The organism is Pseudomonas sp. M5, from assembly GCF_016907075.1.
GTDB lineage: Bacteria > Pseudomonadota > Gammaproteobacteria > Pseudomonadales > Pseudomonadaceae > Aquipseudomonas > Aquipseudomonas putida_E.
Window position 1 is genome coordinate 840,730 of the sequence record NZ_JAFBBH010000001.1, and the last position, 54,257, is coordinate 894,986.

The 54,257-nt window shown below is 61.1% G+C and carries 61 protein-coding genes, 1 pseudogene and 1 riboswitch (2 of these 63 only partly in view); of the genes and pseudogenes, 25 read left to right on the top strand and 37 right to left on the bottom strand.

Translation table 11 applies throughout. The features are described 5' to 3' along the window. A protein-coding gene (locus JOE27_RS03910; protein WP_204917955.1) for a CinA family protein crosses the window boundary here: on the bottom strand, positions 1-244 show its 5' end (the start). 260 nt of this gene lie to the left of the window's left edge; 244 of the gene's 504 nt are visible here — the first part of the coding sequence; it begins with the start codon at positions 242-244; the stop codon falls past the left edge of the window. Positions 245-434: 190 nt separating this feature from the next. On the opposite strand from JOE27_RS03910, the gene JOE27_RS03915 reads away from it, so the two are divergent. Further along, complete coding sequence (locus JOE27_RS03915) at positions 435-668, top strand: PLDc N-terminal domain-containing protein (protein ID WP_046786310.1); 234 nt, start codon at positions 435-437, stop codon at positions 666-668. Between the two features lie 374 nt (positions 669-1,042). On the opposite strand, the gene JOE27_RS03920 is transcribed toward JOE27_RS03915, so the two are convergent. The 8 genes from JOE27_RS03920 to JOE27_RS03955 form a co-directional block, all read right to left on the bottom strand. Continuing rightward, positions 1,043-1,339, bottom strand: coding sequence for a winged helix-turn-helix domain-containing protein (locus tag JOE27_RS03920; RefSeq protein ID WP_115274898.1), 297 nt, complete (start codon positions 1,337-1,339; stop codon positions 1,043-1,045). Between the two features lie 39 nt (positions 1,340-1,378). Beyond that, complete coding sequence (gene grxB / locus JOE27_RS03925) at positions 1,379-2,011, bottom strand: glutaredoxin 2 (protein WP_115274897.1); 633 nt, start codon at positions 2,009-2,011, stop codon at positions 1,379-1,381. A gap of 42 nt (positions 2,012-2,053) precedes the next feature. Continuing rightward, complete coding sequence (locus JOE27_RS03930; protein WP_204917959.1) at positions 2,054-2,806, bottom strand: SDR family oxidoreductase; 753 nt, start codon at positions 2,804-2,806, stop codon at positions 2,054-2,056. 59 nt (positions 2,807-2,865) lie between these two features. Beyond that, the gene (locus JOE27_RS03935) at positions 2,866-4,896 is read right to left on the bottom strand and encodes a pyrroloquinoline quinone-dependent dehydrogenase (RefSeq protein ID WP_204917961.1); all 2,031 of its coding nucleotides are present in this window, start codon (positions 4,894-4,896) and stop codon (positions 2,866-2,868) included. An 11-nt stretch (positions 4,897-4,907) separates the two neighbouring features. Continuing rightward, entirely contained in the window at positions 4,908-5,312 is a 405-nt protein-coding gene (locus JOE27_RS03940; protein ID WP_052750433.1) for a glucose dehydrogenase, read from the bottom strand. Between the two features lie 31 nt (positions 5,313-5,343). Beyond that, positions 5,344-6,645, bottom strand: coding sequence for an MFS transporter (locus JOE27_RS03945; RefSeq protein ID WP_204917963.1), 1,302 nt, complete (start codon positions 6,643-6,645; stop codon positions 5,344-5,346). Between the two features lie 130 nt (positions 6,646-6,775). After that, entirely contained in the window at positions 6,776-7,777 is a 1,002-nt protein-coding gene (locus JOE27_RS03950) for a transketolase C-terminal domain-containing protein (RefSeq protein ID WP_115274892.1), read from the bottom strand. Continuing rightward, complete coding sequence (locus JOE27_RS03955) at positions 7,774-8,631, bottom strand: transketolase (RefSeq protein WP_012314468.1); 858 nt, start codon at positions 8,629-8,631, stop codon at positions 7,774-7,776. The genes JOE27_RS03950 and JOE27_RS03955 overlap by 4 nt, the downstream gene beginning before the upstream one ends. 138 nt (positions 8,632-8,769) lie before the next feature. On the opposite strand from JOE27_RS03955, the gene JOE27_RS03960 reads away from it, so the two are divergent. Then, entirely contained in the window at positions 8,770-9,666 is an 897-nt protein-coding gene (locus JOE27_RS03960; protein WP_239539288.1) for a LysR substrate-binding domain-containing protein, read from the top strand. 338 nt (positions 9,667-10,004) lie between these two features. Here JOE27_RS03960 and JOE27_RS03965 read toward each other — a convergent pair whose 3' ends face one another. Continuing rightward, complete coding sequence (locus JOE27_RS03965) at positions 10,005-10,349, bottom strand: hypothetical protein (RefSeq protein WP_115274799.1); 345 nt, start codon at positions 10,347-10,349, stop codon at positions 10,005-10,007. A gap of 356 nt (positions 10,350-10,705) precedes the next feature. Here JOE27_RS03965 and JOE27_RS03970 point away from each other — a divergent pair, with 356 nt between their 5' ends. Continuing rightward, positions 10,706-11,038 carry a potassium channel family protein gene (locus JOE27_RS03970; RefSeq protein WP_204917966.1) on the top strand — a complete coding sequence of 111 codons (333 nt, stop codon included), beginning with the start codon at positions 10,706-10,708 and terminating at the stop codon, positions 11,036-11,038. 260 nt (positions 11,039-11,298) lie between these two features. Then, the gene (locus JOE27_RS03975; protein WP_158621136.1) at positions 11,299-11,469 is read left to right on the top strand and encodes a hypothetical protein; all 171 of its coding nucleotides are present in this window, start codon (positions 11,299-11,301) and stop codon (positions 11,467-11,469) included. A gap of 35 nt (positions 11,470-11,504) precedes the next feature. Here the strand turns inward: JOE27_RS03975 and JOE27_RS03980 are convergent, their stop codons facing one another. From JOE27_RS03980 to JOE27_RS03995, 4 genes are all read right to left on the bottom strand, one after another. Next, the gene (locus JOE27_RS03980) at positions 11,505-11,774 is read right to left on the bottom strand and encodes a DUF6555 family protein (protein WP_046786216.1); all 270 of its coding nucleotides are present in this window, start codon (positions 11,772-11,774) and stop codon (positions 11,505-11,507) included. A 102-nt stretch (positions 11,775-11,876) separates the two neighbouring features. Continuing rightward, a complete protein-coding gene (locus tag JOE27_RS03985) occupies positions 11,877-13,067 on the bottom strand; it encodes a zinc-dependent alcohol dehydrogenase (RefSeq protein ID WP_046786215.1) in 1,191 nt (396 codons plus the stop codon). A 60-nt stretch (positions 13,068-13,127) separates the two neighbouring features. Then, the gene (locus JOE27_RS03990) at positions 13,128-13,340 is read right to left on the bottom strand and encodes a general stress protein (RefSeq protein ID WP_046786214.1); all 213 of its coding nucleotides are present in this window, start codon (positions 13,338-13,340) and stop codon (positions 13,128-13,130) included. Between the two features lie 170 nt (positions 13,341-13,510). After that, positions 13,511-14,062: an ATP-dependent Clp protease proteolytic subunit gene (locus tag JOE27_RS03995; protein ID WP_046786213.1), complete on the bottom strand. Its 552-nt coding sequence runs from the start codon at positions 14,060-14,062 to the stop codon at positions 13,511-13,513. Between the two features lie 208 nt (positions 14,063-14,270). Between JOE27_RS03995 and JOE27_RS04000 the strand changes: the two genes are divergently transcribed. From JOE27_RS04000 to JOE27_RS04020, 5 genes are read left to right on the top strand one after another with little or no spacing between them, the layout of a single operon-like run. Beyond that, a complete protein-coding gene (locus JOE27_RS04000) occupies positions 14,271-15,188 on the top strand; it encodes a DUF72 domain-containing protein (protein ID WP_204917968.1) in 918 nt (305 codons plus the stop codon). Further along, positions 15,185-15,970 carry an endonuclease/exonuclease/phosphatase family protein gene (locus tag JOE27_RS04005; protein WP_204917970.1) on the top strand — a complete coding sequence of 262 codons (786 nt, stop codon included), beginning with the start codon at positions 15,185-15,187 and terminating at the stop codon, positions 15,968-15,970. Before JOE27_RS04000 ends, JOE27_RS04005 begins: the two co-directional genes overlap by 4 nt. Then, positions 15,967-17,169 carry a cardiolipin synthase ClsB gene (gene clsB, locus JOE27_RS04010; RefSeq protein ID WP_174141196.1) on the top strand — a complete coding sequence of 401 codons (1,203 nt, stop codon included), beginning with the start codon at positions 15,967-15,969 and terminating at the stop codon, positions 17,167-17,169. The genes JOE27_RS04005 and clsB overlap by 4 nt, the downstream gene beginning before the upstream one ends. After that, complete coding sequence (locus JOE27_RS04015) at positions 17,169-18,128, top strand: lysylphosphatidylglycerol synthase domain-containing protein (RefSeq protein WP_046786209.1); 960 nt, start codon at positions 17,169-17,171, stop codon at positions 18,126-18,128. Before clsB ends, JOE27_RS04015 begins: the two co-directional genes overlap by 1 nt. 29 nt (positions 18,129-18,157) lie before the next feature. Next, a complete protein-coding gene (locus JOE27_RS04020) occupies positions 18,158-18,586 on the top strand; it encodes a hypothetical protein (protein ID WP_204917972.1) in 429 nt (142 codons plus the stop codon). Between the two features lie 83 nt (positions 18,587-18,669). Here the strand turns inward: JOE27_RS04020 and JOE27_RS04025 are convergent, their stop codons facing one another. Then, a complete protein-coding gene (locus JOE27_RS04025) occupies positions 18,670-18,900 on the bottom strand; it encodes a metallothionein (protein ID WP_046786207.1) in 231 nt (76 codons plus the stop codon). A gap of 2 nt (positions 18,901-18,902) precedes the next feature. After that, entirely contained in the window at positions 18,903-19,355 is a 453-nt protein-coding gene (locus JOE27_RS04030; RefSeq protein WP_115274791.1) for a phosphotransferase system, HPr-related protein, read from the bottom strand. 153 nt (positions 19,356-19,508) lie between these two features. On the opposite strand from JOE27_RS04030, the gene ligD reads away from it, so the two are divergent. Genes ligD through JOE27_RS04055 form a run of 5 tightly spaced genes read left to right on the top strand, consistent with a single transcriptional unit; the run spans position 19,509 to position 25,068 of the window. After that, positions 19,509-22,004, top strand: a complete 2,496-nt coding sequence (ligD, locus tag JOE27_RS04035) for a DNA ligase D (protein ID WP_204920613.1) — start codon at positions 19,509-19,511, stop codon at positions 22,002-22,004. Further along, positions 22,001-23,044, top strand: a complete 1,044-nt coding sequence (locus JOE27_RS04040) for an acyl-CoA dehydrogenase family protein (protein ID WP_115274790.1) — start codon at positions 22,001-22,003, stop codon at positions 23,042-23,044. The genes ligD and JOE27_RS04040 overlap by 4 nt, the downstream gene beginning before the upstream one ends. Continuing rightward, entirely contained in the window at positions 23,041-23,796 is a 756-nt protein-coding gene (locus JOE27_RS04045) for a PIG-L family deacetylase (RefSeq protein WP_115274789.1), read from the top strand. Before JOE27_RS04040 ends, JOE27_RS04045 begins: the two co-directional genes overlap by 4 nt. A 10-nt stretch (positions 23,797-23,806) precedes the next feature. Next, a complete protein-coding gene (locus JOE27_RS04050; RefSeq protein ID WP_125924140.1) occupies positions 23,807-24,406 on the top strand; it encodes a class I SAM-dependent methyltransferase in 600 nt (199 codons plus the stop codon). Then, a complete protein-coding gene (locus tag JOE27_RS04055) occupies positions 24,403-25,068 on the top strand; it encodes a glycosyltransferase (RefSeq protein ID WP_204917974.1) in 666 nt (221 codons plus the stop codon). The genes JOE27_RS04050 and JOE27_RS04055 overlap by 4 nt, the downstream gene beginning before the upstream one ends. Positions 25,069-25,168: 100 nt before the next feature. Here JOE27_RS04055 and JOE27_RS04060 read toward each other — a convergent pair whose 3' ends face one another. From JOE27_RS04060 to JOE27_RS04105, 10 genes are all read right to left on the bottom strand, one after another. Next, positions 25,169-26,008, bottom strand: coding sequence for a Ku protein (locus JOE27_RS04060; protein ID WP_204917976.1), 840 nt, complete (start codon positions 26,006-26,008; stop codon positions 25,169-25,171). Positions 26,009-26,018: 10 nt separating this feature from the next. After that, a complete protein-coding gene (locus JOE27_RS04065) occupies positions 26,019-26,156 on the bottom strand; it encodes a PSPA7_2676 family Cys-rich small protein (RefSeq protein WP_168216574.1) in 138 nt (45 codons plus the stop codon). A gap of 122 nt (positions 26,157-26,278) precedes the next feature. Next, positions 26,279-26,869, bottom strand: coding sequence for a nucleosidase (locus tag JOE27_RS04070; RefSeq protein WP_204917978.1), 591 nt, complete (start codon positions 26,867-26,869; stop codon positions 26,279-26,281). Between the two features lie 99 nt (positions 26,870-26,968). Further along, the gene (locus JOE27_RS04075) at positions 26,969-27,922 is read right to left on the bottom strand and encodes a class I SAM-dependent methyltransferase (RefSeq protein ID WP_204917980.1); all 954 of its coding nucleotides are present in this window, start codon (positions 27,920-27,922) and stop codon (positions 26,969-26,971) included. Beyond that, positions 27,922-29,244 carry an iron-containing redox enzyme family protein gene (locus tag JOE27_RS04080; RefSeq protein WP_204920614.1) on the bottom strand — a complete coding sequence of 441 codons (1,323 nt, stop codon included), beginning with the start codon at positions 29,242-29,244 and terminating at the stop codon, positions 27,922-27,924. Before JOE27_RS04080 ends, JOE27_RS04075 begins: the two co-directional genes overlap by 1 nt. A gap of 30 nt (positions 29,245-29,274) precedes the next feature. Then, on the bottom strand, positions 29,275-29,472 hold the full coding sequence (locus JOE27_RS04085; RefSeq protein WP_115274784.1) for a hypothetical protein: 198 nt from the start codon (positions 29,470-29,472) through the stop codon (positions 29,275-29,277). Between the two features lie 65 nt (positions 29,473-29,537). Beyond that, on the bottom strand, positions 29,538-29,756 hold the full coding sequence (locus JOE27_RS04090; RefSeq protein ID WP_012314511.1) for a KGG domain-containing protein: 219 nt from the start codon (positions 29,754-29,756) through the stop codon (positions 29,538-29,540). Between the two features lie 110 nt (positions 29,757-29,866). Further along, complete coding sequence (locus tag JOE27_RS04095; RefSeq protein ID WP_174141190.1) at positions 29,867-31,186, bottom strand: MFS transporter; 1,320 nt, start codon at positions 31,184-31,186, stop codon at positions 29,867-29,869. Between the two features lie 4 nt (positions 31,187-31,190). Continuing rightward, on the bottom strand, positions 31,191-32,099 hold the full coding sequence (locus tag JOE27_RS04100; protein ID WP_046786196.1) for an aldo/keto reductase: 909 nt from the start codon (positions 32,097-32,099) through the stop codon (positions 31,191-31,193). Positions 32,100-32,188: 89 nt separating this feature from the next. Next, complete coding sequence (locus JOE27_RS04105) at positions 32,189-33,070, bottom strand: Dyp-type peroxidase (protein ID WP_204917982.1); 882 nt, start codon at positions 33,068-33,070, stop codon at positions 32,189-32,191. 192 nt (positions 33,071-33,262) lie between these two features. Here JOE27_RS04105 and JOE27_RS04110 point away from each other — a divergent pair, with 192 nt between their 5' ends. Continuing rightward, positions 33,263-34,150 (top strand): bile acid:sodium symporter family protein, encoded by an 888-nt coding sequence (locus JOE27_RS04110; protein ID WP_119687035.1) that lies wholly within the window; start codon positions 33,263-33,265, stop codon positions 34,148-34,150. A 5-nt stretch (positions 34,151-34,155) separates the two neighbouring features. Here the strand turns inward: JOE27_RS04110 and JOE27_RS04115 are convergent, their stop codons facing one another. After that, a complete protein-coding gene (locus tag JOE27_RS04115; protein WP_119687036.1) occupies positions 34,156-34,623 on the bottom strand; it encodes a sterol desaturase family protein in 468 nt (155 codons plus the stop codon). A 406-nt stretch (positions 34,624-35,029) separates the two neighbouring features. Between JOE27_RS04115 and JOE27_RS04120 the strand changes: the two genes are divergently transcribed. Continuing rightward, positions 35,030-35,743, top strand: a complete 714-nt coding sequence (locus JOE27_RS04120) for an MgtC/SapB family protein (RefSeq protein ID WP_204917984.1) — start codon at positions 35,030-35,032, stop codon at positions 35,741-35,743. Between the two features lie 12 nt (positions 35,744-35,755). On the opposite strand, the gene JOE27_RS04125 is transcribed toward JOE27_RS04120, so the two are convergent. The 3 genes from JOE27_RS04125 to JOE27_RS04135 are packed head-to-tail and all read right to left on the bottom strand — an operon-like array spanning position 35,756 to position 38,400. Next, on the bottom strand, positions 35,756-37,324 hold the full coding sequence (locus JOE27_RS04125) for a sensor domain-containing diguanylate cyclase (protein WP_046786191.1): 1,569 nt from the start codon (positions 37,322-37,324) through the stop codon (positions 35,756-35,758). Between the two features lie 42 nt (positions 37,325-37,366). Further along, positions 37,367-38,161 (bottom strand): exodeoxyribonuclease III, encoded by a 795-nt coding sequence (gene xth, locus JOE27_RS04130; RefSeq protein WP_115274778.1) that lies wholly within the window; start codon positions 38,159-38,161, stop codon positions 37,367-37,369. Then, positions 38,158-38,400 carry a hypothetical protein gene (locus JOE27_RS04135; RefSeq protein WP_115274777.1) on the bottom strand — a complete coding sequence of 81 codons (243 nt, stop codon included), beginning with the start codon at positions 38,398-38,400 and terminating at the stop codon, positions 38,158-38,160. The genes xth and JOE27_RS04135 overlap by 4 nt, the downstream gene beginning before the upstream one ends. Positions 38,401-38,583: 183 nt before the next feature. Between JOE27_RS04135 and JOE27_RS04140 the strand changes: the two genes are divergently transcribed. Both JOE27_RS04140 and JOE27_RS04145 read left to right on the top strand, forming a co-directional pair. Next, complete coding sequence (locus tag JOE27_RS04140; RefSeq protein WP_115274776.1) at positions 38,584-39,084, top strand: DUF4142 domain-containing protein; 501 nt, start codon at positions 38,584-38,586, stop codon at positions 39,082-39,084. Between the two features lie 13 nt (positions 39,085-39,097). Then, positions 39,098-39,349: a hypothetical protein gene (locus JOE27_RS04145; RefSeq protein ID WP_046786187.1), complete on the top strand. Its 252-nt coding sequence runs from the start codon at positions 39,098-39,100 to the stop codon at positions 39,347-39,349. Between the two features lie 78 nt (positions 39,350-39,427). On the opposite strand, the gene JOE27_RS04150 is transcribed toward JOE27_RS04145, so the two are convergent. Further along, the gene (locus tag JOE27_RS04150; RefSeq protein WP_115274775.1) at positions 39,428-40,408 is read right to left on the bottom strand and encodes a DNA-binding protein; all 981 of its coding nucleotides are present in this window, start codon (positions 40,406-40,408) and stop codon (positions 39,428-39,430) included. Between the two features lie 279 nt (positions 40,409-40,687). Here JOE27_RS04150 and JOE27_RS04155 point away from each other — a divergent pair, with 279 nt between their 5' ends. From JOE27_RS04155 to JOE27_RS04165, 3 genes are all read left to right on the top strand, one after another. Then, a complete protein-coding gene (locus JOE27_RS04155) occupies positions 40,688-41,302 on the top strand; it encodes a PAS domain-containing protein (RefSeq protein WP_046786185.1) in 615 nt (204 codons plus the stop codon). Positions 41,303-41,363: 61 nt separating this feature from the next. Further along, positions 41,364-42,356, top strand: a complete 993-nt coding sequence (locus JOE27_RS04160; RefSeq protein ID WP_239539291.1) for a threonine/serine dehydratase — start codon at positions 41,364-41,366, stop codon at positions 42,354-42,356. Further along, complete coding sequence (locus tag JOE27_RS04165; protein ID WP_204917987.1) at positions 42,353-43,303, top strand: ornithine cyclodeaminase family protein; 951 nt, start codon at positions 42,353-42,355, stop codon at positions 43,301-43,303. Before JOE27_RS04160 ends, JOE27_RS04165 begins: the two co-directional genes overlap by 4 nt. Before the next feature lie 23 nt (positions 43,304-43,326). Here the strand turns inward: JOE27_RS04165 and JOE27_RS04170 are convergent, their stop codons facing one another. The 3 genes from JOE27_RS04170 to JOE27_RS04180 all read right to left on the bottom strand — a co-directional run bounded on the left by JOE27_RS04170 (position 43,327) and on the right by JOE27_RS04180 (position 46,599). Continuing rightward, entirely contained in the window at positions 43,327-45,075 is a 1,749-nt protein-coding gene (locus tag JOE27_RS04170; protein WP_115274773.1) for a BCCT family transporter, read from the bottom strand. Between the two features lie 214 nt (positions 45,076-45,289). After that, positions 45,290-45,949, bottom strand: coding sequence for a thiaminase II (tenA, locus tag JOE27_RS04175; protein ID WP_046786182.1), 660 nt, complete (start codon positions 45,947-45,949; stop codon positions 45,290-45,292). Positions 45,950-45,951: 2 nt separating this feature from the next. Further along, positions 45,952-46,599, bottom strand: coding sequence for a TenA family protein (locus JOE27_RS04180; RefSeq protein ID WP_196996336.1), 648 nt, complete (start codon positions 46,597-46,599; stop codon positions 45,952-45,954). Positions 46,600-46,677: 78 nt separating this feature from the next. Continuing rightward, positions 46,678-46,791: riboswitch (TPP riboswitch) on the bottom strand. Positions 46,792-46,952: 161 nt separating this feature from the next. On the opposite strand from JOE27_RS04180, the gene JOE27_RS04185 reads away from it, so the two are divergent. From JOE27_RS04185 to JOE27_RS04195, 3 genes are all read left to right on the top strand, one after another. Then, the gene (locus JOE27_RS04185) at positions 46,953-49,280 is read left to right on the top strand and encodes an EAL domain-containing protein (RefSeq protein WP_204917989.1); all 2,328 of its coding nucleotides are present in this window, start codon (positions 46,953-46,955) and stop codon (positions 49,278-49,280) included. Beyond that, a complete protein-coding gene (locus JOE27_RS04190) occupies positions 49,268-50,140 on the top strand; it encodes a phosphate/phosphite/phosphonate ABC transporter substrate-binding protein (protein ID WP_204917991.1) in 873 nt (290 codons plus the stop codon). The genes JOE27_RS04185 and JOE27_RS04190 overlap by 13 nt, the downstream gene beginning before the upstream one ends. Positions 50,141-50,203: 63 nt before the next feature. Continuing rightward, a complete protein-coding gene (locus tag JOE27_RS04195) occupies positions 50,204-51,154 on the top strand; it encodes a site-specific integrase (RefSeq protein WP_174141186.1) in 951 nt (316 codons plus the stop codon). On the opposite strand, the gene JOE27_RS24770 is transcribed toward JOE27_RS04195, so the two are convergent. After that, a complete protein-coding gene (locus tag JOE27_RS24770) occupies positions 51,144-52,193 on the bottom strand; it encodes an SMP-30/gluconolactonase/LRE family protein (RefSeq protein ID WP_231386510.1) in 1,050 nt (349 codons plus the stop codon). The genes JOE27_RS04195 and JOE27_RS24770 overlap by 11 nt on opposite strands. A gap of 57 nt (positions 52,194-52,250) precedes the next feature. Next, positions 52,251-52,868, bottom strand: a pseudogene (locus JOE27_RS24775) (SDR family oxidoreductase); the annotation flags it as partial. Between the two features lie 269 nt (positions 52,869-53,137). Here JOE27_RS24775 and JOE27_RS04205 point away from each other — a divergent pair. Next, positions 53,138-54,109, top strand: coding sequence for a LysR family transcriptional regulator (locus JOE27_RS04205; RefSeq protein WP_046786177.1), 972 nt, complete (start codon positions 53,138-53,140; stop codon positions 54,107-54,109). Here the strand turns inward: JOE27_RS04205 and asnB are convergent. Further along, positions 54,098-54,257, bottom strand: partial view of an asparagine synthase (glutamine-hydrolyzing) gene (gene asnB / locus JOE27_RS04210; RefSeq protein ID WP_204917993.1) — the 3' end only. Its footprint extends 1,676 nt past the window's final position; the window shows 160 of its 1,836 coding nt (coding positions 1,677-1,836); its start codon lies off the right edge, out of view — the gene reads right to left on this strand; its stop codon occupies positions 54,098-54,100. The two genes, JOE27_RS04205 and asnB, sit on opposite strands and share 12 nt — an antisense overlap.

Here is a 54,257-nt window from a genome sequence, read left to right on the forward strand (position 1 = left end):
TTTCCCGAGCGACCGCTTCGCTGGTCAATCCGTAGCGCTCGATGGTTTTCAGGCTCACGCCGAGCAGGCGCTGCTTGGCACTGGGTGAGTAGACTACATAGCCGCTTTCCAGCACCTCTCCGGTCCCCGGTAACGTGGCCAGCAGGGCGATCATCGTGCCAGCCGTACAGGATTCGGCGGTAGTCAGCAGCAATTTGTGCGACTTGAGGTATTCAAGCGTTTCGGACAGGGGAGCGGTAGCCATTGCGCAGCTCTCGTTGCTGTTTTTCGGTGGACGTGCTGGATGCGATGTTGGTTCATTGCCGATGGCCTCCGCTTATCCCGACCGCACAACATCGTCTGAACTTTGCCACACGCGATGGCTTCTTTTGAGTAAGGGCTGTGATGTACGCGAAGACGGTGCGGCCTGTTCCCCAAGCAGAGGAGAGGCGATCATGACCGAGCCTGTGACATATTTCTGGATTGCGGTGGCGGCGATCATCCTGCTGGTTGATCTATGGGCGATCGTCAGCGTGTTTCGTAGCGACAAGCCCGATGTGACGAAGGCAATGTGGGCGTTGCTGCTGCTGGCGCTGCCAATTATCGGCCTGGCTATCTGGGGTGTACTTGGGCCGCGGGGCATCAAGCGCGGTACGGGGCCATCCTCACCTGAACACAGCAAGGGATAGCACCAAGCATTCCAAACTCATCCAGGTACTTCGATTTTTCACGTAACGAAGTGCACTCGCATTTCACTACCCGCTGGGTAGAAACTGCCGAGCACTTAGAGCTACTCAAGACGGCCATCGTAAGATGCAGGCAGTTCAGCGGAAGAATGGCTTGAGCGGATGGTTATTTGCGCACAAAAGAAAGCCCGCTGCTAGGCGGGCAAGGTCTATCACACGTAGGGGTAGCTTCAGGCTCGCTCAAGCCCCGTGAAAATTAAGTGAAAGAAAAGTCCCCGCAATGTGATGCCCGATAAACAACGGCTCGGTTTACAGGGCAGCTGAAGATGAGGCGACCAAATCACTGAAAACCTCATCCGGCACGCCAAACACCACTGTCACGCTGCTCTTCTTACAGTCACCTGCAGGCAAAGGCCTTTGCCCCGAAAGGTTTTGATCTCGACCGGCGCGTCCAATGTCTTCAGCAGCTTTCTCAGATAACAAATCTGCACGTCGATGATCTTGGTACCAGGATCGAACTGGTACCCCCAGATTTCTCTGTAAATCGTCGGTCTGCTCACGACATGCCCTTGGTTGCGCAAAAGCAATGTCAAAATCCGGCTGGGCGTAGCTTTGACGGGGAAGTGAAGCTGATTGAAGCTCACCACACGGCGGCTGACGTCCACCGTCAGCATCTTAGCTGGCGCCGTAAAGATTGGCAGACCATCGGCAAATCACGCTTCTTGCCCGAACAGCAGGGGAACATTACATGACGCACTCAGCCGCTGCATGTAACCGAGTACCTGTGCCGGAAATGCTATCTGTTGGACGATGGACAGCGATCGCAACACTGGCCAGAGGGTAATGTCGTTGATTCCAAGTGTCGCTCTATCTGCTACCAATGGCGCCAGGGCATCAAGCAGGGGTTGCATTTCAGCGGCCAGTTTCGGCGTTTGCTCCCGTAGCACCTCCAAATCACCGAAGGCTTGCTCTTCCCGCCGGCGGTAAGCCTCCCTCGCGGTTGGCGTGGCGATCTCCGCAAACTGCCCGTTTACGAACCGTGGAATAAAAAGTTTGAGCGCTGTCGGCCAAGCTTCCTTGACCCATGCGTCGAGTGCGCGATCTTGGGGTGCGACCAGGGCGGGTGGGCCGATGCCGTCCAGATACCGAACAATGTCCAGGCTCTCGCCGATGTGACTGCCATCCTCCTTCTGCAGGATCGGCACGGCTTTCTTGCCGATCAGGCGGGTAGGTGTCTCAGCATCACCCTCCATGATGACTTCAAGCCTTACCGGAAGACGCTTGAGCCCAACGATCATGCGGGCGCGCGTACAGAAGGGGCAGTGTTCGTAGATATAAAGTTTCATCACGTCGATCCTCGCTCCTAGAGCCAATACCGAGGCGGGCACTCAGAACTGCACTGAGCGCGTCAGGCCGCCATCGACCAGAAGGTTGGTACCGGTTGTGAAACTTGCCGCGGGACTGGCCAGGAACACCACCGCTTTAGCGACCTCTTCCGGAGTAGCCATACGCCCCATCGGGTTTTCGGCCAGGCATTTGGCGAAGGTATCGGGTTGTTCTCGTTCGATATCTCCCCACACGCCTTCCGGGAAATACACATTGCCTGGAGAAACGGAGTTAACGCGGATGCCCTCATGGGCATGGCGCACCGAGAGGGTCTTGCCGTAGTGAAGCAAGGCTGCCTTCAGAACGCCATAGGGTTCTGCGAACATATCGACCTCGCGGCCCGAGACGCTCGAGATGAGCACGACCGCTGCCGCTTGTGATTGACGAAGAGCGGGCAGGGCGGCTTTGACCATCGTTGCACTGCCCAACAGGTCGGTGTCGAAGGCTCGCCGCCAGGTCTCCAGGTCATCACCCCCAGCCAAAGCACTGACGTTGGGCACGACGATATCCAGCCCGCCCATATGCTGCGCTGCTTCATTGACCCAGGCCCGAACATGCTCGGGCTGGGTAACATCCACCGCAGTGCCCCAAGCGCGCTCGCCAAACTCGAACTGCGCGCTCTGAACGCCTGTTTGCCCCCGAGCACAGAATGCCACTTGGGCGCCTTCCTCGAGAAACAACTGCACGATAGCTCGGCCAATGCCTCGGGAGGCGCCGCTGACCAGCACCCGCTTACCCTGCAAGCCTAAATCCATGTTCAATCTCCTTTAACGATTTTGGCGAAGCGGGGCCTGAACAGGCCCCGCCTTGGCGATTACTTGCGCAGCTTGTATGCGATGATTTCGTCGCTGGTTCCGGTTTCCATGAAGGCATGCCCGGAAGCAGAGACAAGGACATACTGCTCACCGTCGACTTCATAGGAAATCGGGTTTGCCTGGGCACCCACCGTCAGCACATCCTCCCACAGCACCTCACCGGTCGTAGTATCAATGGCACGGAACAGGTTATCGGTTGCCGCCCCGACGAACGTCAATCCACCCGCAGTCACCACAGTTCCGCCGTTGTTCGGCAAGCCGATGTTCAGCGGCAAATGCGATGGGATGCCGAATGGCCCGTTGCGGCGCGCGGTACCCAGCGGCTCGTCCCAAACGGTCTTGCCTGTGTCGAGGCTGATTGCGCGGATTCCACCATAGGGCGGTGCCGAGCATGGGACGCCGGTACCCCAGTTGCGCCAACCCGCATTCACGCTGATCGCGTATGGGGCGTTGACTTGCGGGTAGGTCGAGGCACCGCCTTCGCCTTTGCCTGACTTGCTGCCTGCTTTGTTCAAGGCGGTTTCATCGGGCTTCGGCGCGTAGATGGGTTTGAGCCCCATCTTGTCGGCCTGCTCGCGCGGTATCAGCTGGTTCAGGTTAGGAATGTCGTTGTAGTTGGCAATCAGCAGTCGGCGTACCGGGTCAATGGCTACCGACCCCCAATCCGCCCCCCCGTTGTAGCCGGGGTACTGAATCCAGGGACGATCCACTGACGGTGGGGTCAGGTAGCCCTCGTAGTTGGCCTGACGGAACTGGATACGGCACATCAGTTGGTCAAGCGGCGAGAAGCCCCACATGTCCGCTTCTGTTTTCGGTGCCTTGCGCAGGGTGTGCCATTCGGAGGTAGGCTGGGTATCAGCCAAAAACGCCGGCTCCACCGATCCCCCTTTAGGCGCCTTGACCTCACCGATCGGAATCAGCGGCTCGCCGGTGGCACGATCCAGGATGTAGATGTCACCTTGCTTGGTCGGCAGCAACACTGCGGGTACCGGCTTACCGTCTTTGCCCGGGTAATCAAGCATCGTCGGCTGGCTGCCCAGATCGTAATCCCACACATCGTGCCGGATGGTCTGGAAGTGCCAGACGTCCTTGCCGGTCTTCACGTCCACGGCCACCAGCGAGGTCGAATATTTGTTCTCGGCCTCACTGCGGTTGGAGCCGTAATAATCGATCGAGGAGTTGCTGATCGGCAGATAGACATAACCGAGCTGCTCATCGCCCACCGCCGCCGTCCACATGTTCGGCGTGCCGCGGGTGTAAGTGCTGCCTTCGGCAGGGCCATGGACATTGTCCGGGTTACCCAGGTCCCACGCCCAAGCCATTTTGCCGGTGACCGCATCGTAGCCACGAATCACGCCCGATGGAGCATCCTCATCCTGACCATCACGGATCTGCGCGCCGGTGACTACGACACCGTTCACGATGGTCGGCGGCGCGGTCACCGCGTACCAGCCAGGAACCTTTTTGCCCAAACCTTCCCAGAGATCGACAATGCCGTTCTGGCCAAAGTCCTTGCAGGGCTCACCGGTGCCGAGGTCGACTGCTACCAGCCGGGCATCCAGGGTGGCTTCAACCGCTCGGCTGCGGCACTGCGCTGTTTCGGGTAGCTGCGGTGCGGTATACACCGCCACGCCCCGGCAGGCTGCCGCGTGAGGAATGGCCTGATCCGGTACGCCCGGATCGTGACGCCAATTCTCTTTGCCGGTTGCCGCATTGATCGAAATCAGGATGTTTTTGGCAGAGCACATCAGCAGATCGTTGCCGACCTTAACTGGCGTAGTTTCAGGAGAATAACGGCTCCCAGGATTCGGTAGATCCCGGGTGTGGTACACGAACGCACGCTCCAGGCGACCGACGTTCTCTGGAGTGATCTGCTTGAGGGGGCTGAAGCGCTGGGCGTTATGATCGCCCCCGTAGAATGGCCAGTCGCTTCCGACCTGGGGAATTTCCTGAGCCTTCGCGAACTGCATCTGGAGCGCGCAAGAAATCGCGAGGGCGAGGGCGCCCCCGTATTTGACGGATGTGAACATTACTAACCTCGTTACGCAGCAGTGCGGGTAGTGCGGCGTAGCGCCGGAGATACGATCAGGATCAAAAACAGGATGACGGTCATGGCCACCAGGCGTGGCACCAGGCCCCACCAGTTGAGGCCGACTTCCCAAAGCGCCCAGATCACCGTCAATACCCATATGAGAGCAAACAGGTAAAGGGCGCTGCGGCGTTGACGCCATATAAGGATGGCGCTCAGTACACAACCTGCACCTGTCAGGCCGTAATACCAGCTGCCACCTAGCGCGATCAGCCAGACCCCACCCCCGAACAGAGCCAGGCCAAATACTCCAAGGGTCAACGCCAGCAGAGCAATTGCCAGGCGCCATTTACTGCCGGTACGTAAGTCAGGCTGCGCCTGGAGCTTGCTGGGGGACACGCTACTACGTTGATTCATGACGCTACTGCTTCCTTCATTTACAAGTAATTCAAGCCATGGCCTGTCGACCAGGCGTGGCTATCCCGATCGGGCGACGGGTACAGAACATCGACAGGACGGCGCCAACAACCAACAGCACGCCTACCACTACGAAAGCCAGGGCAAAGCTCCCCGAACCCGCCACCACGTAGCCGGTCACGATCGGAGCCAGCAGGCCAAAGAGATTGCCGACGGCAGTGATGAAGCCCGCGGCGGTGCCAACATCGTCTTCCGAGCGCACCAGATCGTTCACCAGTGAGAGGTTCAACGAGATCGCCGATGCGCACGTCGCCAATGACAGCGTGATCACAAAAAGAATTGCCCAGGTGCTGTCGATCGCCGGTACCAGGAAGATCACCGAGGATGCGAGCAACACGCTGGCCACTACCAGGCGGCGCTGGCCCGTTTCGGCAGCGCCGGGGCGCATGGCCTTGTCACTCAGGCGGCCAATGACGATGGCAAGGATGGCCGCGCCCAGGTATGGGATGGCGGTATAAAGGCCACTCGACATAACCGTCAGGCCTTTCTCGGCCTGCAGGTAGCTCGGCAGCCAGGTGAGAAAGAAGTAGGTCGCGTAGACGGCACAGCCGTGCGAGAGCGCGATTGCCCACATGCTGCTCGAACGGGCTAAGCCCTTGAGGCCCAGCGATACCGATTTTTCCGGACCATCAGCGGATCGCGTGCCACCCTCGGCGATTTCAGCGCGCTCGACATCGTCCAACCAAGGCGCTTTTGACGGGTGGCTGTACCATTTCAACCAAGCCGCCAACCAGATAAAGCCCAATGCACCGGCAACGACGAAGGCGATGCGCCATCCGAAGGCGCTGATCAACCAGCCAAAACCGATGGCGCCGATGGCAGGGCCGACCAGGCTACCGCTATGGAATACAGCGGTGGCCAAACCACGTTCATTGAGCGGCATCCATTCACGAATGACCCGGGCGCCAGCGGGGTAGGTAGTCGCTTCGCCCATACCCATGATGAGCCGGCAACTGAGTAACGAGATGAAACCCGTCGACAATGCCGTGCAGGCTGTGGCCACCGACCAGACGCCGATGCCGTAGCCATTGACCTTTTTCGGGCCGAACCTGCCTACGAGATACCCCATGGGAATGAGTGCAAGAAAGTACAGCCAGACGAAGGACGAGAACAGATAGCCCATCGCGACCGGCGAGATATCGAATTCTTCCTTGAGAACTTTGGACGCCACCGAGAGCGAAACGCGGTCGACATAGTTGATCAATGTCAAAGTGAAGAGAAACGCGTAGATCCATACGCGTTTTTTCTTAAGAAAATGGTTGTCTTTTTGCATCGCCATCACCTTGTAGTTATTGGGACGATCCAGGGAAGAAAAGAGTGGTTTCCAGCTCGAAGGGCCACTCACTTCACTCGGGCAGCGTCTGTCGCGAAGTGAGCGGGGGTCGCACTACACGAGCGTGCCGTCAGGCCAGCCAACGCTGAATGTTTGCAACCATGACGTCTTTGGATATGCCGTAGCGGTCATGCAGCGTCGGCAACGCCCCGGCATCGAGGAACTGATCTGGCAGCGCCACATGGCGAACTTCCGGTTGCACACGGGCTTGCAGCAAGGTCATGGCGATGGCTTCACCCAGGCCGCCAATCTGCGTGTGGTTTTCCGCAATCACCACCAACCGGCCTTCACGACGGCATTGTTCAATGATGGCCTGGACATCGAGTGGCTTGATTGTCGGCACGTGCAGGACAGCTGTGCCGATCTTGCTCTTGATCAGTTCATCAGCGACTTCCAGGGCACGCATGGTCATAAGGCCCGAGGAAATGATCAGCACATCATTGCCGTCTCGTAGCAAACGGGCTTTGCCGAGCTCAAATTTGTAGTCGTATTCGTCGAGTATCAGCGGTACGCGCCCGCGGGGGAGGCGCATGTAGACAGGGCCATCGTGCTCGGCTATTGCGGCAACGCACTGTTCAGTTTCCAGCGCATCACATGGGTCAATAACCATCATCTGAGGAATGGCTCGCATCATCGCCAGGTCTTCCGTGGCCTGGTGACTTGGGCCATAACCAGTCGTGAGCCCCGGCAGGGCCGCGCAGATCTTCACGTTCAGATTTTCTTCTGCGATCACCTGGTGGATGAAGTCATAGGCGCGACGGGTGGCAAACACCGCATAAGTGGTGGCGAAGGGTACAAAGCCCTCCTTGGCCATACCGCCCGCAGCAGCCATGAGCAACTGTTCAGCCATACCCATCTGCAGGAAGCGCTCCGGGTAGCGCTGTGCAAAGATATGCATGTCAGTGTATTTGGCAAGATCTGCTGTCATGCCCACGACGCGTGGATTCTTCTGGCCTGCCTTCACCAAAGCATGGCCGAACGGGGCAGGGGTAGTACGCTGCCCTTCAGTGGCGATGGAGGCGATCATGGACGAGGTGGTGAGTTTCGGTTTTGCAGCGCAAGCGTTGGTCATTGTGGGCTCCGGGTCGCGTAGATCTCGTCGAGGTTGGCAAGTGCTTGCTGCCACTCTTCGGGCTCGACCCGGATGAAGTGGTTCTTGTCACGCTGCTCCAGGAAGGGCACGCCCTTACCCATCAGGGTGTCGAAGAGAATCACCCGAGGTTTATCACCGGGTACCGCCCGTGCGATATCGAAGGCAGAGATCACGGCCCGCAAGTCATTACCGTCGACACGTTGCACGTGCCAACCGAACGCCGCCCATTTGTCGATAAGCGGCTCGAACTGGAGGATGTCGTGGGACGGGCCGTCCGCTTGCTGGCGGTTGATGTCCACCAGGTTGATGAGGTTACCCAGCTTGTGATGCGAGGCCGACATGGCTGCCTCCCATACCGCACCCTCGTCCAGTTCGCCATCGGACATCGAGTTGTAGACGAACGCAGCGTTACCCTTCATGCGCAGGCCCAGCGCCTGGCCGACGGCAATGGCCAACCCCTGACCGAGGGAGCCGCCGGAAATTTCCATGCCGGGTGTGTAGGTGGCCATGCCGGACATCGGTAAGCGGCTGTCGTCGGAGCCATAGGTTTCCAGCTCATCTTCCGGCAGAACCCCGGCTTCCAGCAGGGCGGCATACAGCGCGATCGCGTAGTGCCCATGGGAAAGCAGGAAACGGTCACGGCCTTCCCATTCAGGTTGATCTGCGCGGATGTTCATGGCGTGGCAGTAGGCAACAGCCAGTACGTCGGCCCAGCCCAGCGCCTGGCCAACATAGCCTTGGCCCTGGACTTCACCCATGCGCAGGGCGAAGCGTCGGATTCGCCAGGCATGGGTCGACATCCGGGCAAAGTGCTCATTGCGACTCTCGGTCATATTATTCTCCATTGGTGACCAGCGATCCGGGGTTACTGACGCAGCGAATTCATCAGTAACCAGCCGAATTGAGTTACCCCGAGATGATCATGTAAAAATACAAGCTCGACAAAAGGTTTAAATTCGCCAGTCAATGAATTGGATTCATCAATGAAGATCTTTAAAAAGGTACCTCTTTCTACCCTGAGGGTTTTCGAAGCGGCGGGGCGTACCTGCTCTTTCGTGGAAGCAGCGAAAGAGCTGGATCTCTCCTCAAGCGCAGTCAGCCATGCAATACGCAAACTGGAAGTTGCAGCAGGGGTATCGCTGTTCACCCGCAGTACGCGTCACACGGCGCTGACGTCTGAGGGCTCCATGCTGCTGGATCATGTTCAACGGGGTTTCGAGGAGATGAGCCGTGGGTTGGCGATTGCGACCAATGAGCCCGCAGTGCCGTTGCGCCTTCACGTTGCGCCGACGTTCGCCAGTCAGTGGTTGGTGCCTCGCCTGGCGGGCTTCCTGCACGGTCATCCCGGCATCGACCTGCGCATCTCCGCCAGTACTGACTACGCGCGGTTCGACAACGATGATTTCGACCTGGACATCGTTTACGGCGAGCCCAGGCCTTCGTCACACGAAAAGACCCCACTGCGGATCGAAGAGCTGACGCCGCTGTGCAGCCCTGAGGTTGCCAGGCATCTTCGTTCACCGCAGGACTTGTATTCGCTGTTCCTGATCCAGAGCGACGGGCAGTCAGTGCAATGGAAAGGCTGGTTCGCGGCCAACGGCATGCAGCCACCGAAAAGCTACGGCTTGGCGTTCGATCGAAGCTCCATGAGTATTTCAGCGGCGGCTGGCGGCCTGGGGGTGGTGCTCGAATCTGACTTGTTAGCTGAGCAGGAGCTGGCCAGCGGTCAGCTGGTCAGCCCGCTTCGTCATGTCAGCAACAGTGTCCGCTACGTTGGCCACTATCTCGTGCACCCTCGGCGGCATCGACAACCGCATGCAGTGACTCAGTTCAAGCAATGGCTGTTCAAAGAGTTGGCTGTGCAGTGAAGAGGAGGGGCAGGCGAAGTCTTCTTCATCGATCTTGCGGTGAGCATCTGCTGTCCGCGCCAATGCTAAGCGGGTGTGCACCGTGAGTGGTAATGAAAACTTCCGGTGAGGGGTCAGCAAGCGAAGAGCGAACATACACGATTTAACATAATATGCATTATGCGCACCTTCGTATGGAGCTTCCGGGCCCGTGGTGGCCAGGATTGTAGCCAGGTGCACGGCCCCGGCTCGCCGCTGGTAACCAAATTCCCGTAACCTGGACGAAATCCACGACCAATGTTTGCAACATCCGTGCGGGACGGCATGAAGCGCTTCAACTGATCGTGCACGTCACGGCGTTATCTACCACCACCAATCAATGATAGAAAGAACATAGATCCGCCCAACACAATCAGCCCCGCAGCGCAGCTATGCACAATGAAGGTGTCGTATGTAGGCCCCTTGGATTTCCACGGCCTGGCCCATCCGGCATAAACCAGCAAAAGGACGATCGCGATCAGTTCAGCTTGCGCAGTCATGAACCATACATTCGCAAACGCCATACCCGCTGATAACGATTTTTCGTGGCCCAGCAAAATAGTAAATAAGCTGGCTACACCGAGCGGCAACCAGATAGCTATCCCAGCGGCCACCAGCAGGCAACGCTGCCCGAGGTGTGTTAATCGATGTGCGGTGGTGCTCATTCCTTGATCTCCATAAGGTGGCCGCTTTCCCGGGCCATCAACTTCCATTTACCTAATGGGCGTTGTTTCAATTACCTTGGGTGTGTGATAACCATCAATCATTGCATAGTCGGAGTAGATCGCCCAACTGATTGACCTTAATCAGGTGGTGGCCAGGCCTGATTTGCACGGCGCCTACCCTTTACGATATTCTTTAAAGTTATAACTACACTAAATATTCATTTAGTTTAGTTATAAAAAAGGGGCTGAGGGAGGATTGTAAAGCGCCTGCCCGACCTGTTTGCTCCAGTGCGCGATGAAAGTTGTGCCAAACTCCCTGTCAAGCATTCGCCTGCACTCTCCAAGGAACTTATGCCATGCGAGCAATGAAGGACCTTAGGCGCAACTTCGTCCGTGAGTTCTGGCGCGGACTGGCCATCGTCTGGCCAATCGTCTCGCTGTTACTGATATTCATGGCCCTGCTCGGCTGGGTTGTTGGGATGCGGGAAGGCTGGCCCTTGGGAGATGGCCTGTATTTTTCCTTCGTGACAGGTTTGACGATTGGGTATGGTGACTTGGTACCTAAAGATGGGTTGGCTCGTAGCCTGGCTGTTGTGATCGGAATGGCTGGCATCGTAATGACTGGATTAATCGTTGCGGTGGGCGTCCATGCGTTGCGCAAAGCACTGGAAGATCAAGGCATTCACTAACGGCCGTTGCCCGGCCGACTTTCACAGCAGTCAGCCAGCCGCTCTTGGTCCGGCAGGCTCAAGCGCCCTCCTCGCCTTTGGCCCTCAAGCCGCGATCCCCCCAACAGCATGGTTTTGATTGCACCGGCAATTGCGCCGCAGCCAACAAGCCAGGTCGCGCCCATGGGCAATAACCCATTGGTCGGTATTTTCAGGACGCAGGCTGATCATCCGTAGCTCGATCACACTCCAAACTGTATCTGACGCCAAGGAGAACCGTGATGAACCAACTAATGAAAATGGGTGGCGGTAACGTCCAGGATGACTGGCCTGAGCTGGATCCGGGCCAGCCTGACGATCGGGTGGACGACCCGGATGCTGACCCGAATGTCACCGACGATGAGGAAAATCGTCCAGGCGTACCAGCAAGCGATCCCGAGTCAGGCGCTTGACCTTAGTGAGCGGGCAAAAGCCCGCTCCTTTCCCCTCAACTGCTAATCGCAGAGTCACTGACCGGCTGGTTGGGTTTTCCCCCGGACAGCCGCCAACTCACTGCGGTAATCCCATAGCGCTCAGCCATTGGCCTGCTGACTTTCTTGATTTTTTCGCGACCGAACTTGGGAATGATGCCAATACCCGCATCACAACTGGCCCAGTGCCAGGCTTCGGTGTTGTCCATCCGCTCCATGCGGATGATGAAACTGCGTGGTTCGCCACGCAGTTGGTAGTCAATGATGTACAGCTGGGGGTTAGGCATCACGGGGCCCTCCTCTTCTCCATGGATGACTCATTCATTGAGTGATGCCCGCCAGGAAAGATTCAAAATAATTGTCCAACAATTCACCCCACACCACTCCCCTCAAGGCAACGGTTCGGGTGCAGCGCCAGGTACCAGGATCACCTTGCGGCAGCGCTCCTGCTGCTCATCGAACAGTTCGTAGCCTCGCGCGGCATCTTCCAGCGCCAGCCGGTGAGTGATGATCGCTTGCGGGTTGAGCCGGCCTGCCTCGATGTGTTCGAGCAACTCCGGCAGGTAGCGATGGACATGCGTCTGGCCCATGCGGAAAGTCAGGCCCTTGTCGAAGGCGTCGCCGAACAGGAAGCCGTGAATGAACCCGGCATAGACCCCCGGCACGCTTACCACGCCACCACGGCGAACCGCAGCGATGCTCTGGCGTAACGCCTTGCCGCTGCTACCTTCGAGTTTCAGGGCCGTCAGCACGGTTTCGGTGGTGCTGCCTTTGGCTTCGAAACCCACGGCATCGATCACTGCATCGACGCCCCGCATGCCGCGCGTCTGGCGAATGATGGTGTCGGCAGGATCGTCGTCGTGGGCAAAGTCGATAGGAATTACGCCGTAGGCCTGATGAGCATAATCCAGGCGATAGCCGCACTCATCGACCATGAAAATCTGCTCTACCCCCAGCATTCTTGCACAGGCCGCCGACAGCAGCCCGACCGGCCCTGCGCCATAGATGGCCAGCGAAGCGCCCTGTCCGACCTCTGCGTTGAGCACCGCTTGCCAGGCGGTGGGCAGGATATCGGAAAGGAACAGCAGCTGATCATCGGCCAGGTGCCCTGGTACCTTGAACGGCCCGGTGTTGCCTTTGGGAACCCGTACGTAGTCGGCCTGGCCACCTGGCACCCCACCATACAGGTGGCTGTAGCCGAACAAGGCTGCACCCGGCGGGATGACTTTCTTGTTGAGAATCGCCCCGTGGCCCGTATTGGTGGTTTCACAGGCCGCGAACAGCTGGTGCTGGCAGAAGAAGCAGCCGCCGCACGCGATCACGAACGGGATCACCACCCGATCACCGGGCCGTACGGCTGTCACTGCGCTACCAACGTCTTCGACGATCCCCATGAACTCGTGGCCGAGGATATCGCCCGTCTCGACCAAAGGGATCTTGCCACGATACAGGTGCAAGTCCGAGCCGCAGATGGCCGTGGCGGTCACCCGCAGAAGGATATCGTCATCTTCCTGCAGGTCCGGTTCTGGCACGTTGTCGACACGGACATCGCCAGCGCCGTGATAGGTCAATGCGCGCATGCTTGAGTCTCCCTATAAGGACATGGGACGAGGCCGACAGGCCTCGGCTAACGCGACTTTTCAATTCGGCTGGCGGCCTCCACCATGGCTGTTCTGCCCGCCCTTGCGGCCAGCTTGCGAGGCGCGCTCTCTATCATTGGCAAAGTTGCCGCCCGACGCCTGCCCGCCCTTCTGGCCTGCACGGGAGGCCCGTTCACGGTCATTGGCAAAGTTGCCCGGGTTGGTTTCCTTGGTGCCGCCACGTTGTCCAGTCCGCTCTTGATCACGAGCCATGTCGTTTCTCCTTGCGATGGAATGGTTGGACGCATGAATCTTTGCCATGCCCTTTTTCCGAACCGCCGATGCGCAGGATTGCTCAATTCAATCGCGGGCAGGCGACCGGTGGCACGAAACACCGCCCGGAGAAATGTTTGCGCGCTCCCTTCTTGCCGGTGCTGCGAGCCTTACGCATGCACACTCCACTGTGTCACTTGCGCCTCGATCGGCATTTCATCGATGGCATGGATCAGGCCGCTCTTCAGTGCCTCCTGAGGATCCAGTATTCGCGGATAAGCCATCAGGTAGCGTTGAACGTCCAGTGCTTCGGCGCTGCCAGCAGTTCTTTCAGTGACGATCTGGGCATACAGCCGCAAATCATAATCCAGGCTCATCGCATACTCGGCCATACGCGCATGGTCCACTGCGCCATGCAGGGTCCAGTGAAACGGGTGAAACAAGAACTTGCTCATGGCGCAGGCGGTACGGTGCTCGCCCGCCAGAAACAGGATGTTGCCCATCGATTCGACGGTGCCGAGGTTGTGCGTGTGCACAGGTACAGGCAAGGCACGCAGGAAGTTGTACAAGGTAAACCCATAGCTGCATTCGCCGCCCATCGTGGCGATGTTCAACTGAAGCACATCGCCCCCCTGCTGCATCACCTTCGAGCAGGTACTGATCAGGTTGCCGCAGGTGGATGAGTTGATCGGGCCGGTGAAGTGAATGATGTGTCGGGCCATGTTTGCCTCCAGGTTAGCGGGTCATTCCCGTGTGCCGAACAAGCCTCCCATTGCGCCATCGCAACGTATTCGTCAGGTCTGCTTTTCGGTGGAAACGTGCGCGGGTGCAAAGTTCCCAGGACACAGCCAGCCACCACTGGTCAACCATCCTGAACCGTTTGTGGTCGCTGCGTGTCGCTAGTGAAGGGACAGCAATGAGGACCACAGTGTGAGCGAGATCCGCATCGGCATATCCGGATGGCGCTATGGCCCCTGGCGCAAGGACTTCTACCCCAAGGGCCTGCGGCAGGACGATGAATTGGCATTTGCCTCGCGCGCCGTCAACAGCATAGAAATAAACGGGTCGTTCTACAGCCTGCAGACACCGGAACGCTATGAGCGCTGGCGGGACGATACGCCGGAAGACTTCGTCTTTTCAGTCAAAGGGCCCCGCTATATCACGCATGGCCGGCGCCTCAAGGACATCGAAGAGCCGCTGGCGAATTTCTTTGCATCGGGCCTTTTGTTGCTGGGGGACAAGCTGGGGCCGATTCTGTGGCAGTTCCCGCCGAACATGAAATTCGATGAGGATCGTTTCGAGCGGTTCCTCGCGCTATTACCTCACGACCGCGAGGCGGCGCACGCCTGTGCCCGCAACTGCGCTGAGCGTTTACGGGGTAATGGCGGCACTGCCATCGAAGGCAATGCACGTATGCGCCACGCAGTAGAGATTCGTAATGAGAGCTTTTTGTGCGAGGCGTTCGTGCGCATGCTGCGCAAGTACCGGGTGGCGCTAGTAGTCGCCGACAGCGCGGGAAAGTGGCCCTCTGTCGAGGATGTAACCGCTGATTTCGTCTACCTGCGTCTGCACGGGGATGTCGAGCTTTACAGCAGCGGGTATACCGCCCGCGCCTTGCGCCGCTGGAAGCAGCGGATCGAATGCTGGAGTCGCGGCGACCAGCCGAACGATGCCCACCTGATAGTCGATCAGCCGCCACCCCGGCGTGCGTCACGGGATGTGTATTGCTATTTCGACAACGACCAGAAGGTACATGCACCTTACGACGCACGCCGTCTTCTGGACAAACTGGATCTGAACGGCCACTTGGTGACAGAACCGGGTGTGACACCGCAGGTGCAATTGTGAACAAGACACTGCAAACACCCGCCAGCATCATCGACCAGGCCACCGCGGTACATCGTCTCAATGTATTGACGATCAACGTGCACAAAGGCTTCACCGCGCTGAACCGGCGTTTCATCCTGCCCGAGTTGCGCGAGGCGGTTCGAGCCACCGATGCCGATCTTGTGTTCCTGCAGGAGGTGCACGGCAGCCATGAGCACCATGCCGTGCACCATCCCGCGTGGCCCGAAACCCCGCAGTATGAATTTCTCGCCGACAGCATGTGGCCGCAGTTCGCCTATGGCCGCAATGCCATTTACCCGCATGGCGATCATGGCAACGCGCTGCTCTCGAAATTCCCTATCGCCGAGCACCGCAACCTCGATGTATCGATCCATGGCAACGAACAGCGCGGCTTGCTGCACTGTCGCCTGGAGGTGCCGGGCCACGAATCGGTTCATGCAGTCTGCGTGCATCTAGGGTTGCGTGAAGCCCATCGGCAGCGCCAGGTAAGCCTGCTGTTCGACTTGCTCGACAGCTTGCCCGCCGATGCACCGGTGATTGTCGCCGGGGACTTCAACGACTGGCGCTTGAAGGCCGACGCTGTGCTCTCGCAACGCCTGGTAGAAGCGTTCGGTGAGCACTTTGGTAGCCCGGCCCGCAGTTTCCCCGCGCGCCTGCCGCTGCTGCGGCTGGACCGTATCTACTTGCGCAATGCCAAACCGGGCAAGGCGCAAGTGTTGTCCCATTATCCCTGGTCGCATTTGTCTGACCATGCCCCATTGGCTGCGGAGATCAACCTGTGAACAAACCTTGGGTGGATGGCAACAGTGTCGAGCTGTTGATCAATGGCGAAGGCTTTTACCCCCGCGTGTTCGAGGCCATGGCTCAGGCGCGCGAAGAAATCCTGCTTGAAACGTTCATCATCTTCGACGACAAGGTCGGCCAGCAGCTGCAACGGGTGCTGATCGATGCGGCGCGCCGCGGCGTGCGGGTGGAACTGGCGGTGGATGGTTACGGCACAGCCGATCTGCCGGATGCCTTCATTTCGGCGATGACCGAAGCGGGTGTGCGGTTTCACGCCTTCGACCCGCAACCACGGGTAGCCGGCATGCGGACCAACCTGTTCCGCCGCCTGCACCGCAAGATCGTGGTGGTGGATGGCGAACGGGCATTCGTTGGCGGGATCAACTACAGCGCCGATCACCTGGGCGATTATGGCCCGATGGCCAAGCAGGACTACGCGGTGGAGGTTCGTGGCCCGGTGGTCGCGCAGGTGCACGCTTCCAGCCGACGGCTGATGGCCCCGGTCCTCGAACCGCCCAGTCAGGTACAGCCGCTCACCCAGCCCGCAGGCCAAGTAAGCGCCGTGCTGGTCGAGCGGGACAACACGCGCCACCGTAGCGATATCGAGGCCTGTTACCTGCAGGCCGTGCGTACTGCCCGTCAGCGCATCGTGGTTGCCAATGCTTATTTCTTCCCCGGTTACCGCCTGTTGCGCGAGTTACGCAATGCAGCGCGCCGTGGTGTGCAGGTAACCCTGATCCTGCAGGGCCAGCCGGACATGCGCTGGGTACGTGCGCTGTCCAGACTGTTGTACAACTACCTGTTGCGCGACGGCGTGCATATTCACGAATACTGCCAGCGCCCTCTGCACGGCAAAGTGGCGTTGGTGGACGATGAATGGTCGACAGTGGGCTCCAGCAACCTCGACCCGCTGAGCCTGTCGTTCAACCTTGAGGCCAACCTGCTGATACGTGATCGGGCGTTCAACCAGCACCTGTACCAACACTTGGCCTCGCTCGCCAGTGACCAATGCAAGGCGGTGACGCTGGAGCGGATGATCCGCGGCTACTGGTGGCGGGCGCCGCTGATTTTCATCGGCTTTCACCTGACCCGCTACTTTCCGCGCATTGCCGGCTGGTTCCCGGCGCACCGCCAACGCCTGAAATCTGTCCAGCCTGAAGCGCAGGCCCAGGGCGACCTTCACGAGGGCAATACCTGATGAAGCACAAAGCCTGGCATACCTGGGGCAAGCGCCTGCTGACCCTGCTGTTCATCGTGCTGATACCGGCGCTGCTGTACATGCTGGCGCGCAACCTTGACTGGAATGAGGTACGCCAGTCACTGGTCGCCTACAAGCCAAGCACCCTGATCATCGGCTTGGGCCTGGCGCTGTGCAGCTACCTGACATTCGCCGGCTACGACCTGCTGGCCCGGGCCTATACCGGCCACCACCTACCAGCGCGGCAAGTGCTGCCGGTGGCATTCGTCTGCTATGCCTTCAACCTGAATTTCACCACCTGGGTCGGCGGCGTTGCCTTGCGTTACCGGTTATACGGACGGCTGGGCCTGGACACGGGGACCATCACCAAGATCCTGACCCTGGGGCTGCTGACCAACTGGATGGGCTACATGCTGCTTGCCGGTACGGTGTTCGCCCTGCGCCTGGTCAAGTTGCCGGAAAACTGGGCAGTGGGCGTAACCGGGCTGCAGATGATCGGTTTTCTGCTGCTGGGTGTGGCACTGGCCTATCTGCTGGCCTGCGGTTTTGCCAAGCGTCGTACATGGCGGGTGCGCGAGCATGAAATCACCCTGCCCTCGCTGCGCCTGGCGCTGTGCCAGGTGGCGCTGGGGGCCAGCAACTGGGCATTGATGGCAGCACTGATTTACTGGCTGCTGCCCGGAGACCTGTTCTACCCCTCTATTCTCGGCATCTTGCTGATCAGTTGCGTGGCTGGAGTCGTCGCCCACATTCCCGCCGGGCTGGGTGTGCTCGAAGCCGTGTTTCTTGCGCTGCTGCACGGCCAATTGGGCCAGGGCAGCCTGGTGGCGGCGCTGCTGGGCTACCGCACCCTTTACTACCTGATCCCGTTGCTGCTGGCGGTGATTACCTACCTGATACTGGAAAAACGCGCCCGCGCTATGCGCCAACGCGGTGAAGCGACATTACGCAAGACCTGAACACGGGCCCAAGGCCCGGGAGGTGGCACATGCGTTTATCTCTGCTGATGGTGGTGCTGGGCAGCCTGGCCAGCACGCAGGTACTGGCCGACGCGTGCGAGGTGATGACCCGCTCCGCCAGTGAAGCGGTCAAGCCAGTTGAAGGACGGACCTGTTACAGCTACAGCAACATGCCGGCTGAAGCGATCAATTGGTCGTGCAGCAATGAGAGCAAGGAGATGCTCAGCACCGAGAAGCACAAGGTCCCGCGCTGCGCCGATGGCAGTGTGGGCAGCTGCATCGCGCCGTTGACCCAAGAGACCCTTTCCAACCCGAAATCGACAGGGCGCGACGAGCCCTCCACACGCCCGACGCTGCCCAAGGACGCTCAGGTAATCACGTATTACTACGACACTCCCAGCCTCGGCCAGGCCCGTACCGACTGCGAGCGCAATGACGGGATCTGGCAGACGCATTGAGGCCCAGGCCTGCCGCGCCCCGGGAGCCGGCATTGCCAGCTCCCGGGGCGCGTGCTGCAGCAGATATAAAGCTGTTCAAAGGGTCAGGGGGAAATCGGGTCGCTGGCCGGGAAGGTTTCATCCAGGGCATTGTCGACCTTGTTTTCATCGGGCTGAGCCGCTTCACCGCACTTGCAATCAGTCATGCGGCACGGCTCACCATTGCGGTGCCCTGATGCACAAGCCTCACAGCAATAGGCTTTGTCATTCTGCATGCGGGCATTCTCGTCCACCGTGCAAGAACAGTTCGCACACGCACATCGTCGCTCATTCATGGTCATTTCCTCGGCTCGTTATCAACCACTTCATCAGTCCAGGGTTCACCGTCCAGCGGAGCGGACCGTGCCAGCTCAGCTTCGTCCAGGCCAATGCCACCACCGATCTCCTGCTCATCGACCTCACGCAGGCTCTCGTCCGCTGGGCCGTCGTCATCGCCCGGTTCGTAAGGGTCGCGCGCGCCAGTTTCATCCAGCAGGGTGCCGGGGCTCAGGTCATCGTCGGTGACGTTGTCTTCCTGCACGCTGTCCGTCAGTGTCTCACCGCCGGTCATGCCGCCTTCTGCGACGCGCCGCGCAGGGAACTCCTTCGCTACTTCAGCCGCCGGGCGTTCATCCCCTATGCGCCCCTCGGGGCGGTCGTTGAAGTCCAGCTCGTGCACGCTGCCCATGCGGTCCTCGGTGTCATCGATTTCGCTGGGGGTATAGGGCTGGCGATCATCGGGTCGGCTCATTTGGGCTCTCCATCAGGGGTGTGTCCGGTCGACTGTGAGTGGGCCTGGAAAATTCAGAGTTTTTTTACCCCCAGCATGCAATCGATTTTTTTGAACTACCGCCCGGCCTGCTGCCTCCCAAATGAGAGACCGAGCCCCCGGGAGCCTTAGATGATGGCCAAGCCCCTGCAGGAATATGAGCGCAAGCGCGACTTCAATGCCACACCCGAGCCCAGTGGCAAGCGCGGCCGTGCCAAACGTAGCCATGCCCTGCAGTTCTGCATTCAGAAGCACGACGCCAGCCACCTGCATTACGACTTCCGTCTGGAACTGAACGGTACGCTGAAAAGCTGGGCCATCCCCAAAGGGCCCTCCCTGGACCCCAAGGTGCGACGCCTGGCGGTGCACGTAGAGGATCACCCGCTCGACTACGCCGATTTCGAAGGCAGTATCCCGCAGGGTCACTATGGCGCCGGCGATGTGATCGTCTGGGACCGTGGCATCTGGGAGCCAGAGGGTGACGCAAACCAGGCCTATGCCAAGGGCAAGCTGCGCTTTCGCTTGCAAGGAGAGAAGCTGAGCGGCGTGTGGAACCTGTTCCGCACCCGCCTGGCAGGCAAGAAAGAGCAGTGGATGCTGGTCAAGTCCCACGATGCTCAGGCACGCAGCGAGGCCGACTACAGCATCGTTGAAGCGCAGCCTGACAGCGTGATCAGCGATCGCACGCTGGTGCCACGAAGCAGTGCCAGCGCCAAACCTGTGCAACCGCCCAAGCGCAAGCGGGCCGGCGCGGGCAAGAAAGCGACCTTGCCCGAGCAACTGCAACCGCAGCTTGCGACCCTGGTCGATTCACCCCCCGCTGGCGACTGGCGCTATGAAGTCAAGTTCGACGGTTATCGCGTGCTCGCTCGTATTGAAGGCGACGACGTGCGGCTGTTCACCCGCAACGGCCATGACTGGAGCCACAAAATGCCAAGGCAAGTGGCTGCGCTTCGCGCTTTAGGCCTGGACAGCGCCTGGCTTGATGGCGAGATGGTCGTCAACGGCGAGAATGGGGTGGCCGACTTCCAGGCGTTACAGAATGCCTTCGACACCGCCCACGACGAGCGGATCGTCTATTACCTGTTTGACCTTCTTTTCCTGGGTGGCCAGGACCTGCGCGAGCGGCCCCTGGAAGACCGGCGCAAAGCATTGGGTGAACTGCTTGAGCATGACCAGTCCGAGGTTCTGGAGTTTTCTGCCGACTTCGAGCAACCGGTGGAGTCGCTGCTCGACAGCGCCTGCCGCCTGCAGCTCGAAGGGTTGATCGGCAAGCGCGCCGGTAGTCCCTATACGGGCCGGCGCAGCGCGGACTGGATCAAGCTCAAGTGCAAACAGCGCCAGGAGTTCGTCATCGTCGGGTTCACCGACCCCAAGGGGAGCCGCAGCGGCTTCGGTGCCCTGTTGCTCGCCCTGCATGACCCGGACAGCGGTGAGCTCCGTTATGCCGGCAAGGTCGGGACCGGCTTCAGCGCCACCACACTCGACAGTATCCATGCGCGCCTCAAACCCCTGGAAATCGGCAAACCCGCCCTGCCCCGGCCTCCCACCGGGGCTGAAGCCCGAGGAGTTCATTGGCTCAAGCCGAAACTGATGGCAGAAGTTGCGTATGCGCAAATGACCCGGGACGGCGTGGTTCGCCATTCGGTCTTCCATGGGCTGCGCGACGATAAACCTGCCAGCGCCATCGACCTGGAGCGTGCCATGCCTGCCAAGACCGTGCCCAAAGCCAAGCGTGCCAAAGCGACAGAAGACCTGGGCGACCTGCGCCTGACGCATCCGGAGCGCATCATCGACGCCAGCATTGGCGCCACCAAGCGCCAGATTGCCGAATACTACGCAGGCGTCAGTCAGTGGATCCTGCCGCAACTCAAGGACCGCCCGGTGGCGCTGGTACGGGCGCCGGAGGGCCTCGATGGCGAGCTGTTCTTCCAGAAGAACGCCGGCCAGTTGCATATCGCCAATGTGCTCAGTTACGACAAGGCCGAAGCCGGTCAGGCGGCGATGGTCATCAATCGCCCTGACACGTTGCTCGGTGCCGTGCAGATGAACATGCTCGAGCTGCACACCTGGAATGCCACCGACAAGGACTTCGACAAGCCCGACCGTTTTGTGCTCGACCTTGACCCGGACCCGGCACTGCCCTGGAAGGCCATGCTCGAAGCCACTCAGCTCGCCCTCACGCTGCTCGACGAACTGGGCCTCAAAGTGTTCCTCAAGACCAGCGGCGGCAAAGGCATGCACCTGGTGGTGCCATTGACCCGCCGTGCGGGGTGGGACGAGGTGAAAGACTTCAGCCATGCCGTAGTCAATTACCTGGCCAAGCTGTTCCCCGACCGGCTCAGCGCGGTGTCCGGGCCAAAGAACCGGGTTGGGCGGATCTTCATCGATTACCTGCGCAACGGTAAAGGTGCGACCACTGCCTGCGCTTACTCCCTGCGTGCCCGGGAAGGCCTGCCGGTGTCGGTGCCGGTCTGGCGCGAAGAACTCGGCCAGCTCAAGGGCGCCAACCAGTGGCACATCGGCAACCTGCACGAACGCCTGGCCGAGGTCGATGACCCGTGGGCGGACATGGGCAAAACCCGACAGTCGATCACAGCGCGCATGCGCAAACAGATGGGGATGACATGAGTATCATTCAGGATTTTGACCTGAACACCCTCGACAGCCTGCTGCGTACGTTCAGCGAGCGCGCGCAGCCTTTGAGCTTGGACACCAAGCTTTCGCAACTGATGCAGGCGCTGTTGGCGGACCATCTCGACCTGCTCCCGCTGCCGGGCCAAGGGCATACCTTGCAGCGTTGGCAGACCTTGGCGCGCATTGCCGGCTGCGACCTGGCACTGGCCAAGGTGTACGAAGGCCATACCGACGCGCTGGCGATTCTGGCTGAATGCGGCGCTGCTCACCTGGTGGGGGATGCTGTATGGGGCGTGTGGGCCGCAGAGCCCCCTGAAGCGCGGGCGCGGATCATTGCCCGTGACGGCGATAAGGTGCGCCTTGCCGGTAGCAAGGCCTGGTGCTCAGGTGCCTTGCAGATCGACCGTGCGCTGATCACCGCCTGGGCTGAAGATGACCAGCCGCAACTGGTGGCGATCGAACTGGCCCACCCCACCCAGGGGTTGCAGGTCGATCACTGGCAAGCAGTGGGTATGGCCACGACCGCCAGCATTGAAATCACCTTTGAGGGTTCGCCTGGGATCGCCGTAGGCCAGCCAGGGCAGTACCTTTCACGCCCCGGTTTCTGGCACGGCGGTGCGGGGATCGCTGCCTGCTGGTACGGCGCCGCAGAGGCGCTGGCCGATTATTTGCGTGAACGTTGCCGCAAACCACGCCCCGATCCTCATGCCCAGGCACACCTTGGGGCAGTGGATGCGGCGTTGTACGGTGCCCGTGCAGCACTGCGTGAATGTGCTGCGTGGATAGATCGCCAGCCCAGCGCCGACGCCAGCTTCGAGGTACGCCGCGTGCGTGCCCAGGTAGAGCACGCTGTAGAGCAGGTGATCCACCATGTGGGGCGTGCGTTGGGTGCAACGCCGTTCTGCCGCAGCAGCCATTTTGCACGGCTAAGCGCCGACCTCCCGGTCTTTCTGCGCCAGAGCCATGCCGAACGCGACCTGGCCGCACTCGGCCAACAGCTGGCCCAGGTGCCGGCAGGAGCCTGGCAACTATGAGCGAGAACCTGATCGAGGCCAGTGAAGGCAGGCCATGGGCTGCGTGGCAGCAGTCCGCACACTTGGCGCGGGCGACTTGGATCACCCCGGACCAATTGCTACCCGCAGGTCGACGCCTGGTACTGCTGGCACCGCACCCCGATGACGAGATTCTCATGGCCGGTGGACTGTTGGCAGGGCTGCACGGCCGCGAGCAGGACGTGCTGCTGATCTCCGCCACCGACGGTGAAGGGAGCCACCCTGATTCCGCGACCTGGACCGAACACCGCCTGCGCCGCCAACGGCCACTTGAAAGCCGGCACGCCCTGCAACAGCTGGACCTGGACCTCAACCGGCTGGACTGGCGGCGCCTGCACCTCAAAGACGGTGCGCTGCCACGAGACGAAGCGTTTCTGGTTAATCACCTTAACCAACTGCTCGAGCCGGATGACGTGCTGATGACGACCTGGCGCGGCGACGGCCACTGCGACCACGAAGCGCTTGGCCGGGCGGCAGCGCAAGCCGCCCTGGCGCGCCAGGTGCAATTGGTGGAAGTGCCCGTGTGGGCCTGGCATTGGGCTCAGCCTGACGACCCGCGCCTGCCCTGGTCGCGGGCGCATCGCATTGCGCTGGATGAAACACGGGTTGCGCGCAAGCGTCTGGCCTTGGCGGCGTATCACAGCCAGCTGGAGCCCGACCAGGGGCGTGCGCCGGTACTGCCCGCCCACCTGCTGGATTGCCTGCTGCAACCCTTCGAACTGGTGTTCCTGTAAAGGAGTTGTCATGAGCCCCGATGCGCAATATTTCGCCGACCTGTATGCCAACAATGACGACCCCTGGGCGTTTCGCACCCGTTGGTACGAGCGCCGCAAGCGCGACCTGCTGATGGCCAGCCTGCCACGCCAGTGCTACCAGCGGGTGTTCGAACCCGCCTGCGCCAATGGCGAGCTGAGCGCCGCGTTGGCGGAGCGCTGTGCCGAGTTGCTGTGCCATGACCTTGACCCTAAGGCAGTGGCACTGGCTCGCCAGCGCCTGGCGGGGTTGCCCAATGCTACCGTCGTCGCTGGGCGCTTGCCGGCGGACTGGCCTGGTGGCAGCTTCGACCTGATCGTGCTCAGTGAAGTGGGTTACTACCTAAACGCTACCGACTGGTTGCAGGTGATCGAGCAGTCGGTAGCGAGCCTGACCTATGACGGCGGGCTGTTGGCCTGCCACTGGCGCCATCCGATTGCTGGGTGCCCACAGGATGGACGTGAAGTGCATCAGTTGTTGGCCAAGCACGTGCCGTTATACCCGGTGTTTCGCCATGAAGAGGCGGATTTCCTGTTGGAATACTGGTCATGCCAGCCCAGCGTGGTCGACCTGGACGAGACATGCCCATGATTGCTGTCGTCATTCCCGCCCATAACGAAGCGCGTCGCCTGGGCCGCTGCCTCAAGGCCATGGCAGCCGCGGTGGCCTTGGCCAGGCAGGCAGGCCATCAGGTCGAGGTACTGGTGGTGCTGGACCGTTGTCGTGATGCCAGTGCCGCTGTGGCCAAGCGTTTCGGTGTGCGCACGCTGGCAGTGGAGGCTGGCAGTGTCGGCATGGCCCGCCGCCTAGGCGCGGCGCTGATGCTGGACCGTGGCGCCCGCTGGCTGGCCTGTACCGATGCCGATAGCCAGGTGCCCTCGCACTGGCTGCTTTGGCAACTGGCCTGCACTGCCGAGGTGGTCTGTGGCACGGTGCATATCGAGCACTGGCAGCCTTGGCAACGCGCGGCGATGCGCAAGCTGTACCGCAGCGGGTACCAGGCATGCGAAGGCCATCGGCATATTCATGGTGCCAACCTGGGTGTCTGTGCCCGCGCTTATGAGCGTGTGGGGGGCTTTCAACCGCTGCCGGCGCATGAGGACGTGCAGCTGGTACGCGACCTGGAGGCTAGCGGCGCACAGATCGTATGGACAGCCAAGCACAGTGTGGCAACCAGCAGTCGACGCGACAGCCGGGCTCGGGAAGGGTTTGGGGATTTTCTGGCGGGTCTGCAGGTTCGTCTGGACGGGTGATGGCATGGTGTATCAGTGTTATCGAGATCGAGCGCCGCGCCGGCGGCGCTCGATCTCAACGACGCCACAATATTCTAGGCAAGCGCCCCGCCCCCTACAGTCATGAAGCCTTACGCGTACGCTTGCCAGGCTTCTTCTCGGCAGGCGCTTTCTTCGCAGCCTTGCCGCCCAGGCTGCGCTTGAGCAGTTCGGTGAGGTCGATGATATCGGCGCTTTTTTCGGCTTCGCCCTTGTCCACCACGCTGATCTTGCCTTTGCTGGCCTTTTCTTCCACCAGGTCCATGATGGTCTGGCGGAACGCGTCATGGTACTCATCCGGAGCCCACGAGCCGCTCATGTCTTCGACCAGCCGCTTGGCCATGTCCAGTTCGCGCTTGTCGAGCTTGGTGTCGGTCACGCTTTTGTCCAGCTCCAGCGTCTCCAGCCCGCGCACCTCTTCCGGCCAGCGCAAGGTGATCATCACCAACGCGTCGTCCAGCGGCCGCAACAATGCCAGGTGCTGGCGTGTATGCAGCACCACCGTGGCCAACGCCACCTTGCCAGTGCTCTCCAGTGTTTCACGCAGCAACGCATAAACTTTGCCGCCGCGACGATCCGGGCTCAGGTAATACGGTGTATCGAAGTGCTGCAAGGGGATCTCGCTGGCAGCGACGAACGAGAAGATATCGATGGTCTGGGTCGCTTCGGGCCGGGCCTTGCGGATCTCTTCCTCGCTGATCACCACATAACGACCTTTCTCATGCTCCACACCTTTGACGATGTTGTCCTTGTCGATTTCCTTGCCGGTCACCTTGTTGATCCGTTTATAACCCACCGGCTCCATGCTGCGTTTGTCCAGCCAGTCGAAATCCACACGCTCGGTGCGCACTGCCGTGTTGAGCGAGACCGGGATATGCACCAGGCCGAAACTGATCGCGCCTTTCCAGATTGCCCTGGCCATGGCGTGCCTCCTATGGTTGCAGGGAATGGCCCGGCTGGCAGTAGCGCAAGGCGCCACAGCGTTCGCAAAGCTGGCATTGCAGCCCGGGCACTTCGGTTTGGGTCATGGCGCGCCAGTGGCAGCCACGCAGCAGACAGACAAAGGTCATCAGCCACCTCCTTGGCCCGGAAATATCGGGCGCTTACCTGAAATGACTGCACGGCGCGCTGAAGGTTTAGCCCAAATGCCCTACGGCTGTCGAAACTACAGTGGCTTGATCGTCATGGCTGATCAGGGTTCGATGGCGAAAAGCACGCGCTTGAACGCCTCGGCGGCCAGATGTACCTGCACAGACCAGTCCAGGGCCGCATCGCTGCCGGCATCATCGGAAATGTATTTCAGGCAAACGAACGGAATACCTTCATTACGGGCGATCAGCGCCAGAACGTACGCTTCCATGTCGACGATGTCGTATGGAGCATCGCCGTGGCTGACCTCAAAGCTGTCGCCGCTGCCGCAGATGCCCAGCGGCAGCCCATCTATCGGCTGGCCATGCTCGAGCAACACCGGAATATCCGACAGCGGCGTCTCATAGCGGGCGAAGCCCAGCGCAGTGACATCCATGTCGCGTTGCACGAAGCGCGTGCAGCACACCACCTCACCCTTGCCGTATCGCTGGCTGCCCGCCGAGCCGAGGTTGACGATCAGTTTGGGCCGCTGCCGCTCAACCGCCTTGGTCAGGGCGATGGCAGCATTGACCTTGCCGATGCCGGTGAAAACGGTATTGACGTCGGCGAATACCGTGCCGGCTTCCGCCTCGAGGGCGAATACGAACAGGGTGTCGGCCAACGTAATGTCGGGGAATTGCTGGGTCAGCATCATGGCGCAGGGCGTTCCAAATGGCTTGCAAAGGGCGCTGCCATTGTCGGTGAACGCTAACTGATTGCAAGCCCCACCGTGGTGGCAAGTTGCAATAGCGCGTCATGCACTGCGGTTGACAGTCAGCGCCACTGCGGCAATACGCTCGACTTGTTCATAACCTGGCTGCAGCAATTGTTCACCGAATACGTCCGGGTCGACCTCGCGGTACACCCAGGCCCATTCAGGCCCCGCCAGGCGCAGGCGAATGGCCTCGAGCAATGGATCACGACCTTCGACAATCGCCACGCCGGTGTACAGCAGCAGTGACCCGCCTGGGCTCAGACGCTCGCACGCCTGTTCGATGATGCGCAACGACAGATCGGCGCCCAGAGTATCGCCACCGTGGCGATACGTGCGCTGGCCATGATCGAGCATGTAGGGTGGGTTGGCCACGATGAGGTCGAAATTGCCACTGACCCCGGCAAGCAAGTCACTGTGCGCAATGGACACATTGCTCACCCCCGCCAGCGCAGCATTGATCGCGGTATAGCGCAGTGCCAGAGGGTTGATGTCCACGGCGCTGACCTGGGCATGTTGCGCCGCGCGGGCGATCAGCAAGGCACCGACGCCGCTGCCGCAACCAATGTCCACAGCGTGTTCGACCCGTACCGGGCTGCGTTGTAGATGGTCATGGATGACCTGGGCAAAGCGATAGCTGTCGGGGCCGAAGAACACCGCATCAGCAGCCTCGGTCGGGTAGGCGGAATGCACCAGCAGCAAATCGTCGAGGCTGGACCAGCGTACCTGGCTGCGCAGCAGTGCGCCGTCCTCGTACAGCACCTGCGCGGTGCTGAGCTGTTCCAGTTCGTCGGCGCTGATCAATGACGCCGGGAACGGGCGGCTCCAGCCGAATACGTCGCGCAGGTTGCCGGCCCGCTCTGCACCCTGGCGGGCGTTGTTGCATGCATGGGTGGCGGGCGTCACGCAGGTGAACTGGTAACCGTCAGCACGCAGGCGCCGGCCAAGTTGCAGCAAGGCTTCATCGGCCTGGGTTCGTTGCGGGTTGAGTATCATCAGTGCGGCCCCTCCTCGCCAAGACCTGTGGCATGCAGATACGCCCTAGTGGCGGACAAACCCTGCGGCAAGGCGTGCTGATTGCCCGCCATGCGCTCGATCAACGTTTCGATATCAACGCTTTCATGGCTTTCTTCAATACGCGGTTGCTGGTGCAGGGCAGCTTCCCAGCTGCCTGGCGGCACGCGACGCACTGCGCCCTGCCAGTCGCCGGCGATCCAGTCGTGCCACAGCTGCTTCTCGTAGGCATTGAAGACGCCGAACATGGGGGCGCCAGGCCCATCGATCAGCGACCACCAGCGGCTGTCGGCCGGATTCTGCCCGCGCTTGATCCAGCCCTGGGCCACAAGCGCCTGCAAAAATGCCGGTAGCGCAGCGGGTTCGGACAGCCATTGGTTGACCGTGCGCTGCTGCAATCGGCAGCGGTCAGCGTGCATGAACTGCCCGAACACGCGCTTGCGCTCCAAGGCAGCCAGCAATTGGGCCTCAAGGTCGAAGCCGCCGATTAGCGTGGGCGTGTCAATGCCAAGATCATTGAGGCGGTAGCCATGCCTGACCCGACGGTAGAACACCTCGGCGTCCTGCGCCGGGCACATTTGCTGCACCGCCTGGATGGCCTTGCTGGCATGGCCGCTGGCAGCATTGTCGATCGTCACGTGAAGCTGGAAATAATGACCGTCGATGCCGAGCTCGGCCAGCTCGTGGGTGGTGATCAGCAGGTGTAACGGTGGCTGCTCGTAACCCAGGTTGTAACCAATGACCTCAGGCAGAAACCACTCCGCGCAGCTGCCCAGCGCCAGTTGTACTGCCCCTTGCAGGTAGCGCTCATCATCCAGAGGCATGCAATCCAAACAACCCAGCCTGCCCAGCAACCTCTGGTAGATAAGCACGTGGTTGCAATGCGGATCGCCGTCGCCCAGTTCCTCGAGGTAGGTCCGGATCAGGCCGTGGTAGCGAGGGTCTTGCCAGCGGCGCAGGGCACCGTGAAGCCAGGCACCATCAACGACTTTGGTCGGCGCTACCTGTTGCAGGAACCACAAGGCGTGGGCGCGGTTGGCAAAATAACGGCGAGGCGCGCCTTGACGGCGCTGGGCCAGATAGGCGGCGTGCTCGGCGGCAACCTGTGCGGCGTGTCGTGCACTCCAGTCCTGTAGTTGACCAGGCGTGTCCGGCAGGTCATCGGCCATGGCGTTCGCCTTCGCGAACTGCTCGGCGAGCCACTGGCGCGCAGTGGTGTAGTCGCCGGACAACATCGCGTGGTAGCGGCTGCTCAATGGCCGATGCGCAGTCGGCGCCGGCGTCCTGGATGGGTTGTTGCGCATCAGAACCGTCATGCCTTGCTCCTCTCTTGACTATTGGCTCTGGCCTTCCCGTGGCATGGGCTCAGGGTCAGGTGCAGGCTGTGGCGCAGGCTTTTCGTCGGGTTGCTGCATTTGCAGCGAAGGTTTGCTCTGGTCTGCATCCTTGGCCGGATGCTCGGCGTCACGATCGAAACAACCGCCGAGCAGCGTCAGGCTGCTCAACAGAACGATGATGGCTGTAGTGCGCATGGGACGTCCTCTTTACCCGCTTAGTAATCGCGGTGCCGGAGGACCCGGCACCGCGTTCTCGTCACTTACGAGCGGCCGCCTTTCTGGCCCGACTCGCGGTCCTTGTGCATATCGGCATCCTTGCGGCCCGACTCACGGTCTTGAGCCATGCCGCCGCCAGAGGACTGCCCGCCCTTGCGGCCAGCTTCGGAAGCTTTTTGCCGGTCGTTGGCGAAGTTGCCGGGGTTCTTGGTGCCACCCTGGCCGCCCTGGCTGCCGGTGCGGCTGTTATCTTTGTTAGCCATGGTCTGAAACCTCATATGACTGCTGGATGCACGGCAAGCGCCGTACATAGGTTCGGAGTTCGGTGATATCGAGGGATTCGTTTTATCGCCAGGCGTTCGGACCGGCGGCGTTAAATAACCGGAGGCGATGTATTTTGTGCGCTAGCCGATTGCGTGACGCGGCTATCCAGCAGCCGCTGCCGGCGCCCCAGCCAACCACCCGTCAGGGCCCAGCCCAGAGCGATCGCGGCCCCTAGCAACATCGCCAGTTGCGGATGGTCACCCAGCACATCCAGGGCTCTTTTGACCCACCCGCTCAAGGCATCGCCGCCACGGTAAACCACGGTATCGATGAAGTTCTTGGCTTTGTATTTGTCTTCGGCGGGCAATACGGTGAACAACATTTCCCGACCCGGCCGCACCAAGGCATATTCGCCTGCGCGGCGCACTACCATCACCACCACGAACACCGCAAATACCGGGGCCAGGGCCAGCCAGACGAAGCCTGCTGCCATCACCAGCGGCACTGCCACCAGCAACACCCCTACCCCCATGCGTTTGGCCAGCCGACCGGTGATGAACACCTGGGTGAGGATGGCCAGGGCCTGAACGACCGTATCGATCAGGCCAAATACCTGAGTCTGACGAGTACGGTCGGTGAACGTTTCGCTGACGATGCGCGCCTGCTCGAAATACAGAAAGGTGCTGACACTGGCCAACAGCACCACGAACAGGGCAATACCCAAAAGGTACGGCGAACGCATTACAGCGGTTGCGCCCGCGAACGGGTTACCCCCCAGTGGCCGCGACGCTGGCTGCTCGCTCAGCGCAGGCATTGGGTGGCAATCACGCCAGCGCTGCAGGTACGCGGCAGCGGCAATGCTGCCCAGTAAAAACATGGCGGCCAGCGAAACCAGCCCGGCGTGCCCCAGCGGGGAGACCAGCAGCGTACCCAGTAACGGCCCGCTCAAGCCGCCCAAGCTGGCCCCGGCTGCCAGCAGCCCGAACAAGCGCTTGCCTTGCTCGGTTGAGAACAGGTCGGTCAGGACGCTCCAGGCCAGTGAGATGGTCAGTAGGTTGAACACCGACAACCAGATGTAAAACGCCCGCGCATTCCACAAGTCGTCTGGTTTGCTGGCAAACAGCAGTGCAAACAGCAGCAGGTTGCTGGCAAAAAAACCATAGGTCCAAGGCAGGATATGCCGCCGGCGCACCTTGGAGGCCAGCCAGCCGAACAGCGGCAGGCAGCTCAGCGTAGCGATGAAGGTGCCGGTGAACAGCCATTGCAGGTTGTCCACGCCCCCTGCCACGCCCATGGTCTCGCGCACCGGGCGCAGCATGAAGTAACCGGTGAACAGCAGGTAGAACAACGCCAGACCGCCGGCCACAGCCGGCCCCTCGCCGGGCTGGATGTTCAACCCTTGGTCCAGCCCCTTGCGCCAGCTGGCCATGGTGTCAGGCGAACTGCTCGATCAGCGCTTTCTGCTGCGCCTGGGTGAACAAAGGCTCGTGGCCGGCCTTCAGCTGATCGAGTTGGCGGTCAGGACGGCCGGTTGCCGGGATGACCGTTGTAACAGCCGGATGGCTGAAGGCGAACTTGAGGAACACTTGGGCCCAACTGCTGACTCCCGCTTCTGCGGCCCAGGCAGGCAGTGGTTTGTCCTTGACCTTGGCGAACAGACGGCCGTCATCGAATGCGCGGTTGATCAGCACCGCCACGCCCTTGTCCTGGCACAACGGCAACAACTCACTTGCCGCTTGCGGCGCGTTGACCGAATAGTTGATCTGGATGAAGTCCAGCGGTTCGCTGCGCACCAGGCGGGCGACTTCGTCATGACCGCTGTTCAGGTAATGGGTAATGCCTATGTAGCGGGTCTTGCCCTGCTGCTTGAGTTCGCGGGCATAGGGCAACTGTGTCTTCCAGTCTCGCAGGTTGTGGATCTGCAGCAGGTCGACCTTGTCAGTGCGTAGGCTTTTCAGGGTACCCGCCCATTGTGCCTCGGCGTCGGCCCGGCTGTCGGCCGCGATTTTGGTGGCGATGAAGCACTGCTGGTGCCAGCCCCCCTCCTCCAGCAATTGGCCAAGAATACGGTCTGCCCCGCCATAGTTGGGCGAGGTGTCGATGACTTTGCCGCCGCCCTCGAAAAACGCCTTCAGTACGGCCTTCAGCTGCTGGTAATCGGCCGAGCCGGCCTCGACTTCGAAACTGCCGGAGGTACCTGCGCCAATGACCGGCAAGGCCTCGCCTGTGGACGGCACCTTGCGGGTCAGCAAGCCAGTGCTGGGCGCAGCCCGCAACCAAGGGCTGCTGGCCAACAGCCCCAAAGCCGCGCTGGCGCGTAGGACATCGCGACGTGCATACATGGCAAAGCTCCCGTCATAAGTCGGAAACTTTCAAGGCTAGTCGCCCTACCCCCCGATTGCAGGTGATTCTGTTTCTGGATGTTTAGTGTTCAGGCCTTCAGCAGAAGGCTCAGGTCCAGGCCGACGTCGGTCATCGGTGGGCACCAGTAGTAACCACCCGTCAGCGGCCGGCTGAAGCGGTACAGGCCATCGATAATGCCGTCTTCCAGCCCGCTCATACGCCGCAGTTGCACTTCGAAGGCATCGAAGCTTCGACCCAAAGCGACAAACGCCAGGCCTGCGCCACGGTGGTCGGCCCAGGACACGGAGCGACGCACCATGAATGCCTCAGGTGCGAAGCTTTCCTGGGCAGTGCGCTTGACGTGGGCTGAGGCTGGCGCATCGTCGAGCTCTTCGTTATCGCTCAGGCGGCGGCCCATGATGTTGTCCTGGTCTGCCTGGGGCAGCGACTTGAAGTACCCCAGGTCATGCTTCCACAACTGGAAAGCAGCAAAACTGGAGCCTGCCAGGCCCGGCTGCTCGCCCGCGACTACCGCCGCGTCGACGGCATCCTGATCAACCGGGTTTTCAGTACCGTCCTCGTAACCAGTCAGGTCATGGCCGCCACGGTGCAGGAAGCCGTCGATGCTGTCGGTCAGGCGCAGTGCCGGTGCCAAGGCCTGCTCCAACGCCTGGGCCTGCAGCAGCAGGTCACCACGCTCGTTGCCACGCAGCCACAGCCACAAGGCATGCTGGGTGCTCGGGTTTTCCACCGCTGCATCCAACTGAGGGAATGCGCGCAGGCCAGGCACTTCACGGCCCAAGGCCTTTGCCAGAGGCGCGCCTACCCCCACGATCAGGCGCTGGCCATCCACATGGGGCAGCAGCGCATCCAGGGCTGCTGGCAGTGCCTCGGGCGATTGTAGCGTGAAGAACAGGTGGCGGGCTTGGGCCGGCACCGGGGTGGCAAGCAGACCTTGCTGGAACGGCATGACAGGCGAATCCTCGGTAAAAGCGCGAATGCTACTGCGCGCAGCGGCCCGTCGCAACGCGCGATGCAGTCACTTTGCCAGCTGGCATCGTGACGCTGCCGTAACAAAAGGTTACCAAGTGGTGGCTCATTGCAATTAGCGATCGTTCAGGCCGAGCCTAGACTGGCTTGATCCCTTGCCCGAGTAGCCGCCATGACCGCCTCGCCCTTGCTTACCGCCTTCCTGCCTTTGGCCCTGGGCATCATCATGCTTGGCCTGGGTTTGTCGCTCACATTGGCCGACTTCGCTCGCGTGGTGAAGTACCCAAAGCCGGTGGTCATCGGCCTGGCCTGCCAGATTCTTCTACTGCCGCTGGTGTGTTTCCTGATCGCCAACGGTCTTGGGCTGGAAGCGGCCCTGGCGGTCGGCCTGATGCTGCTGGCCGCGTCCCCGGGCGGCACCACCGCCAACCTGTTCAGCCACCTGGCCCATGGTGACGTGGCCTTGAATATTACCCTCACCGCGGTCAACTCCCTGATCGCCATCCTGACCATGCCGTTGCTGGTCAACCTGTCGCTGATGTGGTTCATGGCGTCAGACCAGGCCATCCCGCTGCAATTTGCCAAGGTCATGCAGGTGTTCGCCATCGTCCTGCTGCCGGTTGCCCTGGGCATGATGATCCGCCGCTGGGCGCCAGGCTTTGCCTCACGCATGGAAAAGCCCATGAAACTGGTGGCGGCGCTGTTTCTGGCATTCACCATTGTGCTGGCCCTGGCCAAGGATTGGCAGACCGTGGTTGCGTACGCCCCCGTGGTTGGCCTGGCCGCACTTCTGTTCAACGTGATCAGCCTGGCCGTCGGCTACTGGGTGCCGCGCCTGTTGAGCATTCCCAAGCGCCAGGCCATTGCCATCGGCATGGAGATCGGTATCCACAATGGCACACTGGCGATCGCCGTCGCCTTGAGCCCATCGCTGCTGAACAACGCCACCATGGCGGTGCCAGCGGCGCTCTATAGTCTGATCATGTTTTTCACGGCGGCGGGGTTTGGCTGGTGGGTCAGCCGTGGGCATGGCGCAGTGCAGGGCGAAACTGTGAATTGACGCCTTCAGCGGCGATTGCGCCGGGCCTGTAACTGGCGTTTGAGCACCTTGAGGGGAGGTGCGTAGAAAAAGCCGAACGACACGCTGCCCGTGCGCCCCTTGACCGCATGGTGCAGGCGATGGGCACGATGCAGGTGCTTGAGGTAGCGGTTGATCGGCCGCGGCTTGCGCGGCCAATGCCGATGGAAGAACCCGTCGTGGGCCAGCACGTACAATATTCCGTAACTCGCCACACCGCCGCCCACCCACTGCAACGGTGCGTGCCCGGCCTTGCCCAGGGCCACCAGTACCGCAGCAATGATGCCCAGGGCCAGCAGATAGAGGTCGTTGGTTTCCAGCATGCCCAGCTGGGGCTCATGGTGCGAACGGTGCAGCCACCAGCCCCAGCCATGCATGATGTACTTGTGTGCCAGCGTGCCGACACCTTCCATGGCCACCAGAGTGCCGATCAGCACAACAAAATTGAGCAGCATGTAACGGTCCGAGGGATGACAAAGAGTGGCGCAAGGGTAACGAGTACCGGTGTTTTTTACCATGCGGCCGTGACTTGCTGTAGGGCATTTCCTTATGAAGCCATTGTCATGTTTTCGCCCTTGACCCTGTACAAGCTGCGGCGTATGGTCCACCCGCAATTTCGCATCCCTGAACAGGAGTCCTGCATTGGACAGTAGCCCCAGTCGCTTGCGACAGGCCCACACGGCGAGCTAGTCCGGCAGTTTCCTGCCACTGTCTCGCTATTGGCCAGACGGTGGATTTCTCAGCCCCTGCGGCTTGAGCCCTCCTCGTTCCTCCTCTTGTGGTCCTGCGCATTTCTGGTTTTTAAGCCGCGCCATTTTCGATGGCGTCAGAGCGGGCATGTGCCCGCGCAAGAGGTTCGCTATGGATTGGAAAGTATTTCTGCTGCGTGTCAGCATCGCCCTGCTGCTCGGCGCCCTGATCGGTGCCGAGCGCCAATTGCGCCAGCGCCTGACCGGGCTGCGCACCAATGCGCTGGTCAGCACTGGCGCCTGCCTGTTCGTGCTGATGACCCAGGCAGTACCGGGTATGGCCCCCACCGATGCCTCAAGGGTTGCCGCCTATGTGGTATCGGGGATCGGCTTTCTGGGGGGCGGGGTGATCATGCGCGACGGTTTCACGGTGCGCGGCCTGAACACTGCAGCCACACTGTGGTGCACGGCGGCTGTTGGTGTGCTGTGCAGCCTTGGCCTGCTGCTGGAGGCCACGCTGGGTAGCCTGGTGGTGCTGTGTGCCAACATACTGCTGCGCGATATCGCCCAACGCCTGGACCGCCAGGGCGTGGTGCCGGCCAGCGAGGCCGAACAACGCTTCGAGGTGCGCGTGGTTTGCCGTGCCGAAGATGAAATACAGGTACGCAGCCTGATGCTGCACAGCCTGGCCGACCCGCAGCTGCGCCTGCAGTCGCTGCACAGCGAAGACTTGCCCAACCCCGCGTGCCTGGAAGTACGTGCAGAGTTGCTCGGTAACCCACAGGCACCGGCACAACTGGAGCGCCTGGTCAGCCGGGTAAGCCTGGAAAAAGGCGTCAGTTCGGTACGCTGGCAGCTACAGGCACAAGTCATGGCCACCGATTGAGCGCGTCCTGGCTTAGTTACCGGCACTCATCGCCATGCCACCGGCAACGGCATAGCCATCGCGCCCTTGGCGCTTGGCCTGGTACAACGCCCCGTCAGCCGCAGACATCAGGCTTTCGGGGCTGCTTGCGTCCACTGCCGGATGCCCCACAGCAATCCCGGCACTGGCAGATACACGGCCTAGCGGGCTGCCGGCATGCTCGATCATCAGGCGGCGCAACAGTTGCAGAATTTCTGCGACCACTTGTTCGGCGCCCTGTACGTCAGTGTCAGGAAGTAAAACCGTGAACTCCTCGCCACCGTACCGCACCGCCAGATCCGCCGGGCGCTTCAACACCTGCTGCAGCAATTCGGCAAAGCGGCGCAAGCATTGATCTCCCGCAGGGTGGCCATAGCGGTCGTTGTACAGCTTGAAGAAATCAAGATCGACCATCACCAGCGCCACCGCATGCCCCAGTCGCCGGGCCCGGCGGATTTCCGCATCCAGCACCGCATCCAGCCTGCGGCGGTTGCCCAGCCCGGTCAGGCTGTCGGTCAGGGCCAGCGACCTGAGGGTCTGGTGGGCCTGGTGCAACGCCCTTTCGATAGCGATCCGCTCACGCAACTGGCGCAATACCACCCAGCCGAAGCCACTCAATCCAACCAGCAAAAGCAGCAGGATCGCGGCTGACTTGATGACATCGTGCCGCCAGGGCGCAATGATCGACTCACGCGACAAGCCCGCCTCTACCACCAATGGATATCGCGCCAGGGCGCGATAGGCGTACAGGCGGGGCGTACCATCAACGACCGCCACCGCTTCAACCAGCCCTTCGCTCGCATGAGGCAGGTGATGTCGGAAGACTTCGCTGTTTGCCAGGCTGTGGCCGACTACGTGTTCCACGAACGGCCGGCGTACCAGGATGGTGCCGTCTCGCTTGGCCAGCACCAGGGCGCCTCGCTCGTCGATCTTGAAATCACCGTAATAGCGCACGAACCAGTCCACCTTGATGGTGCCAAGCAACACCCCGGCAAAGCTGCCATCGCGATTCTCCAGCCTGCGCGAGATTGGAATGATCAGGTCACCGGTGGAGCGGCTGCGTACCACCGAACCGATACGCACCTCACGGTCAGTGTGGGCCTGGTGGTAAGCGAAGTAGTCACGGTCGGCATTGTTGGCCTTTGCCGGGATGGAAGCCTGGTCGGTGACGATCCAGCTGCCATCGGGCCCGTACACGAACAAACCGTGCAGTTGCGGCATGATCGTTTTCTGTTGTGCCAACAGGGCGTGCAAGCGTGTGCGATCGAGATGATCGAAACCATCGCCTTCAAGGCGCTCCGCCAGCACAGCGGTAATCGCGTCCACTTGGCGAATGGCATCTTCGGCGTGCTGCGCCGTAGCCCTGGCCAGGTTGCTGACCATGTTTTCGGCATTGGTGAAAGCTTGCCTGTAGTCGCGCCAGATCCGCCACCCTTCGATAGACACGAAGGTCAGCAGCACAACCGCCATGAACGACAGCACCAGGCGAAACAGCGCCACGGCGCGCCCTTCACCGGTTACGGTGAATAGCCCGTCTTCGTCGTGCTTACCGGCCGCACCCATGGAAGTCCTTGCCCTCAAGCGTTTGCCGCCTGTCACTATAGATCACTGCTGCTTTCGCGTACCCAGTTCGATCCATGCCGGTGCATGGTCGCTGGGCTTGGGCTCGTTGCGCACCCACGCGTCTACGCCGCCGGCCTTGAGGTGCGAAGCGATGTCCGGGCTGAGCAACAGGTGGTCGATACGCAATCCGGCATTGCGTGCCCAGTGATTACGGAAGTAGTCCCAAAAGGTGTAGATGCGCTCATCGGGATACAGCTGGCGAATGGCATCGGTCCAGCCCTGCTCGAGCAAGGCCTGGTAGCAGTTGCGGGACTCGGGTTGAAGCAAAGCATCCTTGAGCCAGGATTTGGGGTTGTAGATGTCGAAGTCAGTCGGCACGACATTGAAATCACCGGCCAGCACAGTAGGATGGCCACGGCCCAGCAAGTCGCGCGCATGCGCTACCAGGCATTCGAACCAGCGCAGTTTGTACTCGAATTTCGGCCCCGGTTGCGGGTTGCCATTAGGCAGGTACAGGCAACCTACCAGCACGCCTTGTACCGCGGCTTCCAGATAGCGGCTCTGGCTGTCACCTTCCATGCCTGGCAGGCCGCGCCGGACTTCCAGCGGCTGGCAGCCGCGCGCCAGGATGGCCACCCCGTTCCACGAGGGCTGCCCCATGTACAGGCAGCCATAGCCTGCCGCTTCGATGGCCTCACGGGGAAACTTCGTGTCGGCTGCCTTGAGCTCCTGAAGGCAGGCGACATCGGGCTTTTCCCGCTCCAACCAGGCGAGCAGCGCCGGCAGCCGGCTGCCGATGCCGTTGATGTTGAACGTGGCGATGCGCAATGGCTTCATGTGCCAGGGTCATCCACATGGCTTTGTACCGCCTCCTGCAGCGCCCCCACATGGGCCTCGTCTGCCAGAGCCTTGAGGGCCAGCCAGTCATCCCAGTCGATGGCCCCGTCATCGCGCAGCGCTTGGGCGGTGCGCAGCAGTTCGTGATGATAGGCATCCGGGGACTCGCGGCGGTAGCTGCCATCGTCATATTGCGCGTACCAGGCCTCAAGTTCGGGAATGCTGCGTTCGATGCTCATGCCCTGCTCCTTCGCGGCAACCTTTGAATGTGTGAGCGCAACTGCTGCGCATCGTTCAACCTCGGGGTCGCGGTGGCCACCTTGCCTGACAAAAAGGCCTGAAAAAAATTAAACCTATACCCACGCCCCAGGCTCAACCGTACGCGACACTGAGGTCGCGCCACCGATAGCAAGGAGTGAAACATGAGCAATCTGTTCATAAAACGCGCAGGTTTGTCGCTGGTGCTGGGCATGGCATCGCTGCAGGCACTGGCGGCTTCCTCCGATGACTTCGTCGATGCAGCCACAGAGGCTGGTATCGCCGAGGTGGTCACCGGCAATCTGGCCCTGGAAAAGAGCCAGAACGCCGACATCAAGACCTTCGCCCAGCATATGGTCACCGATCACACCAAAGCCAACCAGCAACTCGGCGACATCGCCCGCAAGCTGGACATCAGCGTGCCCGATGAAGCGGCGCTGACCGACAAGGTCAAGAAGATGATCCTCGAATGGCGCGAGGAGTCGTTCGACAAGTCCTATGTCAACAACCAGGTCGATGCCCACGAAAAAACCGTGGAGCTGTTCAAGAAGGAAGCCGCATCGTCTGACAAGCCGGAACTGAAGGCTTTCGCCAGTGAAACCCTGCCAACGCTCGAGAAGCACCTGGAACAGGCCAAAGCGCTCCAGGCCAAGCATGGCAAGTGATCGGAGGACACACATGACTAACGATACTTTGCGTAGCGAAATACTGACGCGTCTGCTGCACGCCCACCCACAGGGCTTGGGCAAGGAAGTGCTGGACAATTACCGCGGTGAAAATGCCGTTGCCGATGCACTCAAGACGCTGCAGGAACATGGCCTGATCCACGATGGCAGCGTAACGGTCGACAGTAACCAGCAGTTCAGCGTCAGCTATCCGATCAAGCTTTCTGCTGCGGGTGTCGAGGCTGCCAAGCGGGTGGAAGGCTAACCAACTCTAGCGCCCCATCTTTCGATCCTTTGAGCGTGCGTTGCGGGAGCCGGCTTGCCGAAACCCGCAACGCTTCTTTTAGCGTGTGGTTTGACCCTCCCGAAGCACCTTCAGCGCTTCATCGCGCCTGAGCAGTTCCTCTTCCAGAAACTGCAATTGCCTGCCCTGCTCTGCACAAAGCGCACGTTTGTCTTCCAGGCTTTGGCCCTGCGCCTGCAATTGCCTGCGCATTTCGTCACTGGCCCCCTGCGCTTGCGCCAGGATCGTGCGCAAGCCCTGGATCTGCGTATCACGCTGCTCCAGCAATTCGTCCAGCGCCTTGCGCTCGCTGCTGGCCTGGCGGTGCTCGCCAAGCAATCGTTCGTTGTCCCGATGCAGGCGCGTCAGTTCATCCTGCTTGACGATCATGCCTTGTTGAAGCTGGCGCAGTTCGAGCTGCAACTGTTGCACCTGTGCCTCATGGCGACGCAGGTCCTGGTCGCGCTGCTCGCGGCTGGCGCTTCGGTAATGCTCCAGAGCATCCCTTGCATGCTGATGTTTTTCTTCCAGCGAGCGCACCTGTTCGTCCTTGTCGGCCAAACGCAGCTGCAGTTCACCCAGCGACTGGTTCAGGCTGGCGCCACGCAATTGCTCGGCTTGCAGCGTGCTCTGGGTGGCACTGAGCCGCTCCGACTCGGCGGCCAGCGCTGCGGCCTGGATCTGTTGTTGCTGATGCGCTGCGGCCAACGCCTGCTGAGCCAGTTGCAGCTGGCTCTGGAGCTGCTCCTGTTGCTCTTTGAAGGTCGCTTCAATTTGTTCGATACGCGCATCGGCCTCTTCCTGAAGCTGCTCTGCCAGCTGCGCGACCAGCTTGGCCAGTGTATCGCTCAGTGCCGGCGCGCCTTGAAGCGCCGCAGGCTTTTGGCCTTCCAGCTCTTTCAGGTAACGATGAATGGTGGTTTTCGAGCCCGTATTGCCCAGTTCGATACGTACAGCATCGATGCTGGGGTACTCGCCCCGGGCTATCAGCACTTGCCTTGCCTGCTGCACTACCGCCTTGTTTATGCCGCCCCGGGCCATGATTGCTCCTACTATTTCGTATCATGGTACGTACCATGTATTTACGTATGAATTTTGTCTTTTTTAAGACGCTGACTCAAGGTATTTCTAAGGCGTAATAATCACGGCTTATCGCATGAGAGGGTGTGCAAAGCGGGTTTTGGATGGGCTGGCGCTGGACTGGCAGTACGAAAGGTGCTGAAAAGTGATTCCTGAAGGTGCCTTGAAGTTGGATAGCGCTTGAGTCCACCATGGACAAAACGGCTATCTGCCAAATCAAGTACCCACGCCCGGCTCAAGATGAACATCGAGAACTACAAGGCAATCGCCGACAGCATCGCGCTGCTGCTCTTCCCCCACGCCGAAGTGATCGTCCACGAGGTACAAAGTCAGACGGTCGTGCACATCGCCAATAATTTTTCCAAACGCAAGATTGGCGATGACTCGGCACTGGACCTGGAGCTGGGCGATTTTCGCAACGCCGCCAAGCTCGGCCCTTACGAAAAGCTCAACTGGAACGGCCAAAAGATCCGCTCCATTACCACGGTGCTTTACAACCAGAACGGTGAAGCCGAACACCTGCTTTGCATCAACCTGAATTTCTCGGTACTGGAACAGGCACGCGAGGCGCTGGATGCGTTTTTCCAGATAAGCCGCCTGGTGCCGCAGCCCGATGCGCTGTTCAAGGATGACTGGCAGGAACGCATCAATACCTTCCTGCACGCCTGGCTCAAGGAGCGCAATTTGTCACTGCGTACGTTGAAGATGAAAGAAAAGCGCGCGCTGGTGGAGGCGCTGCATACCGAAGGGGCATTCGAGGGGCGCAGCGGGGCGGACTATGTCGCCAATGTGCTGAGCATGGGCCGAGCGACTGTTTACAAGTACCTCAAGGAACTGAGGGACCACCCCGCCTGAATGAATGGTCAGCGCTTGTCGCTTATGGATATTGAGTCTATTGTGGAACGCAAATCCACGAATGGACACTGCCACGATGCCTGCCGATGCCACGAACCTGTCTTCCCTCTACCAAGCTATCGCTGATGCACACCAGGCACTGCGCCCTGAGGTGAATGTCACCCCGCTCAATTTCAGCGTCGGGCTTTCGGCAATGACCGAATGCAGCGTGTATCTGAAATGCGAGCACCTGCAACACACAGGTTCGTTCAAATTCCGCGGTGCCAGTAACAAGCTTCGCCTGCTGCCAGCCGAGCAGCGCAAACTGGGCGTCATCACGGCCTCCTCCGGCAACCATGGGCAAGCGCTTGCGCTTGCTGGCAAGGTGATGGGAGTGCCAGTCACCGTTTACACCACCACTTCGGCGTCTGCCTACAAGCTGGGTGCAATTCGCGCGCTCGGCGCCGAAGTGGTAAGCCTCGACCTGGACCCTTTGGGTGTGGAACTGGAAGCGGCGCGTCAGGCTGCCCTCCAAGGCAAGCCTTTTGTATCGCCTTACAACGACCTTGAAGTGATCGCCGGCCAAGGCACCATCGGGATGGAGCTCTTTGAACAGGCACCGGACCTGGACGCAGTGTTCGTGGCGGTCGGCGGCGGCGGCATGATTTCGGGTATCGGCGCGGCACTGCGGGCTCTCAACCCGGGCATCGAGATCATTGGCTGCTGGCCGGCGAATGCCCCTACCCTGCAGCGCTCGCTCGAAGCCGGGCAAATCATCGACATGCAAGAGCAAGACACGATCTCCGACGGTACAGCCGGTGGGGTCGAGCCAGGCTGCATCACCTTCCCCCTTTGCCAGACGCTGCTGTCGCGCACCGTGCTGGTCAGCGAAGAAGAGATAAAGGCGGCGATGCGCGATGTCGCCAACCATGAGCGCTGGATCATCGAGGGTGCTGCCGGTGTGGCGGTGGCCGGCATGCAGAAGATGGCCAAGGCATACCGCGGCAAGCGCGTCGCGGTCGTCATTTGCGGTCGCAACATCGTGCTCGATAAATTCCTCGAGGCTGTTCAATGAAAGTGTTCAGCAAGCAACAGATCACCGCCCGGCTCGATATGGAGCTGGCGGTGCAATGCCTGGAGCAAGGTTTCATCGCGTTCTCCCAAGGCAAGGTCCAGGTGCCACCGGTACAGGCATTCGCTTTCCCCCAGGCCAACGGTGACTGCTGTATCAAGTCAGCGCATGTCGAGGGTAGCGCCACGTTCACGGTGAAGCTGTCGACCGGCTTTTACGACAATCCATCAAAGGGGCTGCCAAGCAACGATGGCTTGATGCTGGTGGCCTCGGCCAGTACCGGGCAACCCCTTGCCTTGTTGCAGGATGAGGGCTGGCTGACCTGCATCCGCACCGCGCTGGCCGGGCGCATCGCCGCCCGCCTGCTGGCCCCTGCAACCGTGAAAGCGATTGGTATTCTGGGCACCGGCACCCAGGCGCGCATGCAGCTGGAGCAACTGGGTGCAGTCACCCCCTGCCGCAGCGTGGTGGTGTGGGGGCGCGGTGATGCTGAACTGGCTGCCTACAAAGCCTTCGCCAACGACCTGGGTTATGAGGCGCGGGTAACGCGTAACGCCGAAGAGGTTGCACGCGCCGCCAACCTGATCGTCTGCGCAACACCTTCACGTGAGCCGCTGTTGCAGCGTGAATGGCTGCAACCTGGCACCCATATCACCGCCGTTGGCGCCGATGCGCCGGGCAAGCAGGAGCTCGACCCCGCGCTGGTTGCACGGGCCGACCTTATCATCGTCGACTCCCTCTACCAGTGCAGCCAGTACGGCGAAGTCTCCCATGCGCTGAAGGCCGGCCTGATCAAGGAGCAGCAACTGGCCGAGCTTGGTGCCCTGCTTGAGGGCCGCGCCACCGGCCGTGAGCATGACGAACAGATCACGCTGGCCGACCTGACCGGGGTCGCCGTGCAGGACGCGCAGATCTCAAGCTGCGTGTTGGCGTCCCTCACCGCGGGTTGACGTACGTAGCCGAGCCCGGTCAATCATGGCTCCGTCACCTGGGCCTTCCTGGAGGCCGGCTTGAGCGAGGATTTCTTCTCTTGCACCACGATGTAGAACTCCTCGCCGTGCTTGACTGCGCCATACAGCACCGCCTTTTCGATCAGCTCGCTGCCGCGCAGGTGGCGTAGCATCATAGGGTCCTTGCGCAGGTCACGGTACAGCGCCAGGCACAGCAGCACCATGATCACCACAAACGGCAAGGCCACGACGATGGTCAGGTTCTGCAGGCCTGTAAGCGCCTCCCCGGGGTTACCTGGGTCACCCAGCGCGAGCATGATGGCCGCGACGGTGCCGGTCAGTGCCCCCCAGAAAATCACTGTCGCACGGGACGGTTGCGTGGTGCCGTGCTCGGACAAGGTACCCATCACCAGCGATGCTGCATCGGCCCCAGAGACGAAGAAAATTGCCACCAGGATCATGACCAGCACCGAAGTGGCCCAAGCCCAGGGGTAGCTGTCGAGCAACTGATACAGGGCATGGTTGCTGTTCACTGCACCGTCGATGAGAGCGAAACTGCCTTCGCGCAGTGCATCGATGCCGGCGCCGCCGAAAACGCTGAACCACACCAGGCTGACCAGGCCTGGCACCAGCAACACGCCGCTGACGAACTGGCGGATGCTGCGCCCGCGGCTGATACGGGCGATGAACATGCCGACAAAGGGCGTCCAGGAAATCCACCAGGCCCAGTAGAACACGGTCCAGCCTGCCAGCCAGCTGTCCATCGCATCACCGCCACTGGCGCTGGTACGCGCCATCATCTCGGGCAGTAACTTGATGTAGACCCCGATCGATGTTGGCAACAGGTTGAGCATCAACAGCGTCGGCCCTACCAGGAAGACGAACAGCGCCAGTGCCAACGCCAGCACCATGTTGGTATTGGACAGCCACTGAATACCTTTGCCGATGCCGGACACGGCCGAAGCGACGAAGGCAATGGTCAGCAAGGTGATGATGGCGATGTAGAACAGCTTGCCCGGGTGATCGATCCAGCCGTTGTATTCCAGCCCACCCGCAATCTGCAGGGCGCCGAGCCCCAGCGAAGCCGCTGAACCGAACAGGGTGGCGAAGATGGCCATCATGTCGATCACCCGCCCGACAGGGCCGTTGGCATGCTTGCCGATCAAGGGCCGGAACGCGGTGGAAATCAACTGCGAGCGGCCACGGCGGAACGTGCCATAAGCGATTGCCAGGCCGACGATGGCGTACATCGCCCAAGGGTGCAGCGACCAGTGGAACAGCGTGGTCGCCATCGCCACCTGCAGTGCCTCGTCAGATTGGCCAGCGGCAGTGCCGGGCGGTGGTGAAACGTAGTGCGACAGCGGTTCGGCGACGCCGAAGAACATCAGGCCGATGCCCATGCCCGCGCTGAACATCATGGCAACCCAGGAGACCGTGCGAAATTCCGGTGCTTCGCCGTCGCGCCCCAGCGGGATTCTGCCGTAGCGGCTGGCAGCCAGCCACAGCACGAAGATGACGAACACGGTAGAGGTCAGGACGAAAAACCAGCCGAAGTTGACGATGACCCAGGATTGCGCAGAGGTAGCGCTCGCGGCGAGGCTGGCTTGGTTGACAACACCCCAGGTGATGAAGGCGATCGCCAGCAGGCTGGTGACGCCGAACACCGCCCAGTCGAGCTTGCCTTCAAGGTGGCGGTCCTGCCTGGCCTCAGCAGTCTTGGACGGGTCGGTGACGCCGAGCGGCGGTGTTTCAACGTTCTCTTGCGTTGCCATCGATGGGCCCTTTTCAGTTTTGCTGCAGGCTTTTGTTGTTGTAATTGCTAGCGATGCCTGCGCAATAACCGGGGCGGCCGCGCTGAAGGCCCCGTGATTATCCTGTGACCGAAACAGTAGCCCCTATTCCAGGACCGTCCTGGCACATCCTCTGAACGACCTGCCGGTCACATTGTGCCGGCCCCGATTGAACCGGCACAAAACCTGAATTGGCTCAGGCAGCCCCATCCAGCCCCATCTGCCAGAAGTCGGCCTCCAGCCGCGAAGCCTGGCCAAAAATTGCCGCCAGTTCCACGAACCGTTGCTCGGTCATGCTGCGCGCTGCCAGTTCATCAAGGTGCTTGCGTGCTGCGGATGCCACGCTCTGGTAACCCTCGCCGGCGTATTCGCCAATCCACTCACGGTAAGGGTGATCACTCAGGTCACCGATGTGCGCAGCCAGCGTGCGGCCGATTTCGGCGTAGCCGATCACGCAGGGCGCCAACGCCACATGCAGTTCGAGCAGGTCACCGGCGGCGCCGCAATCAAGCACGTAACGGGTGTAGGCGACCGTGGCCTGGTGCTCCGGCGCGGCCTCGATATCGGCCTGCGACAACCCCCAGCGGGCGCACAGGCGCAGGTGCAGTTCGGTTTCGTCGAGGATGGCAGCCAGGCCAGCCTGAGCCGCGCGGATGTCGGCCGGCAGCCTGCTTTTATAAGCGGCAAGCGCCCAGGCACGGGCGAACTGGATGAGGAACAGGTAGTCCTGCACCAGGTAAGTCCGGAACGCGTCTTCGCTCAAAGTGCCCTCACCCATCTGCCGAACGAAGGCGTGGTCTACATAGCTCGACCACTGGGGCGCAGTGGCGGCCTTCAGGCGCTCGAAGATATCCATGCTCAGGCCTTTTGATCGTAGATGGCGTCGAAGAAGGCCAGCTCAAGCGCCACGGTGCGCTGGTAGAAGTCACTGGCCAGTGCCGGCTCCTGCGGGCCGACGCGGTCCAGTTCGGCCTGGAGGAAGGCGACGAAGTCCTGGAATGCCGCGTTGTCATGCAGGGTGATCCACTCGGCGTGGACGAAGTTGTCCGGCATTGGTTTTGGTGCCTTCAGCGCCCAATCCAGATACAGGCCTTCGGCAACGTTGAGCACTGCCAGCGCCGCCGCATAGGAACGGGTCGCTGCGGCTTCGCGCAGGATGGCCTTGAAGCCTGCGGTCGGCACGGTGTCCTTGGGTTCGGCGCGCTGCTGCGGGCTTACATCCAGCGCCTGGAAGGCACGCAGGAAATAGGTGTTTTCATCGCTACTGATCATCCCGGCAAAACGGCCGAAACGCAGGCGTGCCTCGAAGGTATCGGCAGTGGCGATGGCGGCGCCGAGCAAGGTCAGGAAGCTGTCGAGAAAACGGTGGTCCTGTACCAGGTAGCGGACCATGACCGGGTCCGCCACACTGCCGTTGCACAGTTCAGTGACGAAGCGGTGGCCGACTGCAGCCGACCAGGTCGCCTCGTTCTGGCGGCGCAAGGTTTGGGAAAAACGTTCGGTCATGATGCTGCACTCCATAGGGTGACAGCGAGGCCGTTACGGTGGGGCATGGAGCGGCCTCGCAGTGAGGCCGGCAAAAAGGCAGGTCGGCAGTCCCATCCCTTCGCCGGCATGATCCGGATCAGGTTCTAAGGGTCACCGCGCTGCAATGCCAGCGGTTTCTCAGCCCGTTGCCGGGCTCCCCTTGGTGGTGAGCAGGTATACCGCACCTTCAAGGGCATTGTCACGAGGCAAAACGCCTGGGCTGGAGGCCAACGCTCAACAGGGAAAATCATAGAGGCCAATAGCCACCAGTCATTAGCCTGTCATTTTACTGTCGTATTTTCGGGCTTCACCCAGGGTCGGGAATACCAGTCGTGATACGCCGTTTTCTCTCGTCAGCAGGCCTTCTGCGCCTTTTGATCCTGATGCTCTGCGCAGCCACCCTGACCTTTCTCTGGGGGTTGCACTTCAGCCAGAAGACCGCCGCACGCCAGGATGCGCTGACGGCCAAGGCGGCCGAGCACCAGAACCTCGCCAACATTGTCGCTGAAAGCCTGCGCCAACTGGTCGATCGTGCCCAGGCCGTAGGCCGTGTCACCCAGGACGACATGAAAATGATGCGCCAAGGCAGCCTGAGCCTGGCCCGGGTGCTGGCCGAAGACCCGGTATTCAAACGCATGAGCCTGTATGACAGGCACGGTCAATTGTTGTCGGCGAGCCATACCGATGAAGCTCCCCACCTGCCGGAAGAGTGGTTGCAGCAGCTGAAGCTGCACGTCGCGCATTACGGCTTCAAACCCTTCCTGCCACGCGTCGAACCGGGCTTCACCCCGCCCGCCATGCCGAGCTGGCGCCTGCCCTTCCTCTTGCCGCTGCCCAATGTACCAGGCCGAGAAATCGACAACATTCTGGTAGTGCAGCTCGACATTGGCTATCTCGCCGTGCTGTTCCAGCACATCGACCTGGGCGATACCGGGCTGATGCGCCTGCAGCAGGACGATGGCCAGGAACGCTTGCGTATCGATACCAGCGGTGTGGTCGTGGCCGGCGACGATTTCGAACCCGGCCTGCCAGCACCGGGCAGCGAGACGGGCCGGCTGGTGCAATTTGCCGCAGGCCACTCGTATCAGAGCCTTTACCGCCGTATCGACGAGCGCGGTTTCAGCATCATCGTCAGCCAGCGCATCGACGAAATCCTCGCGGCCTCTGCCCTGGCGTATTCGCGCCAGTTCTGGCTGAACCTGAGCATGACCCTGATGATCCTTGCCAGCCTGGCCTGGACCTTGCGCCTGCTGCGCAAGCGCCAGGAAGCCTTCAGTGCCCTTGAGCACGCACAACAGGTCAACCAGCAACTGATCGGGCGCCTGGAAGACGAACACCGGCGTAGCAGCCATGCAGCCGCCACCGACCATCTCAGCGGGTTGCATAACCGCCGCCAGTTCGTCGAAATAGCAGGCCTTGCACTGACCCACCAACGTGGCAAGCGCCGGCTGATGGCGATCCTGTTCATCGACATGGACCGTTTCAAGTCGATCAACGATTCGCTCGGCCACAAGATCGGCGACTTGCTGCTGCAGGCCGTGGCCGGGCGCATCCAGCGCCTGCTTGAGCCTGGTGATGAGGCCTCGCGCTTCGGGGGAGACGAATTCGTGGTGCTGCTGGCCGGTGAGCGCAGCGAGGAGCAGATCAATGTTTGGGTACGCGAACTGGTGCTGAAACTGTCGGCTACCTACGCCCTCGATGGCCAGGAAGTCAATACCAGCCCCAGCGTGGGCGTCAGCATCTGCCCGCGCGACGGTCAGGACATCGACAGCCTGATCCGCTGTGCCGATGCGGCCATGTATTCGGCCAAGCAGGCCGGGCGCGCCCAGTACCGCTTCTTCGACCCATCGTTGAACCTCTCCGACATCCAGGCCTTTGCCCTGGAACAGGCTTTTGGCTGCGCCTTGACCGAGCGCCAGTTCGTGCTGCACTACCAGCCGCAGATTCGCCTGGATACCCAGCGCGTGCTGGGGTACGAAGCCTTGGTACGCTGGGAGCACCCGGAATTCGGCCTGCTCTACCCGGACCGTTTCATAGACCTGGCCGAGCGCAGTGGCTTCATCATCGAACTGGGCTGGGAAGTATTGCGCCTGGCCTGCGAAGAACTGGCGCGCTGGGATGCTCACGGTCGCGATAACCGCCTTGCGGTGAATGTGTCGGCATTGCAGCTGCGCCAAGGCGATTTCAGTACCCGCCTGCTGGCCAAGCTGCAGCTCTACGGCATCGCCCCGCAACAATTGGAGCTGGAGATAACCGAGACCACCATTCTCGACCCTGAAGGAACGGCTGTCGGTCACCTGCACCGTTTGCGCGCAGCAGGTCTGGGCATCAGCCTTGACGATTTTGGCCGCGGCTACGCCGGCTTCGCTCACCTGCAATCACTGCCACTGAGCAAGCTCAAGATAGACCGCTCGCTGATCGCACCGTTGTCCAACAGCTACGACGACAGCCCGTTCGTCTCATCAACCATCATTCTGGCCAAGCGCTTGGGCCTGGAGGTTGTCGCAGAAGGCGTAGAAACCCGCGAACAGGTGGTGTGCCTGAAACTCGCCGGCTGCGATATCGCCCAGGGCTACCACTTCAGCCGACCGTTGTCGCCGGCCCAACTGCGCGACTACCCACCCTTCAACAACAGGGAGGAAAAGCCATGCGTGCTCTGACGGCCCTCGCCGGCCTGTTGTTTGCCCAGTTGCTGGCAACCAGCGTGCTGGCCGACTGTACGCCCCACAGCTTGCGCCTGGCCGTCATTCCGATCAAAAGCAGCGAAGACATGATGCGCGAGCATCAAGTGTTGCTGCAACGACTGAGCCACGCAGCGGGGGTGCCGGTGGAACTGGTGATCGCCGCGTCCTACGAAAGCGTGGTCGATGCCATCGTTTCCGGCGGTGCCGACATCGCCCGCCTCGGCCCTGCGTCCTATTTGCTTGCCCAACGCCGCGACCCACGTATAGAACCCTTTGCCACCTTCACCTTGAGTGGCGGGCCTTACACCGCTGCAGGCAGCCATTACCAGGCACTGCTGCTGACCCGCGCCGGCAGCCTTGAGGGGATCGAGCCTTTGCGGGGCAAGCGCGTGGCCCTCAGCGACCCGGCCAGCACCTCAGGCAGCCTGGTGCCCAGCGTCGAATTTGCAGGCCAGGTGGGGGCGCCATTGCAACAGTTCTTTGGCTCGCTGGTGTATGCCGGTACTCATGACAAAGCGCTGGACGCGTTGCTGCAGGGCCGTGTCGATGCCGCGTTCGTTGCAAGCGAGCGGGCCGATGCCTACCTGGCCCGGCATGGGTTGGCACCAGACAGGCTCACGGTGCAGTGGCGGTCGCAGCCGATCTACTACGACCCATACGTGTTCAGTGCCCGCCTGTGCCCGGCCCTGAAAAGCCGAATCCGCAAGGCGATGCTCGATGACCCCGAAGCCCTGGCGGCCTTCGTTACCGCCCAGGGTGCCAGTGGGCTGGTGCCGGTGAGCCAGGCCCAGTACGCGCCGCTGCGCCAGATGATGGATGCCGCGATACCGCGCTGAGTCAGAGGACAGATCAGTCATTAGGGTTTATTGTGTCGGCAACACACGCTGACACCCCCTCACATGACCGACATCGAGCGCTACGTCCGCGCCGCCACCCGTGACAACACCCGGCGCAGTTACCAGGCTGCCATCGAGCATTTCGAAGCCCACTGGGGCGGTTTTCTCCCCGCCACTGCCGACAGCATTGCCCGCTACCTGGCCGATCACGCCGGGCAGCATGCGGTCAGCACCCTGCGCCAGCGCCTTGCGGCCCTCAGCCAATGGCACATCAGCCAAGGTTTTCCCGACCCGACCAAGGCACCGCTGGTACGCCAGGTACTGCGCGGTATCCGCACCTTGCACCCGACGCCGCCGAAACAGGCCGCACCGCTGCTGTTGCAGCACCTGCAGACGGCTGTCGAGCGTTTTGAAGAAGAGGCCAGGCTGGCCCGCGAGCAGCATGACCTGCCAGCACTGCGCCGCGCCCGGCGTGACACTGCACTGTTGCTGCTGGGCTTCTGGCGTGGGTTTCGCGGTGACGAACTGGCGCGCCTGCGCGTGGAACACATCCAGGCCGAAGCCGGCGTGGGTATCAGCCTGTTCCTGCCACGCAGCAAAGGTGACCGTGAAGCGCTTGGCGTACAGCACCGCACCCCGGCACTCAAGGCGCTGTGCCCGGTCGCAGCCTACCTGCAGTGGCTCGAAGTGGCGGGCATTGCCCACGGCCCGGTGTTTCGCAAGCTCGACCGCTGGGGCAACCTGAGCGACACAGCGCTCAACAGCAACAGCCTGGTCGGCCTGTTGCGGCGCATGCTCGAACGGGCCGGCGTGCCGGCGGCGCTGTACACCGGCCACTCCCTGCGCCGCGGTTTTGCCACCTGGGCCACGGCCAACGGCTGGGAGTTGAAGTCGCTGATGAGTTACGTGGGCTGGAAGGATGCCAAATCGGCGTTGCGCTATATCGACTCGGCTCAGCGTTTTGGCGAACTGGCCGTATTACCGGCCAGCCAGGGGCAAGTGCTCATTCCTTGAACGCATAGCGGGGAATGCCGCCCACTTCCGGGCGAATCGCATACAGGTCGCCAGCGTCCGGGTAGTGGCGCAGTTCAGTCGGCGACATGCCGACCCGTGCGGTGGTGATGTACAGCGTACTCATGCCATCGCCACCGAAACAGCAACTGGTCGGGCGCGGCACCGGCATAACTACCTGTTCGGTCAAATGGCCGTCGCGGTCATAGCGCAGCAGGCAGCTGCCATTGAACTGACACACCCATAACCCGCCTTCACGATCCAGCGCGATACCGTCAGGGCGCCCCAGTTCGGCAGGCGTCTCGGCGAACAGGCTGACCTGCTCCAGGCGCCCTTCGGGCAGATACTCGGCGCGGTAGATCGAGCGTGCAGCGGAGTCGACGAAGAACACGGTCTGGCCATCGGCCGACCAGGCAATGCCATTGGGCAGCGCCATGCCGTCATGGATCACCACATCGTGCAGTTCGCCGTCGAAACGCAGCAGCGCACCGGTCTTGCCACTTGGCCCCTCATCCATCAGCCCGGTGACGAAGCGCCCCTGCGGGTCGCAGGTACCGTCGTTGAAGCGGTAACTCGGGCGGTGATGCACCGGCGCCGAGTACTGGCGCACCTTGCAAGACGACATATCCAGAATGGCAACGCTGGCATCTTCGGTGAAGATCAGGTTGCCCTGGTCGGTCAGTGCCAAGGCACCGATACGTGCAGCGGATTCATAGAGGTTCTCGACCTCGCCATCCGGTAGCAGCCGGTGAATCCGCCCGCCGGTGATATCGACGAAATACAACGCGCCCGTGCGCGCATCCCACACAGGGCTTTCACCCAGGTCGGCACGGGTGTTGGCGACCTTGGTCGGCACGTAGTGACATTCCTTGATGAGGCTCCAGCGTTCGGCCACTTCGCCCAGGCTGGAAGCCTCTACCCGCGCCAGGTCACGCGGGTAGCTCACCCCGCTGTTCTCGCTGAAACGCGTGGCGGTGAACTGGCCATTGCTGGCACGCAGGATGTACCCGGTATCCCGGCAAAGCGGGCTGGCCAGGTACAGAACGCCCGGTGTCACCCATTGCGGCTTGAGCTCTTCCGGCGGCTGGGTCACGCCCCACATCCGGGTTTTGGCCACCGGCGAGACCGCATTGACCAGGATGCCGTGTTCCAGCCCTTCCATGCTCAAGGCGTTCATGATGCCCACCTGGGCCATCTTGCCCGCCGAGTAGGCGACCAGGCCTGGCTGGGCATAGCGTTGATACATGGCGCGGTCCGAGGTGGTGAGGACTATGCGTGGTGCCTCGGCTTGCTTGAGGTGCTTCCAGGCATGCTTGGCGAGCCACACCGGGGCGTGCACGCTGATGCCCAGTGCGCGATCGAGAAACGCCTGTTCCTGTGTCTCGATGCCTTGGTAATCGACCCAACCGGCGTTGTGGATGAGAATATCCAGCGCGCCGAAATGCGCGATGGCCAGCTCCACCAGTTCGCGGCATTCTTCTTCGTTTTCCAGGTGGCCGACATGAGCGACCACATCGAAACCCTGGCCCCGCAGGGTTTCGAGTGCGACGCTGACCGCCGCCGGGTTCTGACCTTCGCCCGAGCGGTCAGTGCCCAGGTCGCTGATGACTACCCGCGCTCCCCGCGCGGCCAGCGCCATGGCGTAATCCAGGCCCAGGCCCTGGGCGGCACCGGTGACGATGGCGACTTTATCTTTGAATGGGTCTGTGCTTGGCATTGTAGAGCCCTTCCGATTCTCCTTTTTTACGATAACAATAAAAAAATCAATGACTTAATATTAAAAGCATGCAACTTTGATATCTTCTGGATATCACCTGAGACCCGCCACCTTCCGATGCACCCCGACCGGCAATGTCAAGCCCGGATGAGCCGTTTACAGCAGAGGCTTTGTCGCCGCGATGCCACGCACTATCATGGCCGCCTTGCAGGGTCGGCCGCCGGAGAACGCTTTCCCGGCCCCCGTTCGACTCGATGAAGGAACGTAGAATGATCGAGACACGTTTGCTCAGGCAGTTCATTGCCGTGGCCGAGGAGCTGCACTTTCACAAGGCAGCCATCCGCCTGCACATGGCACAGCCGCCCCTGAGCCAGGCGATCAACCGACTCGAAGAGAAACTGGGCTTCAGCCTGTTCCTGCGCAACAAGCGCGGGGTCAAGCTCACCGCCGCAGGCATGGCCTTCCTGGAGACCGCCTACCGTACCCTCAAGGAGCTGGAACAAGGCATCGAATACGCCCGCAATGTGTCCGAGGGCATCTGCGGCAAGCTGACCATCACCGCCATTTCCATCGCTTACTACGAGTCGCTGCTCAATACCCTGAAGAAATTCCGCGAAATCTACCCGAACGTGCGGCTGACCATCCGCGAAATGCCTTCGGCCTCCCAGGCCAAGGCATTGATGGCCGGTGAAGCGGACATCGGTTTCATGCGCAAGCTGCCGATGCCCCCAGACACCATCGAATCGAGATTGCTGCTCAACGAGCAGATCGTCATGGCGCTGCCCGCCAGCCACGCCAAGGTGCATCAACCTGTGGTCGACCTGCGGGATTTTGCCGAAGAGGACTTCGTCTTCACCCCGCAAGCGCTTGGCAGCGGTTACCACAGCCAGTTGATTGCGCTGTGCGAATCGGCCGGCTTCTACCCCAAGGTGGTGCAGGAAGCGGCGCAGATCCATACCCTGATCGGGCTGGTGGCCTGCGGTTTCGGCGTTGCCCTGGTGCCTGAATCGATTGCCTACTCGACGCTGCGCGAGCGCGTGCAGTTTCGCCCTCTGCGGCCGATCAAGGACCAGCCCACGCCGACCATGGGGCTGTACATGAACTGGAACATACAGAACGCCTCCCCAGCCCTGGGCAGTTTCATATCCATGCTCGACCTGGGGGCGCCACGGCGGTTTGTCGATACCATCCAGCAACCGTTGATTCTGGATGGCAGCGACAAGCACGAACTACACCGCTAGGCGGTATTCGCGCAGCCAGGCATCCAGTGCCAGAGCGGTCTCCAGGTTGTTACGGCGCAACTGTGAATTGAAATACCCCTCGGGCTGGCGCAGCTCAGCGCCCAGCCGCACACGGTCGATCACCTGGAACACCGGGCTGCCCGCCTGC

Bases quoted from the DNA above. Each gene is read 5' to 3' on its own strand.
- JOE27_RS04155 (WP_046786185.1), top strand. From the start codon at position 40,688: ATGAACATCGAGAACTACAAGGCAATCGCCGACAGCATCGCGCTGCTG.
- JOE27_RS04135 (WP_115274777.1), bottom strand. From the start codon at position 38,400: ATGAGCATCGAACGCAGCATTCCCGAACTTGAGGCCTGGTACGCGCAA.
- JOE27_RS04095 (WP_174141190.1), bottom strand. From the start codon at position 31,186: ATGGCCAGCTGGCGCAAGGGGCTGGACCAAGGGTTGAACATCCAGCCC.
- JOE27_RS03955 (WP_012314468.1), bottom strand. From the start codon at position 8,631: ATGACCGAGAGTCGCAATGAGCACTTTGCCCGGATGTCGACCCATGCC.
- JOE27_RS04075 (WP_204917980.1), bottom strand. From the start codon at position 27,922: ATGATACTCAACCCGCAACGAACCCAGGCCGATGAAGCCTTGCTGCAA.
- JOE27_RS03980 (WP_046786216.1), bottom strand. From the start codon at position 11,774: ATGCCTAACCCCCAGCTGTACATCATTGACTACCAACTGCGTGGCGAA.
- JOE27_RS04090 (WP_012314511.1), bottom strand. From the start codon at position 29,756: ATGGCTAACAAAGATAACAGCCGCACCGGCAGCCAGGGCGGCCAGGGT.
- JOE27_RS03970 (WP_204917966.1), top strand. From the start codon at position 10,706: ATGCGAGCAATGAAGGACCTTAGGCGCAACTTCGTCCGTGAGTTCTGG.
- JOE27_RS03985 (WP_046786215.1), bottom strand. From the start codon at position 13,067: ATGCGCGCATTGACCTATCACGGCGCTGGCGATGTCCGTGTCGACAAC.
- JOE27_RS03945 (WP_204917963.1), bottom strand. From the start codon at position 6,645: ATGCAAAAAGACAACCATTTTCTTAAGAAAAAACGCGTATGGATCTAC.
- JOE27_RS04205 (WP_046786177.1), top strand. From the start codon at position 53,138: ATGATCGAGACACGTTTGCTCAGGCAGTTCATTGCCGTGGCCGAGGAG.
- JOE27_RS04160 (WP_239539291.1), top strand. From the start codon at position 41,364: ATGGACACTGCCACGATGCCTGCCGATGCCACGAACCTGTCTTCCCTC.
- JOE27_RS04150 (WP_115274775.1), bottom strand. From the start codon at position 40,408: ATGGCCCGGGGCGGCATAAACAAGGCGGTAGTGCAGCAGGCAAGGCAA.
- JOE27_RS04180 (WP_196996336.1), bottom strand. From the start codon at position 46,599: ATGACCGAACGTTTTTCCCAAACCTTGCGCCGCCAGAACGAGGCGACC.
- JOE27_RS03915 (WP_046786310.1), top strand. From the start codon at position 435: ATGACCGAGCCTGTGACATATTTCTGGATTGCGGTGGCGGCGATCATC.
- JOE27_RS04165 (WP_204917987.1), top strand. From the start codon at position 42,353: ATGAAAGTGTTCAGCAAGCAACAGATCACCGCCCGGCTCGATATGGAG.
- JOE27_RS04040 (WP_115274790.1), top strand. From the start codon at position 22,001: ATGAGTATCATTCAGGATTTTGACCTGAACACCCTCGACAGCCTGCTG.
- JOE27_RS04145 (WP_046786187.1), top strand. From the start codon at position 39,098: ATGACTAACGATACTTTGCGTAGCGAAATACTGACGCGTCTGCTGCAC.
- JOE27_RS03920 (WP_115274898.1), bottom strand. From the start codon at position 1,339: ATGCTGACGGTGGACGTCAGCCGCCGTGTGGTGAGCTTCAATCAGCTT.
- JOE27_RS03950 (WP_115274892.1), bottom strand. From the start codon at position 7,777: ATGACCAACGCTTGCGCTGCAAAACCGAAACTCACCACCTCGTCCATG.
- JOE27_RS04015 (WP_046786209.1), top strand. From the start codon at position 17,169: ATGAAGCACAAAGCCTGGCATACCTGGGGCAAGCGCCTGCTGACCCTG.
- JOE27_RS04125 (WP_046786191.1), bottom strand. From the start codon at position 37,324: ATGGGTGCGGCCGGTAAGCACGACGAAGACGGGCTATTCACCGTAACC.
- JOE27_RS03995 (WP_046786213.1), bottom strand. From the start codon at position 14,062: ATGGCCCGACACATCATTCACTTCACCGGCCCGATCAACTCATCCACC.
- JOE27_RS04195 (WP_174141186.1), top strand. From the start codon at position 50,204: ATGACCGACATCGAGCGCTACGTCCGCGCCGCCACCCGTGACAACACC.
- JOE27_RS04190 (WP_204917991.1), top strand. From the start codon at position 49,268: ATGCGTGCTCTGACGGCCCTCGCCGGCCTGTTGTTTGCCCAGTTGCTG.
- JOE27_RS04120 (WP_204917984.1), top strand. From the start codon at position 35,030: ATGGATTGGAAAGTATTTCTGCTGCGTGTCAGCATCGCCCTGCTGCTC.
- JOE27_RS04055 (WP_204917974.1), top strand. From the start codon at position 24,403: ATGATTGCTGTCGTCATTCCCGCCCATAACGAAGCGCGTCGCCTGGGC.
- JOE27_RS03990 (WP_046786214.1), bottom strand. From the start codon at position 13,340: ATGGCTCGTGATCAAGAGCGGACTGGACAACGTGGCGGCACCAAGGAA.
- JOE27_RS04045 (WP_115274789.1), top strand. From the start codon at position 23,041: ATGAGCGAGAACCTGATCGAGGCCAGTGAAGGCAGGCCATGGGCTGCG.
- JOE27_RS04140 (WP_115274776.1), top strand. From the start codon at position 38,584: ATGAGCAATCTGTTCATAAAACGCGCAGGTTTGTCGCTGGTGCTGGGC.
- JOE27_RS04020 (WP_204917972.1), top strand. From the start codon at position 18,158: ATGCGTTTATCTCTGCTGATGGTGGTGCTGGGCAGCCTGGCCAGCACG.
- JOE27_RS03975 (WP_158621136.1), top strand. From the start codon at position 11,299: ATGAACCAACTAATGAAAATGGGTGGCGGTAACGTCCAGGATGACTGG.
- JOE27_RS04105 (WP_204917982.1), bottom strand. From the start codon at position 33,070: ATGCCGTTCCAGCAAGGTCTGCTTGCCACCCCGGTGCCGGCCCAAGCC.
- grxB (WP_115274897.1), bottom strand. From the start codon at position 2,011: ATGAAACTTTATATCTACGAACACTGCCCCTTCTGTACGCGCGCCCGC.
- ligD (WP_204920613.1), top strand. From the start codon at position 19,509: ATGGCCAAGCCCCTGCAGGAATATGAGCGCAAGCGCGACTTCAATGCC.
- JOE27_RS04170 (WP_115274773.1), bottom strand. From the start codon at position 45,075: ATGGCAACGCAAGAGAACGTTGAAACACCGCCGCTCGGCGTCACCGAC.
- JOE27_RS04050 (WP_125924140.1), top strand. From the start codon at position 23,807: ATGAGCCCCGATGCGCAATATTTCGCCGACCTGTATGCCAACAATGAC.
- JOE27_RS03935 (WP_204917961.1), bottom strand. From the start codon at position 4,896: ATGTTCACATCCGTCAAATACGGGGGCGCCCTCGCCCTCGCGATTTCT.
- JOE27_RS03930 (WP_204917959.1), bottom strand. From the start codon at position 2,806: ATGGATTTAGGCTTGCAGGGTAAGCGGGTGCTGGTCAGCGGCGCCTCC.
- JOE27_RS04060 (WP_204917976.1), bottom strand. From the start codon at position 26,008: ATGGCCAGGGCAATCTGGAAAGGCGCGATCAGTTTCGGCCTGGTGCAT.
- JOE27_RS04085 (WP_115274784.1), bottom strand. From the start codon at position 29,472: ATGCGCACTACAGCCATCATCGTTCTGTTGAGCAGCCTGACGCTGCTC.
- JOE27_RS04025 (WP_046786207.1), bottom strand. From the start codon at position 18,900: ATGAATGAGCGACGATGTGCGTGTGCGAACTGTTCTTGCACGGTGGAC.
- JOE27_RS04110 (WP_119687035.1), top strand. From the start codon at position 33,263: ATGACCGCCTCGCCCTTGCTTACCGCCTTCCTGCCTTTGGCCCTGGGC.
- JOE27_RS04080 (WP_204920614.1), bottom strand. From the start codon at position 29,244: ATGCGCAACAACCCATCCAGGACGCCGGCGCCGACTGCGCATCGGCCA.
- xth (WP_115274778.1), bottom strand. From the start codon at position 38,161: ATGAAGCCATTGCGCATCGCCACGTTCAACATCAACGGCATCGGCAGC.
- JOE27_RS04070 (WP_204917978.1), bottom strand. From the start codon at position 26,869: ATGATGCTGACCCAGCAATTCCCCGACATTACGTTGGCCGACACCCTG.
- JOE27_RS04115 (WP_119687036.1), bottom strand. From the start codon at position 34,623: ATGCTGCTCAATTTTGTTGTGCTGATCGGCACTCTGGTGGCCATGGAA.
- JOE27_RS03940 (WP_052750433.1), bottom strand. From the start codon at position 5,312: ATGAATCAACGTAGTAGCGTGTCCCCCAGCAAGCTCCAGGCGCAGCCT.
- JOE27_RS03965 (WP_115274799.1), bottom strand. From the start codon at position 10,349: ATGAGCACCACCGCACATCGATTAACACACCTCGGGCAGCGTTGCCTG.
- JOE27_RS04065 (WP_168216574.1), bottom strand. From the start codon at position 26,156: ATGACCTTTGTCTGTCTGCTGCGTGGCTGCCACTGGCGCGCCATGACC.
- JOE27_RS04030 (WP_115274791.1), bottom strand. From the start codon at position 19,355: ATGAGCCGACCCGATGATCGCCAGCCCTATACCCCCAGCGAAATCGAT.
- tenA (WP_046786182.1), bottom strand. From the start codon at position 45,949: ATGGATATCTTCGAGCGCCTGAAGGCCGCCACTGCGCCCCAGTGGTCG.
- JOE27_RS04100 (WP_046786196.1), bottom strand. From the start codon at position 32,099: ATGTATGCACGTCGCGATGTCCTACGCGCCAGCGCGGCTTTGGGGCTG.